Source organism: Acetivibrio sp. MSJd-27, from assembly GCF_018918095.1.
In the GTDB taxonomy this organism is placed as follows: domain Bacteria; phylum Bacillota; class Clostridia; order UMGS1840; family HGM11507; genus HGM11507.
The window spans coordinates 1-46,498 of the sequence record NZ_JAHLPV010000020.1 but is presented as its reverse complement, the minus strand read 5'-3'; the positions used below and the strand labels follow the sequence as shown (position 1 = coordinate 46,498).

The following is a 46,498-nucleotide window of genomic DNA, read 5'->3' as shown; positions in this document are numbered from 1 at the left end:
GTGAGCTTTCCGCGGTGGACTGGGAGACCGGGGAGGTCAAACAGATCCGGAATTTCAGCGTCGGGGCGCTGGCCTTGTCCTCTGAGGGAAACCTGTACTATTTTGACGGGTTGGGGACTTCCCTTTTGAAGACAAAAATTGCTTCTGAGGTTGAGCTGCCCGAAATCACGGAGGCGGAACTGATAAATATGCCCGGAAGCTCCAAAGACTATATGCTGATAAAATCCGATTCCGTGCTGGAAAACCGGAAGATTGAATTGTATACAGGGCAAGCGGAGACACAAGCGAAGGCAAGTATTGCTTATCAGCCTTCAGAGGAAGAAACTGTTCTTCTTGAGATTCCTGCAGGCATATTGAAAGCTGAGAGCGGAACAATATATCTGGGCGTGGAGGCGGATGGACTTCGGACAGAAGTGCAAAATCGGCTGAAGGTTTCTTATAAAAAAGAACCCAAGATATCCGATAACATTCCCTCCAGCATAAAGGTGAAAGAGGTAAAGTCACTGAATATAACAATGGATTCCGATCGATTTGAGGTGGAAGAAGCAGAACTCCTTTCTTCGGACAGCGGAAAATTGCAGGCTATAACAAGCGAAAGGGCAATGAAGGGAATGGAGCAGGGAAATGTCGAACTAACGGTCACAGTAACCTGCAGAGAAAAACGAACAGGGAAAACAGCTACTGTAATAGGAAGTTTTCCAGTTACCATCACGAAAACCACGTCGACTACCGGTGGAGGCGGAGGCGGCGGTGGGGGCGGCGGAACGCCTGCAACGCCGAAGCCTACTGTGACACCGAGCCCCACACCCACTCCGGCGCCAACGGCAGAGCCCAGCGGCTCGCCTTCGGAAACCAGGTTTGATGATGTGGGAGAAGCATACGGCTGGGCAAAAGAATCCATTGAACTTTTGGCACAAAAGGGAATTATAGCGGGAACTGGAGAACGCACTTTCTCCCCTCAAGAAAATATTAAACGGGGGGATTTTATCCTGCTGATGGCAAGACTGTTTGATTTAAAACAGGCGGAGGGCGTGACAGAATTTTCGGATGTACCGAGGGACAGCTACTATCATGATGCGATCATGACCGCAAAGGCGATGGGAATTGCAAAGGGAGCCGAGGACGGCACATTCTCGCCGGAAGCGTTCATCACACGGGAAGATCAATCTGTTTTGCTGTATCGGATTTTGACGGAGACATCTGTTTTGGAGAAAGGAGAAGGCACGGAGGAGCTGGAGAAGTTTGAAGACAGAGATGAAATTTCCCTCTATTCACAGGAGGCGCTCGGCACAATGGTGAGAAATGCACTGCTGCGGGGCGATGGGGGAAAAATACAGCCCAAAGCGTTTGCTACCCGGGCGGAGACCGCTGTGCTTCTGAAACGTATTTATGACTTACTGTAATCTTTTTTTGTGTAAATTAATCATAGACAATCCTGTGGTTTTGTGATAAGATAATTATAAAAGTAAATAAAATGGATGTTGGTGGCAATAGAGATATTGCATAATAGGGAATCAGGTTAAAATCCTGAACAGTCCTGCTGCCGTGTTGACAGAGCGGCTTTCTGTGCGAAAAGCAGACCACTGAACGGTTTCGTTTGGGAAGGTGAAAGCTTGCGATGACGTCTGAGTCGGAATACCTGCCAGCATTTCCTGAAATGGGTTCGATGCGTTTCGGGATGCTATGGCTTCACAGTGTATGAAGGGTGTAGTTTACGGTTTTCAGCGAAAAAACAGGATGTTTTCTGTTATTCCATTTGTTGAGATCAAGAGCTCTGTCTGTAAAGTCAGGGCTCTTTTTATTTGCTGTTTGAAAAGAAGAAGGAGGATACTTATGAAAACAAATGGGAAAAAGCTGCTGAGCCTTTTGATTGCGCTAACAATGGTGTTTGGTCTGAGCGTAAATTTTGTCTCTGCAGAGATGCCGGAAATCATCTGCACAGCGGATGAGCTCATCCTGCTTTCCAATGATCCAAGCAGATGGGGTGGAAGTTTCATTCTGGGCAGCGACATTGACATGACGCAGACGACGGACGCATCTGCTGGAAAGATGTTAAAACCAATTGGCAACAGTAAGACCAAAAGCGGTTCCGCAAGGGCTCCTTTCACGGGAGCTTTTGACGGAAACGGCAAGACGATCTCCAATCTGAAGATAGCTGTCAGCACAGAGTTCTCGGGCATGTTTGGCTATATTCTGGGAGGAACGGTAACCGGCGTCACGCTGACAGAAGCCTCTGTTTCCGGCACAGATGGAAGCGTCGGCACTCTAATTGGGGTGAACGATGGAGGTACGGTGACGGACAGCGGCGTAATAAACACCACGGTATCCGGAAAAGGCTCCTGTATCGGAGGCTTAATCGGTAAAAATATGGGTACCGTGCGCAACTGTTTTGTGGACGGTGAAAACAGCATGGTAAGCTTGCCGGAAACCACCTCCACCAATTACGGCGGTTTTGTAGGCGTGAACGGATATGTGAGTTCACCGGGGCTGATTGAATCCAGTTTTTCCACCGCAAAGGTGAATGTTGTCCCGGAAAAACCTTTCGCTGGGCGGATCGGTGGATTTGCCGGTGCGATGGAGGACATAGAAGGAAGCGCGATAAAAAACTGTTACAGCTTAGGGGATGTAAAAGCCCTGAAGGAAGCCGGCGGCTTTATCGGAAGAATGGCCGGCGGCAGCCTGGAGAATTGTTTCAGCACTGGAAACCTCACCTGTACTGGAGAAAATGCCGGCGGATTCATCGGAAACCGGCTGGGCGGCGATATCCGGAATACATATTATAATCAATCTACATTTTCCGCTGCGGTTGGAAACGGTGCATCGGATGGGATCACTGTGAAAACAACAGATGAGATGCAATCGGATGCTTTCACTGCGCTCTTGAATACAGAGGCGGATGTTTGGGCGCGGAGGAATAATTTGAACAGCAAATATCCTTATCTCGTCTCCAATGAACCGGCTGTTGCCGCTCCTCCGGAGCAAACCGTCCAATTGAAGATGGCGGTGGCGGACTATCAAAGCTATCGTTTTGTGAAGATGAATCTGTTTGATGAATTGACCGTCTCCGACCAGAGTGAATTTGGTTTATCCGTGCTGGGAGCCCTGGACAGCGCTGGAATTCCCTATGAGGCCGAGCCCAGCAGCTACGGTGTTTATGTCAAATCCATCAATGGAAAGGCGGCTGGCGGCAATGACGGCTGGATGTTTATGGTCAATGGGATCAGCCCCAGCAGCAGTGCTGACAGCACTACCATTAAAGCCGGGGATCAGGTAATCTGGTTCTACGGAACTTCCGCGAACAACTATCAGGGACCGTCCTGGGCAGAATTGAACGGTACAGAAATTGGGGCGGAAAGCGAATATTTCGAGGGAACTGGTATATCTTCCGATCCATATCTGATTAAGACGGCGGAGGATTTGACCAATGTGATACAGCATCCCTCTGCGGCATTCCGTCTGGAGAACGACATTGCTTTAAAAGGAACACAGGATACCCCAATCGGAACACAGGATACTCCCTTTGCTGGAACGTTTGACGGAAACGGCAAGACGATTTCCGGATTAAGAATGGAGACGGAAGAATACAACATCGGCTTGTTTGGCGTGATTGACAGGGCAAAAATCCTGAATGTGACGATAAAAGATGCGGATATTACCGCAGGGGGACAGGTTGGTGTTCTTTGCGGTTATGCAAAGGAAGGCTCTTTGATTGCAAACTGTCACGTTTCCGGTAAAGTGACCGGGATAGGGGAACCGATCATCAAAGCAACCCGTGCCGGAGGCTTGGTTGGCTTTAATGACGGCAACAACACCATTCCGGGAACCGATTACAGCAGCTATATTTATGGCGTGATTGAAAATTGTTCCGCAAATGTGACAGTGAATGGAAGCACTGGTCATGTGGGTGGTTTGGTCGGTTTCAACCGCGGCATTATCAACCTCTCTCATGCGGACGGAAAGGTGACCGGGGAGAACACCACAGGCGGTCTGGTTGGAAGCAACTTTGAACAGATCACCAATTCCTATGCTACCGGTGAGGTGAACGGTGCGTATTCCACTGGAGGCTTTGTGGGATCCAGCACGGTTTATTCGACCATTACAAGCTGCTATTCCACCGGCAACGTGATTGCAACAGATAAAAAAGGCGGAAACTACTTCGGCGGCTTCGCCGGCGCTTCCTCTGCCGTTATGCAGGATTGTATCAGCACAGGAATCCTGTCGCCGGGATGGAGCTGGAACGGCGGTTTCTGCGGTACCTTTGATGGTATCTTTGGAGAGGGATACGGACAGAGCAGAAACTGTTTCGGCAACACGGATACGCTGGATGGAACCGAGATAAAAGCCATCGGAAATGATATTGAACTGGAATATCCGGAAGTCGCTTTGACTTATACGGAAGCGGCTGAGAAGATAGAAGAAATGTTTGGGGTAACAATCGCTCCCTGGCCGGAGGAGAGCAATACGGCAAACACCTTAAAAACGCTGGAAATCCAGGGATACACAAAGAAAGCGGCAAGCGGCGAAAACGCATACCGCGTAACGGTTCCCTACACCGTCGAAAAACTGAAGCTGATCGCTTCTGCAAATGATGCAAACGCCTCGATTGAAGTGCTTTGGAATGGCGATTCCGTCCGCGGTGACGGCGTCTATTCACTAAGCAGTGTGAAAACGGGGAACAACGTAGTTAAGGTGACCGTCATCCCGCAAAGTGCTCTGTTTGAACCAGTGGAATATACTATAACCATCCTTAAGGAAAAGAAGCCGTCCGGCAGTAATACGGATTCTTCAACAGGTACGGTGGTGAACGGAAATAACGGCGGTTCGAGAAAGGCAGCCTATATCAATGGCTATGAGGATGGAACCTTCCGTCCCGACAATGCGGTTACCCGTGCGGAGGTCACTGCGCTGCTGGCAAAGATATCGGAAAAATTCCAGATAAGCCAGTATTATGCCAACGGTTTTTCCGATGTGCCGGGCGGCTGCTGGTATGAAAAATATGTGGGCTTTGCCGCACAGAACCAGTTTATCTCCGGCTACGAAGACGGAACCTTCCGCCCGGACAACCAGATGAGCAGAGCGGAGTTTGCAGCGCTGATAGCCAAATATCTGAAGCTGGATAACACAGAAAACGGCAGTGCGTTTTCCGACAGCAAAGGGCATTGGGCAAACGGATATATCACAGCGTTAAGCAGTGCTGGGTATGTAAGAGGCTATGAAGACGGAACCTTCCGCCCGGACGGGACAATCACCCGCGCGGAAGCGGTTAAGGTGATCAATCTGCTGAGCGGCAGAGTGCCGGATAAAGAAAAGATCGATAAGAATATTGGGAACTATTCACTTCCACTCAAAGACATATCTCCTTCCCATTGGGCATACTATGAAATTGTTATTGCTACATTGGAACACAGAAACGGAGATTTTGAATAGATTGATATATAAGGAAAAAGCCATACACAAAAGAGAAAAGTTCCTTTATAAAGGATAAAAAAGAGGATACCGTTTAACCAAACGGTATCCTCTTTTGTTGAAGTCCACCCACTATGATACTTTTGAACTGTCTCTTATGGGGCAGCAATGCTGATTTTATACAGTTATTTCAATTGCTCATATTGATACGATGCAAGTTCAATAAAGGCTTGCCCCGTCATTCAACGAGGACAAGGGCACTGCTATGCAGTGCCGCGATCAGCGAGAGATTGCACTTCCGCTGATCGCGGATATGGAACCCGCCGCCTTAAGAGGCGGGGGGACATCTTGCCCGCAGTTATAAAACAATCGCAGCAGAATTGCACCTCATCAAAAACACTTAACTTTTCTTTTTACCCGATTTCCTCCGGTATCTGACCAAACTGAACAGAGTGGAAAGACTGATAAACAGAAAGCAATACCCCAGAGAAAAGCAGAGCTGCATCCATTCCTTCTGGCCAAAGTAATATACGACAGGGGCTAGCAGAAACACTGGGATGGATAAAATCAAAAAGCTTTTTGTGATATTGATTTTTCCTCGTTTCTGCACATTCTCAAACACATAGCTGGAAATATACCAAATAAGAGCAGTGTAAAGAAGAGCATAAATACACTGGGTAATCGCAAAAATCTGCATATCCCTGTCCAAAAACACAATCAGGGTGACCAGTAGGGAGATCACACAAAACTGCTTGGCGAACATATTAAGGGTTTTCCCGTATCGCCCGTGTTTGGCATAATTAAAGGCGTACAGGGCGGCGAGCAATTGAGAGACAGCCACGGGAACAGCGACATGCCAATAAAAATTGTATTTCATGCCCCCAAGATGCTTGTTTGCCAGAATCAATATCAGAATGGAAATGATTCGAATACAGGTTCCCAGGATTCCAAAGCCGGTATGGTGTCTTGAATTCATGATGCATTACTCCTATAAAAAAGTTTTTCTTTCCGAAAAACGCAGCTGCGCTTCGCGCGTTGTTTTTTGAAACATGCAATTGCGCAAGATTCCGCGCAATTGCCTATGTTATCAAAAAAGAACATAGCTGGTCTTAATATCCACGAAAAATTCTGAGCCGCTGGCCGGTACGGCGGGAATATCGTCCGTCAGTTTCTGATCGCCGAATAGATCCTGATAACTGACGTTTTTCGGATTGTCCAGCACAATGCATTTTGTGCGGATAGTGAAGCCCTGTCCGTTGTCAAAGACGAGGCTGGGGTAATATTCAAAGCGCAGGGTAACCCCGAACTTGTCCTGTCCGGCAGCGACAATTTTATCCAGCTGAGCGAGGAACATATCGGAGAATTCTCTTGCGAAGTCAAAGTTCAGCCGGGGCAATCCAAATTTTTCAGCACTGCCCGTGAAAGCGATTGGCGCATTGTACACGGCATTCGGAACATCCTTCAAAATATATTGGTATTTATCCTTTGACGATGGATAGGAGGCAAGGTCGTAAGAAATTTTGCTGTCCTTGGCAATATAGCGGTTTCTGTCATTCTTCTCGGTGGAGTAGATTGTCTGGGAACCGCAGATGTTTTCCAGCTGAATCAGAATAGCACTGATTTCTTTCAGGGTGACTGCTTCCTCCCCCTTGATATTTCCGCCGTCAAACAGCTGAATTCCGTTGGTGTAGGCATAGGTCAGGATAACATTGGTTTTGTCCTTTCCGATGCCGGACAGATCTTTATAGTAGTTGTCAATATTTCCAAGACTTACGGTAGCGTGAGATTTTTTGATCATGCCGTATACCAGAGCGCAGACAGCGTCTTTTTTGTTGGCTGTCTGATCCGCAAAGGCGGCTGTAATCTTGTCCTCCCCAAGGCACTCCTTGCCGATAATGGTGATGTCTCTTCCATAGGTATGCTCCAGCTGAGAAGCGATCGGAAAAGCGCTGTATGTCAGGTTGTATTCTTCACTGGCCAGTCGAAGTGCCGCTCTGGCCAACTCGCCGTTTGTCACGGTTTTGTCCGGATTGTATTCTTTATTGTCGAACAGCTTCATGCTGGTGAATACCGTTTTGGCAACCTCATCGGAAATGGCTTGGCTGAAGCTTGTTCTGGAGGAACCGTCCGTCTCTCTGGAACGGATGATCAGAGCGGCGGCTTCCGCGCGGGAAAGGGTGTCTCCAAGCCGAAGGTCCACTCCGTCGTTTCCAATCATAATGCTGTTGTTGTAAAGCCATGCGGCAGCATCCTGGTTCGCAGACTGTTCGGTGATAATAGAAGGCGCAATCTCGCCTTTTTTCTCGCCGGCACGGCTCCAGAGAAGCTCTGCTGTCTCACCGCGGGTGATAGGCCTGTCCGGCTCAAAATTGTTGCCGCTGCCTTTGAGTCCGGAATACATGATATATTCATATCCCCAATGGTCTTTCGGCACATCGGAAAAATCGGTTTCCCGTTTGTCAGGACCTTTTCCGATCATTTTGACAAATTCCGCTCTTGTGACAGTGTTGTCCGGGCGGAAAGTGCCGTCCTCATAACCGCTGATGGTTCCGTCGTTCACCAGCTTTGAGACGGATTCATAGGACCAGTGGCTGCTGCCCAAGTCAGAAAAACTTATCTCTGCTGCAGCAGGAATGGAAACGGCAGTGAGTAAAATGCCGATGCTGAGTATGTAGGATATTGCCTTTTTTAACATATGAAGAGAACCCCCTATTCTTATTATTAAGCATTCGTTATATAGTGTTTGACTTAAGTTGATTTTAACATATTGCGTCGCTGATTGCAACCTGCTTCTGTGTGATATCCACAAAAACTTGTTTGACAAAACATTTGGTGTATATTATAACCCCGCTCAGCTAAAAGCGGCAGATTTCGTTTGTGAGCAGGCAGCGGAAAGATAGCCCCCATTTCGCGGGGTTGAAACGTAAAAAGGTGACTTTTGCCTTGCAAAAGTGTTTTAATCTTGTTATAATGATATTACTATTACGGACAAAGGAGTTTCAGAATGCCGAACTACTGTATTGCCGGGCTTTCTGTCTGGGTTGAAAATATAAATTACCCCTTTTTTCTGAGAAGGATGGAACAATACCGTGTAAAAGAGGCTGTAGTGCCAGATTTGAAGATTTCCTTCTCCGAACAGGAGGAAATTTTTGAACCGGAAGGAGATTTAATTGGGCAGAGAATGGGGTATCGCACTTATCTTTTGACAAAAGAGGGCGGATATGTCAATTTCGACCGGCTGGAGAATACCGAAAACCGTACGGCGCTTATGACGGCAGATCCGGGGTTTCGTGAGGTACAGGCGGTGATACGGGATGTGGAAATGCTGGGCGGGGCCCCGGTTGATGTTCGCTGTTTTAATATGACAGGAGAAATTTTTAGAATGGCGCTGACGTTACACGGAGGGTTGGTGGTGCATTCCTCCTCCATTGCTTTTGGCGGGGATGGAATTCTGTTCTCTGCTCCGTCCGGAACCGGAAAATCGACCCATACCAGACTGTGGAAGAAGTGTTTTGGTGATAGGGTTACCGTTGTCAACGACGATTCTCCGGCGGTTACCTTTGTAGATGGGAGACCACATATCTGTGGAACGCCTTGGAGCGGGAAGACAGAGATCAATGAAAATATACATGTACCTTTGCGTGCTGTCGTTTTTCTGGAGCAGGCGAAGGAGAACCGGATCAGTGAATTGAAGCCGCAGGAGGCTGTATTCCGGTTGCTGCGGGAGATTGCGGTATATCCATACCGCGATATGGCAGATATTGCTCTTGATACGGCCGACGGGCTTCTTAAGCAGGTTCCCTGCTATTTGCTGGGATGCAGGCCGGATGAGGAAGCCGTGCAGATGGTAAAAAATACGTTGCGGATAGGAGAAAAGAAATGAGAGTCAACCAGGAATTTTTGTTAAAAGAAATTGCAGGCAGTTTTGTGGTAATTCCAGTCAGTTCTATTTTGGTGGATTTTGATGGGATGATTACCTTGAATGAAACCGGCGTTTTTCTCTGGCGGCTGCTGGAGGAGGACAGAACCTTTGAAGAACTGCTGGCAGAGCTCCAAAAGGAATACGATGTAGATGAGAAGACTGCCCGCGAGGATATCACGGCGTTTTTGGATGAAATCCGGGCGATCAAAGCACTGGAAGAATGAAAAACGAATTTCTGCTGAAACATATCACAGAACTCAGTCCCATCATGGAGGAATGTCTGCGTTCCGGGAAAAAGGTTCGCCTTACTGTGGTGGGAAACAGTATGTTTCCCCTTTTTTCCAGCAAGCGGGACAGTGTTGTTCTGTCTAAAAAAGAATCCTATCGCAAATACGACATTATATTTTACAGAAGGGAAAACGGCGCCTGTATTCTGCACCGGATCGTCGCTGGCAGGGACGGTGCCTTTTTTCTGTGCGGCGATAATCAGACAAGGCTGGAATACCCGGTTTATCCCGGGCAGATACTGGGAGCAGTAGAAGCGTTTCAGCGAAAAGGGAAAATGTGTTCCATCAAGAGTCTTTCATACCGTCTGTATACTGTTTTGTGGTGTGCGGTGCGTCCGCTTCGCCCCGCACTGCTGTCCGCCGCGCTCAAACTGAGGAGAATAATAAAGTGAAAAGAAACAAAAACGCCTTCCGCTGGATTTGTATCCATTCCAAATTTATTCTTTTTCCGCTGATCCTTTTATGCGCTATCAGTTTTGCCATGTCCATGTGTTCCGTTTCTTTTGCGGTTTTGTCCAGGGAGCTGATTGATACGGCTGTGGGGCAGCTGAGCGGCAGTCTTGCCGCGAAAGCTGTTTCGGTGGCTGCTTTGGTGGGAACCCTGTTGCTCTTGCAGGTTTCCTACAGCTATCTGAATGTGCGTGTTTCGGGAAAACTGGAAATAAAGCTGAGGAAAACTGTCTTCAGCAGCTTGCTGTGCAAGGATCTGACACAGGTCACCGCAATGCATTCCGGGGATTTGATGAACCGCCTTACATCGGATATTTCGATTATCACAAGTGCGGTGGTGGGGATTCTCCCCACTCTGCTGTCCTTCGTCACAAGGCTGGGAGCCGCGGCCGCTCTGCTGCTGTGGGAACAGCCCCTGTTTCTGGCGTTTTATCTGGTTTTCGGGCTTCTTTTTATGGGATTTACAAGAATATACAGCAAGCGAATGAAAAGATTACATAAGATGTGCCAGGAGAGTGAAGGGAAAACCCGCTCTTTTATGCAGGAGGCTCTTCAGAATATCCTGGCGGTGAAAGCTTTCCGTAACGAGAGTGAAGTCACAAATTATTCCTCCGACCTTCAGGAAAAGAATTTCAGGCTGAAAATGAAGCGCAATACTATAAGCATTATTGCTAATATATTCACTTCCCTTGCGTTTACAGCAGGCTACTATTTTGCAATGATCTGGGGAGCATTCCAGCTTTTTGCGGGGGCAATGTCTTATGGTACGCTGGTTTTCATGCTTCAATTGGTCAACCAGATTCAAACGCCTTTTCGCGGAATGTCCGCTTTGCTTCCCCAGTACTATTCCGCTCTGGCTTCGGCGGAACGGCTTCTCGAATTAGAGGAATTGAATCAGGACGCCCCTGCAAAGGCATCCTATCGGACATACCATGCATTGGAAGAGATCCGGTTTGAAAATTTAAGTTTCTCTTATGGAGAAGAACCTGTTCTGCAGGATTTAAACCTGACAGTAAAACAGGGAGATTTTACTGCAATCACAGGTATTTCCGGCATTGGAAAGAGCACTCTTTTGAAGCTTTTGCTAGGGGTTCTGAAACCTGTGGAAGGGAAAGTTTTGCTTACGTCCGATGCCGGAACGCAGGAGGCCGGATGGGAGACGAGAGCCCTGTTTGCCTATGTGCCGCAGGGAAACTTGATTCTTTCCGGCACCATTCGGGAGAACATTGTGTTCTTTCATCAGGAGGCAAAGGAAGAGGAGATTATCCGTGCGGCAAAAGCCGCTGAAATATATGATTTTATCATGCAGCTGCCCCAAAAATTTGATACTGTTTTGGGGGAAAAGGGACTGGGACTGAGCGAAGGGCAAGTACAGAGGCTTGCCATTGCAAGGGCTGTTTTGCATGACGCGCCCATTCTGCTTCTGGATGAGGCCACCTCATCGCTGGACGAGAAGACGGAGCGAGCTATCTTAAACCATATCAAAGAGTGGAAAACAAAAACGTTGTTTATTGTTTCTCACCGGCCGTCCGCTCTGGAGATTTGTAATCATGTGATTCATTTAGAAAAAGGCAAAGCGGAGATAAAAAAAGAGAATGGAACGGATGCCTGAGAAACGGTTTTTCATAACATAGGAAATTACGCGGAATCCTGCGCAATTGCATGTTTCAAAAAACAGCATGCGGAGCGCGTCTGCGTTTTGAAACGAAGAACTTTTTATTATGCATTAGGGAATTGCACACTGGGTTTTGCACTTTTTAGGCGGCTTTTGCTTTGCGAAAGCCTTTTCATTTTGTCAAAATAAAAACAGGCAGGTATCGGAAATGCAGAAAAATTGGATGGAAGACTGTACCCTCTGCCCCCGGATGTGCCATGCGAACCGGGAGGCAGGGCAGAAAGGATATTGCAAATCCGGAAGCAGGCTGACGGCAGCAAGAGCAGCCCTGCACTTTTGGGAAGAGCCTTGTATCTCAGGAGAAAATGGCTCAGGCGCCATATTTTTCTCGGGCTGTAACCTGGGATGTGTATACTGTCAGAACCGTGCGATCTCCAGAGGGAGAGCAGGAGAAGAAATCAGTATCGACCGGCTGGCGGAGATTTTTTTTGAACTGAAAGAGAAGGGCGCGCAGAATATCAACCTCGTCACGCCGTCACACTTTGTTCCTCCTATTCGGGAAGCCCTTATTCTGGCGAAAGAACAGGGGTTAAAGCTGCCGATCGTCTATAACTGCAGCGGCTATGAGCGGGTGGAAACCCTTCGGATGCTGGAAGGGCTTGTGGACATTTATCTGCCGGATTTTAAATATTTCTCTGCCGGGACGGCACGGAAGTATTCCTCTGCGCCGGATTATCCCTCTGTCGTGAAAACTGCAATAGCCGAGATGTTCCGCCAGACGGGACTTCCCGCATTCGATGCGGACAGAAGAATGACAAGGGGACTCATCGTCCGTCATTTGGTACTGCCGGGACAGCTTGACGATTCCAAGAACATTTTAAGCTATCTGTTTGACACTTACGGCAATCAGATTTACTACAGCATTATGAACCAGTTCACCCCTCTTGCGGGGCTGGAGCGGTACCCCGAACTGAACCGCACCATTTCTTCGAAGGAATATGAGGAACTCATTGATTTTGCGGTGGAACTGGGCATTGAAAACGGATTTATTCAGGAGGGCGGAACGGCGGAGGAAAGCTTTGTTCCCCCTTTTGACGGGGAGGGAATCTAGAGGGTACTGCCCTCGCTGAAGGCATTGTATAACAAGGGTACCATTTCTTATGAAAAAAGAGCCGCGGCAATATACGAAGTTTGCTGCGGCTCTTTTTGAATGCCTGAAACAGTTTTTCACTTCACATGATAAGGTGGACGTCAGATGTGTGTCCGGAATTGAAGCGGGCTTTTTCCCATGGCGTTTTTGAAAGCCTTGCTGAAATAGGATGCGTCGGAATAACCCAGCTGATTTGAAATTTCATCGATGGACGCGGTGGAAAATTCCAAAAGCTCAATGGCGCGTTCAATCCGGAGGTTATTGATGTATTGTTTTGGTGTGGTGGAGTAAATTTCTTTAAACAGGCGGATAAAGTGAGTGGGTGTGATACCGGACATCCGCGCCAGTTTATTCACGTCGATGATTTCTTTATAATAGTTCTGTTCGATATAGTTTACCGCGTCTTTGATCACATGATACCCTTTTAAGGCAATGTTCAATGTCAGCTGCTCAATCAGCAGATTTCGGAAAATTTCATATAACAGAGATTTGATGCGAAGCTTATATCCAAAATTTTTGGAGATCCATTCCTCATCCACCGTTTTGAAAAATTTGCGGTATTTTTCAGGCACTTCGGGGACACAGCAGGTCTGAAACGGGAACTGGGAACCTGTTAAAGGATTCATGTGGAAGAAAATGCTGGAGTAGCCAAAGGGAAGCGTTCCGCAGTAAGAAGAATAGGTCGCTTCGATTGGTACATAAAGCATATTGTTTTTTTGAACAGTGTATTCCACACCGTCAATGACAGCGTGGAATTCTCCCTCATAAACAAACAGAATCCGATGGCTTAGATTGTTTTTCAGATGGTGCGTCCAGGGCTTTATTATATGTTCATTACACACAGATGCAATCTCAGTAATATCGATATCAAAATCACCATATTTTGTTATTTTAGAAAGGTTTTTCATGAAATTTTAGACTCCTTATATGATATCTTTCCTTTTAATTTATCAAATTTTATGAAAAATGTCAAATGAATCAGAAATGGAAAAATGTTGAGAAATCACATAAAAGAATTCGGTTTCTCTATTTACTAATATTCTTTTCAGAATTATAATGAAAACAGACAGAAAAACAGCCGAAAGTTACACTTTTAGAGGAGGAATCAACATGAATAAGGGGAAGCGGGCATTAGGGATCATCCTTTTGCTCTGTTTGAGCGTTGCAGTTTCTTTCACCCCGGTTTTGGCAGAACAAGAGCCGGGGGGAACGGAGATGGCTTTTATCCATGAATTCGGATTGCTAAAGCAGCTGGGAATCGTCACAGATTCTCAGAATCAGCCTTTCGATACTGCGAAAACAGTGACAAGAGGCCAGTTTTGCAAATATGCTATCCGTATTTGCGGCATGGAAAATACGGGGCAGACGGATAAAAATACAGTATTTATGGATATGGAAAGCGGCAGGGATGATTTTTACGCTGTCAATACACTGTATCGCTTACATATTCTAAGCGGCTATGGGGATGGCACATTTCGTCCGGATGAGCCGATTTTATTTGAGGAAGCCACAGCAGCTTTGATGAAGCTTCTCGGATACGATATCTATGCACAGCGGGATGGAGGATATCCTACAGGGTATCTGGTTGCGGCAAAGGACAGCGGACTTTTAAAAGGGGTGAACCTGCGCTCTGGCAGCAAGGTTACCGGGGAGGATATGGTTTTATTGCTGTTTAATGCCTTGCAGGTGGAGATTGTTTCCCAAAATTCTTTTGGCGGCGGCAGTATTTCGCTGGAAAAGGGTAGCAATTTTCTCTCCATGATATTTGATGTCTATACCGGACGCGGGATAGTGGAAGAAAATCAGTACACCGGTCTGCACAGTCAGCAAACTTCGGTATCGGAGGGCTATGTCAGCATTGACGGAAGCCGTTATGCCTGCGGTGAGACGGAAGGCGACGGTTATCTCGGTTACCGGGTTACTTACTTTTATCGGGACAATGACGGGGATCCAGAGCTTGTCTATGTTTATGCCGATGAAAAATATAACCGGACGGTTTCGGTGAACGCGCAGGATATTGAAAGCGTGCAGCAGAATGTTTTCCGGTACGTCAAAGACGCCGCTGTTCGGGATAAGATTTATGAAATAAAATATTCCGGCGAGATCGAGGTGATCTATAATGGAACATTATATCCGTATTATACCGATGCGGATTTGATGCCGGAAATCGGCGGCGTCACGTTTATAGACAATGATACGGACGGGACTTATGAAGTGGTTCTAGTTCATTCCTTTGTCAATTTTGTGGTGGATTCGGTCAGCAGTGTCAAAAGCGTGATTCATTTGAAAAAATGTGATTACGCCTTAGATTTGGAGCCGGAAGGATGGGAAGTGGAATACAGATTGCAGAGAGACGGCGTATCCATATCATTGGAGGACTTGCGGGAAAATGATGTTTTGACGGTTGCGGAAAATAAAGAGAAAACCTTATATACTATCTATGTCAGCAATGAAATTCTGGAAGGCAGTATTGATCAGGTCGAGGAGGAACGTTTCACCTGGATAACGGTGGGGGAAGCCCGCTATCAAGTAACCGGCGGGCTGTCCTATGTACCCCAGGTAGGCGACAAAGGCCCTTTTTTCCTGGATTATCAAGGCAGAGTTGTAGGCCGAGATGAGAAATTGTCAGATAGACCGCAATATGGCTTTTTAATGGGAATCCGTATCGGAGAAGGATTGGACGAGAGTATTTCCTTCAAAATATTGACCCAGGAGGGAATGAAAATTTTCGAGGCACCGGAGAAAATATCATTAAACGGCGGGGCACAGAGACCGTCGGTGGAAGCGGTGCAGGATCCCATTCTTTTGAAGAACGGTTTGATGGATGGGGATAAGAAAACCGTACAGCAATTGATAACCTTTGAAGTCAACCAGAAAAATCAGCTGACAAAGCTGAATACCTATGAAGACAAATCCAATGAGACAAGAAGAAAAAACGAGGACGACGAAAAAGAATTTACCTTGGATTACAGAACACCGGAGGCCGGATTATATTACAGGGCGGGGAACGCCAGGATTTTTGGTGCTAAATACAGGGTGAATGCAGGCACCATTATTTTTAAAGTTCCAGAAGCGTACAGCAGTGATGAGAGAAAATACTCCGTCCATAACATTGGCTATTTGAGTAACAACAGACAGTATAAGAATCTAGAGTTTTTCAGTCTGACCAGAGACAATATCAGCAGGGTTATGCTGATGAAATCTTCCTCCGATTCAGCAGCTTCCAACATTATTTACTCTGATCCGGTGACGATCGTGGAAAAAGTGGCGCAGTGTTTTGTAAATGAAGAACTAACCTATAAGCTGTATGGATATCAGAATGGGGAAAAAATCGAGCTGACGGCATATAGCGGGGAGCTGGCAGATCTGGACGAGGTTTGGGGGAACGGCGTTTTCTTTAAGGATCTGAAGCCTGGAGACGTGATTCAGGTCAGCGTCAATTCTTTTGGACTGACTGACGAGCTGCGAGTTGTATTTAACAGAGATTCCGGAAAGGATTTATGGGAAACCGTCAGCGGCGCCAATGCAGGTCTCCACTATATACAAGGAGGAATCCATGCGGCATACGGGGAAGTGATCTATAAATCAAATGCTTCTCTTGTGGTAAACGCCCACGACTTAAACGATCCCCAATGGGACAGAACGTATGGCCTTGAAAACACCCCATATTTCTATAGAGTCAATCAGTCTAGCGGAAGGGTGAGCAGAATCACCATCAATGATTTGAAGCCAGGGGACAGAGTATTTATCCAGGGGAGTTATTCGATTCTGCAAAATATCATTTTATATGAATAGGAAAGGAGAATGTATATGAAGCCGTACAAGAGAATCCTTTTTTATGTTCTGGCCGCTATGATGCTGCTTAATATATATCCTGCAGGCGGATTGATAAGCCAGGTATATGGGAAATATATTTTGCTGGATGAAAATTTTAATTCTTATGAAACAGGGGAACAGACAGTTGCTTACACCGAATTCCGGACAGCTGTGAATGGTATAGGCTCCACCTTTGAGATAGCTGATTTCCCCTCCTCGTCCAACAAAAGTTTAAAGGCTACAATCAACAATGTTGGAGCGGGCACCAGCTCGGTTGCAAATCTGTATCTGCAACAGATCCCGAATTTTAAGATACTCACCTTTGAGATATCCATCTATGCCACCAGCATGAACGGAAATTTCAAAATAGGACCGCGGCAGCCTGTAACCAGCAAATGGCCGGCGCTGGCTACCATCACGAAGGAGGGCTTTGTGATTCCTGTTCAAGGAGATTCCGAAGCACGGGAGTTCGCCCAGCCCTATGACACCAACACCTGGTTAAAACTGCGGTTTGTGATGAACCTGCAAACCAGCAAATATGATTTCTATTTTAATGACAGACCGGTGGCAAGTAATTTAGACATGCCTTTAGGAGAAGATGCATGGAAGGATGGATTCAGCGATGTTGTCATCCAGCGCAGCGGCACCAATATTAACTCGGTCTGGTATTTTGACGATGTCCGGTTTTACAGCGGCACGCCAGACAGTATGCTGGAACCGCCGGTAATTGAGGAGGACAACGGGGGACTCAACCTGTGGTTCTCTCCCCGGGACAAGGTGACAACTCTTCAGGATCCTCCTTTTTTCCGCTGGACAGCCATCACGTTGGGAGAAAGTTATGATTTGCAGCTGTCCAGGGACAAGGATATGGCGGTCATCGAAAAAGAAATTAAAGATATTCCTTACAACTATTACAGTATGTCGGAAACACTGGGAACCGGCATTTGGTATTGGAGGGTGCGCGGAAGAAGCATCAACGGGCAGTCGGATTGGTCGAAGATCCGCCGTTTCCGGATCTCAAAGGACGCTACGCCCTTTGTTGTGCCGGAAACCGATGAATTGATCCGCAGAGTGCGCAAGGATCATCCGAGAATCTGGACAAACAACGATGAGCTTGCAGAATTCCGTGCTCTTGCAGACGGACCCTCCAAGGATTTCTATCAGGCGATCAAGAAGAGAGTGGACGATAATCTGAACAATCCGATTCCTGATGAACCAGTATTCAGCCCGCCGGAGGGGTCCAAACCCGGAGAAGCGGGATATGTCACCGCTCAGGGGAATCTGCGTACTTACAGTGACGGCAAGGTCAATGAAATGTTTGAAGCGGCCTTTGTTTATCTGGTAACCGGAGATAAACAATACGGGGAAAAGGCTGTAAAATTCATGGAGAGTATTGCAGCCTGGGATGTTTACGGTGACACCAACTATCATGTACAGGATCAGGTCCACCGCGCAATTGCTTATAAGACTGCCATTGCCTATGACTGGGTGTATGATTTGCTGAACAGCAAGCAGAAGGAAGCGGTTCGTGCAATGGTGAAGGAGCGCACTGAAATCATGTACAATCTGCTTTTGAGAGGATTTCCGCTTTACATTCTCCCCTTTGATTCCCACGGATGGTCTGCAGCGGGTTTTATGGGAATCATTTCGCTTGCTATGATGGATGAGATTCCCGAGGCAGAGGAGTGGTTCCGCAACATTTATCCCGCATATATCAATATTTATCCGGTATGGGGCGGAGAAGACGGCGGTTTCGCCAACGGCACGGCATACTGGAGTTACGCCAGCAGTCCTTTTAGCGCCGTGGCACTGGACGCGCTGTACAGTGCAACCGGATTTCAGACATACGAGAGAGCAGCCGCGCGCAACGAATATCTGTTTCCTCTGTATATGACTCCAAACGGTGCGCCCACGGGAGCATTCGGCGATGAAGGCAACATCGTTTCCTGGAGGGACAGCACCTGTGTGACCTATTATCTGTCCGCGGCGCACATTTTTAAAAATCCCGTGGCGAAGTGGGGCGCGCAGACCCGAGGGGTAAAACCTTACGACGGGGAAATCAGCTACTATGCCCACTTTGAGGATGAGGTGCCGGCAATTCCGCCTTTGGATTATCCAACAGGCCGTATTTTCCGTGACATAGGCTGGGCAGGGATGCACACCGATCTGGTGGATCCGCAAAGGGTATCTTTCCTGTTCAAATCCAGTCCGTACGGGAGCTACAACCATTCCCATGCGGATCAGAACAGCTTTATCATCAATGCATACGGGGAACCGCTGGCAATCGACAGCGGTTGGTATGATTACTATTACAGCGCTCATGACAAGGGGTACACCAAGAGAACCCACGCCCATAATGCAATCACATACAACGGACTTCTAGGACAGTATTTGAATCCTTTAAATGGGGAGGAAAATATACTGGCAAAGGGGAAAATGGGAAGTTTTGTAACCGGAAATGTGTTCGACGGTGTGACGGGGGATGCAACCCGGGCGTATGCAGGAAATCTTGGCAAAACCGTGAGGAGTGCAGTGTTTTTGAAAAATGCTCCGGCTATTGTTATGGTTGACGAGCTCAAGGCAAAGGAAGGGGAACAGACCAGTTTTGCATATAATCTGCACGCGATGAGTCCTATTGAGACTGACGCGTCAAAAAATCAGGTGGTGATCCGACAGGGGAAAGCGGAGCTGGTAGCAACCATGGCTTATCCTGAAAATGTCACTATCGAAAGTTTTGATAAATATATCACAGCGGAAACACGGGAGGAGGTCCTGCCGGGCTCAAAGCTTACGGGAAAACCGAACCAGTATTTTATTAACTTCAACACTGAAAAAGTGGAAGAAACCGTTATGGTATCCATTCTTGACATCCACAAAACGGAGGAAGGACAAAAAGAGATCCGGACGGAGAAAAATGGAGAATGCATGAAGATTACTATCGGCGGGGATCAGACAGTTTATGTCCGACTGAAGCAGGAGGGCGCGGTAACTTACGACAATGTAACCTTTGACGGAACGCTATGCGCCTTCGGCAACAATACCTTTCTTTTGCAAAATGGGACCAGTCTTATAAAAGACGGTATAGTTCTGGCGAAGACAGAGAAACTATCCTCTGTTTTATATGAGGAAGGCAGACTGCACTTATCTGCGGTGGAGGACAATACTTTGGATATGACTCTGGGATACCGTGCGCAAGGGGATTCAAACGAACTGAGATTAAGTCTTCCCGTTTCGGTCAGCAGTATTGCTGACGAAAAAGGATTTGTCATGCAACCGGAAAACAGCCCGGAGTACGATGTGAAAACCATGCCGCTGAAGTGGGCGGCTTCCGGAGAAAAACTCCACATTGCTTTTGAGAACGGAGATTACAATCTGTATCTTAACGGAACACCTGTTATTAAGCCAACAGAGCTGAGTATCCGGGTTGAGGGAACACCGCTCTGTCTTGAAAGCCCTCCTGTTATGATAAATGGAACGGTGCTCGCTCCTGCATTGTTATTCGGGGAGAGTCTCGGCGCACAGGCGGCTGATAACGGAAATAAAGTTCTATTGACAAAAGGGGATACGGCAATCGAAATCTCAGAGGGAAGCAGCTCTGTACTGGTTAACGGTACAGAGGTGCAAATGGCGGAGACGGCGCAGCGAATCAGCGGAGTGCTTTATGTTCCTGTCCGTCCGGTTTGCGATGGCTTCAGCGCAAGAATTGGTTGGCATGAGACGACTCAGACCGTTTATATCTATACAAGTCCTATCTATGAATCAACCTTTGATTCCAGCGTGTGGCCGAGATAATTGCGCCCTCGCTTTTGAAAGCGGCCGGACATCAATTTATGAGCAACCGATGGGGAAGAGTTTCCATCTTTCAACAGGAAAAAGAATAAATTATAATAAAAAACAGAAAAAACAATAACCAAATACTGTTTTGAGTTTGGCGGCATACAAACATCCAACTGCCGCCTGACTTTGCGGAGGATCCGTTCCGTTCGTTATTTGTAATGGATTCCGAAAGAATGAAAAAGGAGCGTATGAAAATGAAAAGAGCAAAAAATGTGATTTCCATGCTGGTGACAGCGCAGCTATTCCTTCTTTCTCTCTTTTGCGTGGCGGGTGCAAGAGAGAAAATTATCGATGAGAATTTTGATACAGGCTATACGGCAGGACAGAAAGCTGAGATTCTGAAATTTGGGACTACTAATGTTTTATCATATGTCACTAACGGGGGAACCGATGATAATCTGGGAACTGTCACTATTGATAAGGTTCCCTCCACCGAGAATATGGCATTGAAGTCCACAATGAACGTCGCCGCCCATACAAGCGGCAAAAGAAATATAATCTATATTTTTCCGGGCAATCAGCTATTGAGCAAAACAGCTGGCTTCTGGTCCATCTCTTGGCGCATGATGATTCCGAAATCTGGCGATCAGTGGTCGTTCAGTATGAAAAACAGTGACGGCTCAAAATCGACCAGCGTTCTGAGAGGGGTCGTGAAGGAAAATAAAGTTCAGCCGGTTAACGGTTCATCCTGGAATGGGCATCTTGACTATCAAAGATATTGGACACCGGGCGAGTTTTTCACTATAAAAGTTATTTTCAATATGGCGAATAAAACATATGATTACTACTTCAACGGCGAATTGGTAATCGCTGATGGCCAGTTGAATCAGAATGTTGACTGGTCGAAGGGTGGCTATTATATGACGCTGATTATGGATGGGATTCAAGAGAGCGAGGGAGAAAAAGACTTCCCTGCGACAAGTGTGACCAGTCCAAGTATTTATTATTTTGATAATCTGCAGATATATAGTTATCAAGACACGGAAGTGGAAGCTTACCCGACACCGGATTGCTTCTGCGCGCCACTTCCTTATACAGGGACGGACGAAGAACTTACACTGGTGGAAAGCATACGCGATGCGAACGGAAGAACAAGGCTGGGACTGGATTTTATCAACCGCTCCGGTGCGGAGAAACCGCTGTGCATTGCGGTTGCAACCTATGAGAAGGATGCGGAAGGCTTCAGCCGTCTTTTGGATGTAAAACTGCAGAACACTGTTTTACCGGCCGGCATAAGCCAAGTGTTCACTCCCGGCTTTAATCTGGAAAAAGGAGAGGGAACAGCGGAACGCTTTGTGAAGGTATTTACCTGGGATGCCTTTGATCAATTATTGCCTTACAATGGATTTTTACAGCTGACAGCAAAGTAGAAATGGAGTGAAAACAATGGGAAGAAACCGCATTATTGCCGCGCTGCTGAGTCTGGTTCTTTTTTGTGTCTCCAACAGTGCTTTGGCTGCCACAGTGGAACCGCCTGTCAGTACGGACAGAAAAATCGTGATAAAAGGCAATATCGGGGAAGCGGCAGAGGGCGTTCCGGTCACACTTCTCGTGCTGAGAAAAGGCAAAACAGCCGAGGATCTCAGGGAAGCGCTCCGGCTTCAGGATGAAGCTGCCCTTTACACAGCTGTTCTTTCTCTTGTCTGTTATCTGGATGAAACGGCAAGCGATCCGGAAGGCAACTTTGTATTCCGCTTTGTGATGGATGAGAGCTGCACCAGCGGAGATTACATTGCGTTTATCGGCGGTTCTCCTTTTCGCGCCGAAACCGGCGGAAGTATCGAGGGAACCATCGAACAGAATATCGAATATATCCCGATACAGGAAAAGATAAAAGCGGTAAAAGCGCTCAATGCCTCTTTGAACAGCGGCTCCGCAGCCGATTTTGAGACTGCGATGGAAACCTATTACCGGGAGCTTTCTCTTTTCTCCGGTGATATGCAACTTTCGGAAATGTTTGAGAAAGTAAAGAGTCAGCCGGGATTTTTTATTCTGCTCAAAGAAAGAGGAACGTATGAGGAAACTGAGGAAGCAATCAATGATTCCCTCAGCCGGTTCCGCAAAAATTTTACAGATGCGGTACTTTTTCAAAGCATAGAAATCCAGGAGGATGAGGAAAAGCTGGAGCAACTGATCACATCCTATGCAAAGCAGCTGGGCCTCCGTCTGGACGGTGTCAGCAAGGAGAATAAAAGTCATGTATACAACCGGATAGCGAAGCTGACGGAAATCAAATCAGCGGAGACCATTCAGGTGTGTATTGATGAGGTTGTTGTACTTTATCAAATGAACCATGCGAATAAATGGGGAGATGTCAAACGTCTGATCACGGAGCAAAAGGATTATCTTGGAATCGATCTGAAAAATCCGGGGACGGATTATGATGCGATTTATCACATTCTGTTTCAGGAAAGAGAAGGATTTCAAACGATACAGGAGATCACAGAACGCTTCCAAAAGCTGGTTCCACTGCATCCTGTCACGAAGCCAACCAATCGTCCTTCCGGAAGCGGCGGTGGCGGCGGATTTCCGTCACTGCCCGTGAGCAGTGTTACGCCTGCTCCCACACCGACGTCAACTCCTACCGCTCTCCCAACCGGTGCACCGGAAATCCATTTTGACGATGTTACGGAGGATCACTGGGCGGCAAAAGTGATTGACAGCTTGGCAAAGCAGGGGTTGATGAAAGGAAAAGAGGAAGGAAAGTTTATGCCGGAGGAGCAAATCACCCGGGAAGAGTTCGTAACGATTCTGCTTCGTTCCATAGGGGAGGAGGCGGAACCAAAGGAGACAAGATTTTCGGATGTACAAAAAAGCGATTGGTTTTCCGGCTATGTGGAGAAAGCAAGCGAGCTGGGCTTGGTAAAAGGCTATGCGGACGGCAGCTTCGGTGCGGGACAGGAAATTACCAGGCAGGATATGGCCGTACTTCTGTTAAAGACAGCTGAGATAACGGGAAAAGAATTACCTGTGTTGACTTCACCGCAGAAATTTACGGATGACGGGCAGATTGCAGACTATGCAAAGACAGCTGTCACAAAATTGCAGCAGGCAAAGATAATAAACGGGATGGAGGACGGCTCTTTTGCGCCAAGTCGGTATGCAACCCGTGCCGAGGCAGCGCAGATACTGTTTTCAATCCTCTCTTTGATTCAATAAAAGGAGTTGATAGGTATGAAAAAAATCGGGTGTCTTATTCTCGCATTGATATTATTCTGCCAGATGTCAGTATGCGCACAGAGGACGGTAAACGTGGAAGTTTTGTCCTGCCAGCAGCAGGACGACGGAACCTATGCGGTCAGAGTGAAAGTAACAACCGATCCGTCTCAGATGGTCACCCTTCTTGTAATGGGAGAAAAATCAAACGGCATATCGCCGCAGACTGCCTTCCAATATGGCGGAGCGGCCAAAAACGGCTATGTCTATTATATTGACGAGGGCGTCAGCGATTCCGTAACCGGAGAGATCACCTTCTCTTTCAAAGTGGCTATTCCGGGTGAAATGAACACGATTTCGGACTATCTGTATGTGTTTTCCGGTGCGGCGCCTCTGGCGGCAAAAGGGGAAACTTCTTTCCCGGTTGACCATACGCTGACACTGGATGTTGGCAGCCATGGTAAGATTGTGAAAGATGCGCTTGAATACCTGCCGGGCACAGCATCCGTCGGCGTTGCGGACGGCAAAACAGCGGCGTTCCAGATTGTCCCCAATGATGGATATGTTGTCGATCAGATTCTGTATAACGGCGCACCCGCGGTAGCAACAGGGGACGGTAGCTACACAACGCCTGCCATTACAGCGGATGCAACTCTGAAAATCACCTTTAAGGCAGATGAAACGGTTCCCCAGACAAGCAGCTATACCAAAACTTTTACATCGGACACGGGAAGTGTCTCCTTTGCAAAATTGGTTCAGCCGGCCGGGGATGTTTACACATTGAAAGAATATGGGGTTGTGTACTCTAGAACAGTCAGTCTGCCGGAACGGAATAAAGCCTCCTGTATCGCTCTGCAGGGAAAGAAGATCAATGCAAAAGGACAGTTCGGTATCGAAATAAAAGGAACTATCGTGTCGCTGGGCGAGTTGTATTACACCAGACCTTATGCGGTTTACACGGTTTCCGGCGGCGGGGAAAAGACGGTTTACGGTGATGTGATCGTCACCAATTGGAACGGGTTATCATCATAATACCAAAGACAGGCCCGGACAGTATGTCCGAGCCTGTTTTACATCTGTAATGAAAAGAAAGCCAAAGTTAAAGCGCTGTAAGAGAGGGTATGGTCCTTATGGAAGCTTCTATTTCCCGGGAAATAAAAGAATACGACATCTTTTTCTATCCTTCCATCACCTTGACATAAAATGTCCGGTTTCTGGGACCGTCAAATTCACAAAAATAAATTCCCTGCCAGGTACCCAGAAGCAGACGGCCGTCTTTCACCAAAACAGTAGCATTGCTGCCCACGCTGCTGGCTTTCAGGTGTGCCGCGCTGTTTCCCTCCATATGCCGGAATTCAGGCCGATCGGGAAAAGCTTTGGAAAGACCGTTCAGCATATCTGTCACCACATCAGGATCCGCATTTTCATTGATGGTAATACCGGCGGTGGTGTGGGGACAGAACACGATGCAGATGCCATCGGAAATACCGCTCTGTTGCACGGTATATGCCGCCTTTGCAGTGATGTTGTAGAAATTTTCCCTGTGGGTCTGTAAATGAAACTGACGTAACATAAAATCATCTCCTTTTCTTTATTATCCATGAAATCTGACAAAAAGTCAAACGACAGAAAATACTGTTTTCGAGAAGTTTACATAATTCACAGAAAGTTCACTTGAAAAAGCGGATTTTCATGCTACAATAAAGGTAGAGAAATAACATTTTATTTGCCGGAAGGGAGGCTGTGTTATGGCTATCATTATTGTTACAGGCGCTATAGGACATTTGGGTAATGTGCTTGTCAGAAAACTGGAGAGAACGGAACATGAGATAAGAGGGCTGGATTTGTCCGGCGGCAGAACAATATCCTTTCAGCGGGCAAGAATGTATTACGGAGACGTGAGGGATTACAACAGCTTAGAGCCTCTGTTTGACAATCCAAACCGGCAGGATATATATGTCATACACTGCGCCGGCATTGTGAGCATTGTGTCAAAATTTCAGCAGAAGGTGTATGACGTTAATGTGAGAGGAACGAAGAATATCATTGATCTCTGTCTGGTAAATCATGTAAAGAAGCTGATTTATGTAAGCTCCTCCCATGCGATTCCCGAGCAGGAGGGCGGAAAAGTGATGCGGGAGGTTTCTGTGTTTTCTCCGGAATGGGTTGAGGGACTTTATGCCAAAACGAAGGCCGAGGCCAGCCAGCTGGTTTTGGACAACTGTCAAAACGGATTGAATGCCTGCGTCGTTCATCCTTCCGGCCTGATTGGCCCAGAAGATTTCGGGCATGCACATTTAACGCAGATGATTCAGGACTATCTCAATGGGAGATTGACCGCTTATGTGAATGGGGGATATGATTTCGTGGACGTGCGGGATGTTGCGGACGGAATCCTTTCCTGTCTGCAAAAAGGGCGGAGCGGTGAGTGTTATCTGCTGACCAATCGTTACTGCACAGTCAAAGAACTGCTGGACTGTCTTCATCAGATAACAGGGCGCAGGGAAATTCATACCAAACTGCCCATGTGGTTTGCAAAGGCCGCTGCTCCTATGGCGGAAGCTTATTACAAGCTGCTTCATCAGCCGCCTTTGTATACCTCCTATTCCCTTTATACCCTGTTGAGCAACGGAAACTTTACACATGAAAAGGCTGACAGGGAATTGTCTTATCAAGTCAGACCCATGGCACAGACATTGAAAGATACTGCAGAATGGCTGGCGGAACAGGGAAGAATTAAGGGAAAGTATGTCCAGCGAAATGCCATGGCTTTCAAGAAAAGGAGATAGCAGCCTCAAAATCTTTCAGAAATGAAATTCTGGAAGAAAGAAAAAAGACAGTGCTTTTAACCGTGCACTGTCTTTTCTTATGTAAGAAGCTTCGCCGGATGATACCGCTTGTATCTCTGAATTATAGATGAAGCAAGGCTGAAAAAAAGCCTGCATTCGGAGGTACGGAAAGGCAGCATAAATTTAACAGTTCGTTTTTCTTATTCTGCCAGGCAGATAATGGCTTTTTCAACGCGGTGGTCCTTGATTTCCGTGACTTTGATATGTAAAGAATAAGCGTCTATCTCAAACTGGCTTCCGTCGTCGGGAATACTGCCATAGCATCCGAAAACAAAGCCGCCGAACGTTTCGTAATCATCGGTGGGCAGAGGAACTTTCAATTTTTCTGCAACTTTTTCAAGAGAAATACTCCCATGAACTTTCCATGTCTCGGAATCCAGCGGTTCTATTTCTTTGATTTCCGGAAGAACAGGTACGGTATCTTCCAAGTCGCCTACCAGCTGCTCCAACAGATCATTCATTGTGACGATTCCCACGGTTCCTCCATATTCATCCAGCACCACGGCGAAGTGGTTGTGAGACTGCTTCATCTGTCTAAATAAAACATCGCCGCAGATGCTTTCCGGCACGAAGAAAGGGGCACAAACCGCTGATTTCATAACATTTTCACGGCTTTTATCCGAAAGACGAAAATAGTCTTTTTCATTTAGAATACCGACAATCCGGTCAATGGTTTCATCGCAGATTGGGTATAGGGTATGACGGCTCTCGCGGATGGTTGCATCCCATTTCTCATCGGTTTCATCCATCCACAAAAGAGAGATATCGGTTCTGTGTGTTGCGAATTCTCCCACCGGTTTATCGTCAAATTCAAATACATTCTGTATAAATTCCTGCTCTTCGGTATCAATAACTCCTTTTTGACCTCCCAGGTTTACCATCATGCGGATTTCCTCTTCGCTTACCTCGTCTTCCTCCGCATTCGGGTCGATTCCGAAGAGCCGCAAAATGCAGTTGGTCGAGATGGTCAGAATCCATACGATGGGAGCAAACAGCTTTGATATGAAAGAGATCATCGCCGACATGCCAAGTGCCAGCTTTTCCGCTTTTTTCATCGCAATCCGTTTGGGGACAAGTTCACCGAATACCAACGTAAAATAAGACAGGAGCAGCGTTATCAGGATAACGGATACGGTATCTAATGTGGCGGCAGAGATCGGTACTCCGATCTCCATCAGCCAATCGACCAGCTTGTCGGAAAAGTTATCCGCGGCAAAGGCGCTTCCCAAAAAACCAGAGAGGGTGATTGCGACCTGTATGGTTGCCAGAAAACGTGCCGGCTGGCTTGTGAGACGACCAAGCCTTAAGGCCCTTCGGTCTCCCTGCTCTTTCAGCTGAGCCAATCTTGTATCATTCATTGAAATAACTGCGATTTCTGCACAGGCGAAAACCGCATTGAGTGCAATTAAAATAATTTGTAAAAGGATTTGCCATAAAATCGGACTATCCAAAATTGTTCCTCCTAGTATCTATTTCATCTTTATTTTTGAAAAAACAATTCGGGCTTACCGCAATAATTTGACAAACCATAGAAAGTAGTTATGACATTCCCAAAAGATATGTCGGTTTAACCAGCAGGAAAAATCATTTCCACAGCAGCAACAATGGCTCTCATCATCCATTTTTATTACCTCTTATTCAAAAACAATTTAGTGTAAGCGGAGACTATCTATGCTTAAGAAGCACAAAAAGGGCAGACCAATCCGGTCTGTCCTTTTCGGATCCTTTTATGAAATTGCATAAATGAGGGTCTGCGTCCATCATCACACCGTCGCTTTACGAAATAGATTGATACATGGAAAAAGGAATCCTTCACCGAAAAAAGAGCGGGCTCCTTTCTCCAACTATATACATAGTAATCTATTTTGCAGGTTTTGTCAATCTATATTTTTTTAACAATGGTTCCCGCAGGTATGTCCACAGTCCTCTCCGCCGTGTTCATGATCGTGATGATTGCAGGTGAAATCGGCGTCATGCTTCAACGTGCCCTGAAGATAATTTTTGACCGCGTCCTCAACGCTGCCGGAAGCGCCTGCTACCAGTTCTACACCGAGGGAGGCGAGTGCGTCCTTCGCACCCTGACCGATACCGCCGCAGATTAACACGTCCACCTGATTGTCATGCAGCATGCCTGCCAGTGCGGAATGCCCGTTACCCTCAGTATCCATCCGATCCTTAGAGATGATTTCATTTTCCTTTACATCGAAGAGGGTAAAGGATTTACATTTTCCGAAATGCTGAAAAATTTCGGAACCTTCGGTTGTAACAGCAATTCTTTTCACAGTTTTACCGCTCCCTTCTTTTTTTTCATCCAATAAAGCTTCTATTTTATTTGCAGTGTCTGTCAGCAAATCACAATCGATTTCCTCTACCCGGCCTGCGTCGCAGAGCTGGGCAACCGCCGGATTAATCGGCAGCTTGGCCAGGACATCCATTTCAAATTCTCCGGCAATCTCGTCAATGTGGCTCTCGCCGAATACATTGATTTTCTTGCCGCAGTCCGGACATTCCAAATAGCTGTAGTTCTCTATGATTCCCAGAATGGGTATATTCATCAGTTTTGCCATATTGGCCGCTTTGGCCACGATCATGGAAACCAATTCCTGCGGAGAGGTGACGATGATAATTCCGTCCAGTGGAATGGACTGAAATACGGTAAGCGGCACATCTCCGGTTCCGGGGGGCATATCTACGAACATAAAGTCTACATCCTCCCATACTGTATCGCTCCAGAACTGCTTGACCGTCCCGGCGATAATCGGGCCTCTCCATACCACAGGGGCACTGTCGTTTTCCAGGAGAAGGTTGATGGACATTACGTCAATTCCTTTTTCGGATTTTACAGGGAGTAAGCCGAAATCATGCGCCTCGGCTTTTTCAGTCATTCCAAACACTTTTGGAATGGAAGGACCGGTGATATCCGCATCCAAAACGGCACTGTGATATCCTTTCCGGTTCATCAGCACGGCCAGGGAAGCGGTAACCATGGATTTACCGACGCCGCCTTTGCCGCTGACTACGCCAATTACTTTTTTTACGCTGCTCATGCTGTTTAACGGCTCAATAAAATCAGCCGGATTTGTCTGGCGGGAACTGCAGTCTGCACTGCAGCTGCCGCATTCATGGGAACAATTTTCACTCATGATCGTTATCTCCTTTGAAAGTACATTTTTTACATTGTTTCCGGCATTCACAGAAGCCCTTGGCGAGCTCGTAATTGCCGCCTTCTATCTTGATCCCCTTGCCCCCGCAAAGGGCGGCTGCGGACTTCTTTCTTGCCGCATAGAGAATCCTCTGGAAGGTACCGCGGGACACACCCATCCGTTCTGCGGCGGAATCCTGTTCAAGGTTTTCCATATCACAAAGCCGGATGGCTTCCAGCTCCTCCACGCTGAGGGTAATATAATCAGCACAGCCATTTTCAGGGGAAAATATGCGGTTTTCCGGTTCCCTGCATACCCGCCGGCATTTGATGTTCCTTGGCATGTTCCACCTCCTGAACGTTTCCGCTTTCGAGCACATTGCCCGCATGACATAAATGAGCATATGCACACTATTATTAGTATAATGTGCATATGCCCGTTTGTCAAGGGATAATTTTATCAAACTTTTTCATAGAAGTCTCAAAAATCGTTGCTTTCCTTTTGATTATTTATTATGATAGAGGCAGAAAGGAGGTTGATCTTATGAAAACCGATTTGCAGAATATCCCTGGTGTGGGAAGAAAAACGGAAGAAGATCTCATTGCACTGGGCTATACTACCATTGATTCGTTAAAGGGGCAGAATCCCGAGGAGATCTATCAGCGGGATTGTGCCCGCCGCGGTTTTATCATTGATCGCTGCCAGCTGTATGTCTACCGCTGTGCTGTATATTTTGCAGAGACAAAATATCCGGATCCGGAAAAATGTAAATGGTGGTATTGGAAGGACGGGGCAGAATAAATAAGGAAGCGCATCCTGTGATCCATGTTTCGGTTCCGCTTCCTGCAATTTCTTCCTTCCCTTTGATGACACATAAAAGAAAAGAGGGAATACAATGAAAGCAGGAGGTGAGCTGTTTGGAACAGCGAAAAAAATATACACTGCGTCCGCTCCCTTATGCCTATGATGCGCTGGAACCTTTTATCGACGAGCGTACCATGCGCATTCATCACGATAAGCATTTGGGAACCTATGTGGACAATCTAAACAAGGCGTTGGATCAATATCCGGTTTTATATCAGTTCCCATTGGAGCGTTTATTATACAACATACAATACCTTCCCAAAGAGATTCAGACTGCCGTGCGCAACAATGGCGGCGGCGTGTACAACCACAATTTTTTCTTTGAGGGGATGGCGCCCTCTTCCCAGAGCAAGCCGGAAGGAAAAATCATCAAAGAGATAGAAAGTCAGTTTGGATCGCTGAAGGCTTTTCAGGATAAGATGAAGGAAGCGGCTCTTTCTGTTTTCGGATCCGGCTGGGCATGGCTTGTCAAAAATCCTCAAAGCGGGCGTCTGATGATTGTGACAACCCCCAATCAGGATACACCGCTTCCCGGTAACCTGATTCCGCTTCTCAATCTGGACGTATGGGAGCACGCCTATTACTTAAAGTATCAGAACCGGCGCGCGGATTATATTGATAATTGGTTTCATGTGATGAATTGGGATATGGTAAACAAGCGCTTTGAAAATACAGAGAAGTAGTGTACGGGGGAGAAAAGTCCCTCTTGTGCAAAGGGAGCTGTCAGCGGCAGCTGACTGAGGGATTGTCAAAAAACATTTTTACAACCCCTCCGAGCAACTTTGTTGCCAACCTCCCCTTACACAGGGGAGGCTTTTTATTTGCCCCAATCCAAAAGGTAATTAGGGGATACATGATAAAAATTGCACAACATTATTAATGATTCAATCGGAAGGGCGCGTGTGCCGCGTTCATATTGAGAATAGGTTGATTGGGCAATTCCTAAGATATCTGCAATTTGTTTTTGAGAATAATCATTATCTTCTCTCAGTGCCTTTAATTTTTCTAAATAAGTCATATACATTCACCTCAAATATGATTATATATTAATTCGAATTGAAGTATTGACTTTTAATTCAAAATGAATTAAAATTAAATCAATAATATACCATAGTACTTACAGATGAATTTAGTAATCTTTATTTTCTTGCAATCCCAAGATAGAATTAGACGAGATATGGTAAAAGCGACATAGTGTAATAAAATGTTCAATCGGAAGAGCCCGTACACCACGTTCATATTGGGAATAAGTAGTTTGTGCGACGCCTAGAATTTTTGCTATCTGTTCTTGACTATAGTCATTATCCGTTCTTAAGGTTTTAAATTTCTTCATATAATCCATTCAGAATCACCTCAATATCTATTTTACATAAAAAGATATTGAATTGTTGATTTTAATTCAAAATGAATTGAAATAAAATGAAAATAGAAAAAGGAGATACTTATCTTATGGAAAAAAACAAAGAATTAGCTTGTGTGCAAGAGACAGTTTTCCGATTATACAAAAACGTGAAGTATTTAAGGCTGAAAAACGGACTGACGATTGAGCAAATGGCTGATATCATGAAAATCAGCATAGGGAGGCTGAAAGCAGTGGAAGACTGCAAAAAGACGAGGCTGCTGTGCGACTATCACATCAAACATGTTTGTGACTATTTTCATGTCAATGCAAACGAACTATTTCGAAAGGATTTGAAAAAAGAGTAGCAGATTATTTAAGAGTTGGTTGCAATTGCTTAATAATATTTTGCAGGGGACGATGCCTTTACATCGCCCCCTGCGGTTTTTAATACAGATAAGCGGAAAGCTTCGCCTCGCCGCCATAAGGCTCATCCGTGCTGAACATTATTTTGAAGATATGTCCCGCATTTTCACTAGGTGTATAGGAAAGGCGCATACCTACTGCCATTGACGGAATCCAGTCTACCGTTTTCCCAGTGGAAAGATCGATGATAGCGACATTCATAGTCGGCATACTCTCCGAAGTTTCCTCAATATTGAAGGCAAGGGTTTTCCCCGCGGGAATAACAAAGCTTTCTGCAAATTGTTTGCCCTGATTGCCGTCTATATTTTGATTTAATGAAACCTTCTCCTCCCAGAACCGGTAAGCAACATCAATTTTGTTTCCCTCGCTCAAGACCTCGTAAGACAAGGTTCCGCCGTCCGCTGTAGGAGTCCGGAACATCGGCTGAAACTCTGTCGGTTCCTGAACCGCGGTGATGATGTACACGCCGCGTCTCATCAGTTCCCGGATAAAGGCGGGATGGTCATAATCCCACTCCGGTAATCTTTGGCCAAGAGGGTCTTTATAGTGCAGTTCATAGGAAAAACGGTTTTGAATCATTTTTTCAACAGCCGGATGGTCTGCATAACCGGCGGCTTCCTTTGCAAAAAGAACGGTTAATTCATTTTCTTCAACAGTATATTGCTTTGTGACAGCTCCCTCTGGTTTGGCAGATTCCTTTGCAGTCCATCTGCCGGTTACGCAAAGGACGGGCGTATTTCGGTTTTCATAATTGTGATATACGGTGGCGAAACCGTCTTTATCAATATAGATGCCGTTTTCCCTTACGCTCATTGCTACCCCTTCCTCATTACTGACAGGTAACTGAAGAGTGCTATTAATGTTCCATTCCAAGCTTTTGTACGCGTGATAGTAAGTGGATACACCGAATTCTTTCTCCTCCTCTCCCAGTGCGGCGGACGGCAGCAGGACAGAAGTGCATAACAGAAGGCAGGCGGTGATTCCTGCAATCAGCTTTTTGTGTTTTTTTGTTTCCATAATGAAGGAAAACCTCCTTTTCAGAATATTTTTGTTTTTGGAAAGATGGCTCACAAAAACGGGAGCAAGAGCGTGAAAGCTCAGCATCTTTAAAATCATTTCGCTGTACAGGCCGCGTTGTCCGGCGTCCATAGAACGCGTCACGGATTCATCGCAGGCGTATTCACAGCTCTCATTGATGTTGCGCACCATCAGGTAAGAGAGCGGGTTGAACCACTGAACTGCATTGACTATGGCGGCGAAAAATTTATACCAGATATCGCCGTGCTTGTAGTGCGTCAGTTCGTGACGGAAGATCAGAACCATCTCCTGTTCCGTCAGCTCCTGGCACGGCAAAATGATTTTTGGTTGAAAAAAGCCGGTCATCAAAGGGGAGTCCGTGTGTATGGAGGAAATCAAGATGACAGACCGGTGGATCCCCATCTCCTCTTTTGTCTTTTCAAGGATATCTTTTGCGGTGCCGCTGACCGGAAGGCAGCCCAGATGTGTCAGCTGATACTGATAGCGGTGATAAGCGCCCAGATAGCGAAAAAGAAGAAGGAGCGCTCCCGCTGCCCAGATTCCGAAAAGATATGCACTGTTGTCATCCGGCAGCTTGGTAGAGGGCATTTTCTCCGAAGTTTTCTGCAGCGTCTGTTCCGCAAGCGCCTGTCCGGCTGCAGGAGAAGCGGCTTGTTGTCCGTCCGTTGTCAGCTGTATCTCATTTGCTGGGGGAGCGGCGGTGAACGCTTCCATACGGCGTACCATCGGCGCCATATCCAGCTTGAGCGGAATCAGGAACATCAGCAGGGGAATGAGCCAGATATAATAGCTTTTTCGCCCTCCGCAGTATTTCAGAATCACTTTTTTTCCAAGCAGAAGAAGCACACAGGCCATACTGCCGGAAAAGGTGAGAAAGAGCAATGTTTGAAAAAAACGGTCAAACACGGTTATTCCCCCTTCTTTTTCATATAGTCTTTCAATTCTTTCAGATCGGCGGCGGTTAATCCGTCGCCGTCGAACAAGGCGCTTAGCAGACTTTTCGCAGAGCCTTTATGAACCGTGCTCAAAAAGTTTCTGGTCTGAATTTTTTTGTATTCTTTTTCGCTGATGAGTGCGGAATACTGATGAGCATGGCTCCGTCCGACCTTCTCGGAGGCGAGTACCCCCTTTTCGATCAGCCGTCCGGCCAGAGTCACAATGGTGGTCAGCTTTTTGCCCGGCAGAGCTGCCATGATCTCGCTGGAAGTCACCGTTCCTTCGGAATTCCAGACCACCTGCATAATCTCCATTTCCGCAGCTGTGATATTAAGCGGTTTCATCAAATCATCCTTTCGGTTCTACTTCTTGTTTTTTATTATACAACTTGTAGAAACGAAAGTCAAATATTTTTTTGATATATAGGAAACTATTTGGAATCATGGGCAGTTCTATGTTTCGAAAAACGGCGCGCAAAGCGGGCTTGTATTTTTTCGAATGAAAAACTTTTTATAAAGGATATTCCCTTTTTAAAAGAACTGTTCCCGATTGTTTTGGAAAGGAAGAAAATTAGTAAGAGATATAAAATATAACCTCAGTCATTTTCATGGAAAGAATTGATATTTTTTTGTTCCTATGGTAAAATCAGCCCATAGGGGGGATACTGATGAAACAAACGGCATGGTTACTGATAATCATTTTTCTTTTTGCTGCTCCGGCTTATGGAAAAGCGGAGAAGAGTGCCTTTTCGGATGTTTCGGTTTCCGATTGGTTTTATGAGGATGTGATGGAGTTAAGAGATGCAGGCGTGTTAAACGGCTATGAGGACGGAACCTTTCGCCCTTATGAGGTGATGACATGCGCGGAATTTGTCTGCGCTCTTGCCAGAACGGCTGACGCTTATATTTCACCGCGGAGTAAGCAGTATTGGGCTGTGGATTATTTGGAAAGAACGGCTTTATTTTGGATGTGGAATGAGGAGGAGGCTTCTCTGATACGTCCCAAAGATGAAAACGGTATGCCGCATATAATATTTGATGACTATACACCCCAGCAGCTTCAGGCGCTGATGGATTATTTTGAACAGCCCGTCGATCGCAAGCGTGCGTGCAGATATCTGATTCAGATGATCTATGAGCCGTTATCCTGTGATTTGGAACGGCTGAAAGAACAGACATTGGATATCGGGGATATGGAATCTTCCAAATATATATTGACCGCTTATTCCAAAGGAATTGTCGGCGGGGACGGCAATGGCAATCTTTTGCCGGATAAACTGCTCACCAGAGCGGAAGCATGTGCACTGCTCAACCGGGGAAAACTGAATTTGGAGCGCAGGCTTCCGGCACCCGCAGGGCTGTATGATCAATGCCCGAAGATCATACAGGCAGAATTTTACAGAACCTACGGAACGGCTCTGTTTTTGATGGATGAGAACAAAAGTGTATATTATTTAAGCGAAGAAGAGACACATGCCTCTTACCCGGAAAAAGTGATGGAGCAGATCCTGTTTTTGAATCAGAATTTGGCGGTTGCGTGGAATCACGATCTGTATGGCTTAAAAGGAAACGTTGTCAACTATCCGGGGAAAGGCGTATCCTATGTGCCGAGAGAATATGCTATCCGGGTGCTGGAGGGGGTTCAGTCTGTCGCCGTGGGCGGAGGAGTTGCGGGCGGAGAATATTTCGCACTTGATATGCAGGGAAATCTGTATCACTATTTTTCAGGTCAGGAAAAGGGTGTCGATTTTTGCAAAGTGATGGAAGGCGTCAAAAAGCTTGCGGATCTGGTGCGAAACGACACCTTTTCCGAAACCGATGAGGTTTACGCTCTGACAAAGACGGGGGAGCTTTTCCACTTGGATACCCAAATACCGGACGGCGCTCCGGTTTTATGTGATACCTGCGTATCCGATATCACAGGCGGAGAGACGGTTTGGGTGGAAAAAGAGGACGGGACCAAGTACTGTATCGACACAAGCTTCTATACCATACCGATTCCCTCCCATATCAGAAAAGCCAGCGTTGACCGGCAGGGCATAGGCTGTTACATTGATGACAAGGATCAGCTGTTTTGCAATTTTGTTCCGGGAAAGGAGTTTGCCGAATTTGAAAAGCTGGCAGATCACGCCGCAGATATCAAGATGGGGAAGGGAAATCTGGTGTTTATCAACCGGCAGGGAGAAGCTTTTCTGTACGGAAATTTGGGAGGAAATTATCGTTCAGGGAGCAATAACAAAAAACTGCTGCACAAGATCTATATTAAGGAAACGGAGGGTGTACAATGAAACGTATGGTTTGCCTTCTTAGCGCACTATTCCTTGTTTTTTCAGCGTGCTGCTCTGCCGGAAGTGCATCCGGGGTGACGGAATATGGAACGGATGTCCTGCGGATGCATGAGGAGGGCGTGATAAACAAAAACCGCTCCGACTTCGATTCGCAGGAAACTATCACGGTGGGCGAATTCCTCAGCTGTTTGGAAAAAATCCTGACAGAGGAAAAGCTGATTGCGGGAATCGATAGCTTTTTTCATGCCGGGGCAATCCGTTTCGGCTTTGAACATGATATTCTGGACAGCCGCAGCTATCCTGATATCTGTAGGGTTGCGTACGGCAAATACCGGCAGATTGATTCGAAACTGTTGGAACAGTCGATGGAGGTTTACGGTGCTCCGCTTCGCAGGGGACAGGCAGCGCAGATTCTGTTGTGTGCCGTAAAGGAACCGGCTGGAAGTGTTCCCGAAAAGGATGCGGAGAAGATCAGGGATATTTCAGAGGCATCGGAGGCGGAGCGGAATTTTCTTTGTACCGCCTGGAACAAAGGAATTTTTGAGACGGATGAAAAGGGAAATATTTATCCCAATCGTCCGGTTACAGTCGGAGAAGCATGTCACTATTTGAATCTCACATTTTTTGAACCCGAAAAACGCAGTGCGCAGCAGAAGAATCCGGGGAATATTTCGGTAAAACAGGCCTGCAGGCTGAATGAAAACGCCGTGCTCCTTTTGGACGAGAACGGTACTTTGTGGGGCTGGGGTATCAACGGAGAAAATGAACTGGGGCTTGGATATCGGAGCGGCTTTGAACTCTATCCCAAACAGATTGCGCAGAATGTCGTCAAATGCTGGAGCGGACGGGAAGCATATTTTTATCTGACGCAAAACAATGAGCTTTGGTATTTTACCAGCTATCAGGATATTTTAGCAGAAAAACAGGGGCAACAGCTGAGCGTGAAGCCATATCTGCTGCGAGAACATGTTCTGGATTTCTGCAATACCGGCTATGACAGCTTTGTGATCGACACCGACAATGTGCTGTATCGTCTTAAAAGCAAAATGTTCGGCGGGGATCCGCTGACTATGGGTGCTACTTTTGCCGCTTTTGACGCAGTTCAGGTAAAGACAGACGGAGGACTTTGCGTTTTTGTACTAAAAAAAGACGGCAGTCTTTCCTATTCCGATATCACGAAAAATTATTATGAAAATCTGGACGAGGAGGTTGCGGCTCTCTATGGAGCGGGTCCAAGGAATATACCGCAAGATATGTGGGAAAAATATCCTTCCGTTTTGTATTATATAAAGAAGAACGGCGAAAAATATGCGTTGCTTTCCCACATAGGGGAGGATGAAATTCAGGTTGAAAAAAGACGGATAGAAACCTCTGAAAGAGAATGTGCTTTTGTGTCGGCGCAGACAGGATATTCTGTCAATTATCATACGCGGCTTTATGTGGAAGAGAACGGTGACTTGTGGGCGGAATTTCTTTCTTCCGGGAAGAAGCAGAAGCTGATGACTTCCGTCAAACAGGTTGAAGGCGGATTGAACTTCGGTCTTGCGGTAACGGATGACGGAACGGCATATCAGATTGTAATCAATGGCGAAAACATCCGTCTATTTTCGTTTTAACTGTATTGAAAAATACTGAAAAAAGTGTATAATAAGTGGAGAGAAGGAGGTTTTTCCATGAAAAGACTTTACCGTGTGGAAGAAGGGCGTAAGCTGTGCGGCGTATGCGGCGGCATTGCGGAATATTTCAATATGGATCCGTCAGTTATCCGGGTGATCTGGGCAGTGGCGTCTGTCTTCTGGGGCGCAGGGATTATCGCCTATATCATTTGTGCATTTGTATTGCCGAACAAAAGTGAAATGCATTTTGACGATGACCAAAAGTAATCGGAAATAATGAAATCCCCCTGTTCAGCATTCAAAATAGAATGCTGAACAGGGGGATTTTTTGATAACATAAGAAATCGTACACAGTTCCATATTTAAAAAACAGAACGCGAAGTGAACTTGTATTTTTCGGAAAAAAACTTTTTTATAGAAAATCAAAAAAGAAAGAAACCTTATTTTTATTAGTGTATCATCTTTGCTTCAGTCCCATGAGAACGCCAATTGCAATCAGCTTCTTTTTTTCCTCTGTAAGATCACGGAAAAGATTGAGCAATTCGCCTTCTCTGGAGGTTAAAGTGGTGTCCAGCAACTTGTTCAAAGGCTGCTTGATATCCGTATGTTCTATAATATAATCAACGGAGGTTCCGAAATAAGAAGCTAATTTTTTTAGAATATCCACGTTGGGCTGATTTTTATGGATAACGTCCATTGACATTCCGGCGGGAAAGCCTTATACTGAAACAGGCAAATGGGGATTGCCGAGAAACATCGTTTTAGAAGTGAGGAGTAAGAGAATGGACTTTATCAAGAAAGGCAAAGAATTTGATCTGGTGGGATTCGGCGAGGTTATGCTGCGTCTGTCTCCGCAGAATAAAGAGAAGATATCGCAAAGCGAAGTGTTTGAGAAAAACGCGGGCGGTTCCGAGCTAAACGTGGTATCCGGGGCGGCTGTGCTTGGCGTGCGCTCGGCCATTATCACAAAACTGCCGGAAAGCAAGATCGGGCACTTTATCCGCAACAAAATCCGCTATGGAAATGTCAGCGACGACTATGTGGTCTATGACACGTCGGAGGAAAAACGGCTTGGGATTTATTATTATGAAAGCGGCGCTTACCCGCGGAAATCTTCGGTGATATACGACCGTGCAGCCTCTTCCATGACCACCCTTTCGCTGAAGGAAATCGAGCCGGATATCTATGACAAGACGGGTGTTTTTCACATCAGCAGCATCTCTTTGGCGCTGAACAAAAAACTTCGGGAAACAGCCGTTTCTCTGATCAAAAATTTTCATGCGAAGGGGGTTGCCATTTCCTTTGACGTAAACTACAGGGCTTCCCTCTGGAGCGAGGAGGAAGCTAGAAAAACCATCGAATCGGTGCTTCCTTATGTGGATATCCTGTTCGTTTCGGAGGAAACCTCCAGAAGGATGTTCCAGAAAACCGGAACACTGGAAGAGATCATGAAAAGCTATTGTGATGAATTCGGCTGTAAGCTGGTGGCCACGACACAGCGTGTTGTCAAAAGCCCCACCAGACATAATTTTTCTTCAAAAGTGTATTATGACGGGCAGTTCTATGAGGAAAAGCCCTATGAGAATATTGAGGTTGTGGATCGGATTGGAAGCGGTGACGCTTATGTTGCAGGAATGCTGTACGGGCTCATCCAGCATTCGGATGTCCGCCGGGCGGTACAGATCGGAAATGCCATGGCGGCGGTGAAAAACACAGTGAACGGGGATATGTGTGCAAGTAGTATCGGCGAAATTGAGGGAATCATCAAGGCGCACACCGCGGAAGGCGTTCAGAGTGAGATGGACAGGTAGCCCTATCCTTTGAGACTTTCAGAGCGGGAGAGTTAAGCAGTAGGGAGTCGAACACAATATGGTTTCCACAGGCAAATTTTCCGCAATCCTGTGTCAAAATGCTCGTCAATCCGTCAGGATTATCTGCGCTTTTTCCTTGTCTTACAAAAAATTTGCTCTGTGGAAACTCTGCGACCCTGCATGCAGGAATCTTTCGAGCAATTCGTTTTTTTGGTGCGTAAGGGTGCAGCAAGGCTGACGCCTTGCAAGACCGACAATCCGAAAAGGCGAAAGTTTAACAAGTGCAGGGCATATAGGGTTCGACTCCCTAATGCTTAAGCCTGCCGTTTTTATGAGAACAGAAAAAAGGCAATGGAAGTGAACTGCACCAATTTGTGCGGTTCAGGAATCCATTGCCTTTCTTTTTCTTCAATTGCCAAATAAATTTTTCAAACGGAACTTATTCTGCTTTTTATAATAATCCTCCAGCCAGACCAGACCGTCCTTGAAGGCCTGCGTTGTCTCCGGCGTTTCATCCAGAAAATAGGGTCTTGCCACTTGCTTATAGGTTGCGTCCCGCATATCATAGTCGGCACTGCTCCACCACAGAGCCATTTTCACGTTGGGATAGTTTACAATGCTCTGGAACATATCGGTAATCCATGCCGCTTTGTCGCCGCCTACAGAGCTGGAAGCAAACTCGGTGATGATAAAGGGGAAGTCGCTGTAAAACTGCATGTATTTTTCATAGGGTTCCTTATAAATTTCGTCAAAGGTACGCCATTTTTCATGGAATATATCCGCATAGTAGGTTCCCGTGTTGTAACCGGTCATTCCTATCATATGGACATAAGCCTCCCCGGGAAAATAGGCGGTAAACGAGTTCCAGTGGCAGGGAGGGCAGTCCTCTGCATTGGGATTGAAAATCCAGATGGCGTTGTCCACACCTTCCTCCTGGAAGATATCATAAATTCTGCGCCAGTTTTCCACAAAGATTTCCGGATCTGACAAAGCCGCCACGCCGGAATAGTTCACCCAGTCACTGTTCATTTCATTGTTCAGACGGAACAGGAAGGGATGACCGAAGGCTTTCGCACCACGGGCAAAGCTGCGGATGGTCTCATCCTCCAGACCGTCATAAACGGCAAAGTTGGGGTTCAGCCCAAACAGATCGCCGTTGGCGTGATAGGATATCTGCAGGGTCAATTCCGTGATTTTTCCGTGATCGTACATTCTTTGCAGTTCTTCGGCGGGGAAATTCGGTGACAGGTTCACATAGTGCAGGGCAAAATCAAATTCATGATCCACCTTCTTTTCGATATCCGAAAACCATCCATACCGCTTTTCATCCTTATAGGATCCGTCCACAAACAGCCCCCATTTAATCTCGTCCTGTTCCAGCAGGCTGGTGTAAAGGGCTTTTGTCTCTTTGTTCCAGTCTGGCATATGGTGCTTGTAAGCGGTCTTATATTTGTTTTCCCCCTTCAGGGTAATCTCCCGGAAGGACTGGATGATTGTCTCAATTTTGTCCTTACTGGCTTCGTAATCCTTGGATTTAAACATCACCCGGAAAAAGGCCTGTTTCCCTGTTTGGGATAAAACATAAAAATAGGTGTAGGAGTTCTGGCGGGGTACAAGCTGTTCTTCGGGTTCCCTCGTCAGGGAGATCAGCCTTGCCTTTGCACCGCTTTCCATGGTGAACTCTTTGTTTTCATGGATGTTGATATTGTTTTTCTCAATATACCGGTCATTTAAAATATAGTTGTTCAGATATTCTTCGATATACCAGGACACATCCTCATAGGGCGCCCATTCCCGGGTGACAATGGCGGTGGTATCCTCATCATAAAACTTGATAAAGCTGGGACTGTTTGTGATGTCATACTGCATGGAAGCGGGAAACTCCAAGCTGTATCCCTTCGGATGATCCATCAGCACCTTTTTCCCGTCCGCCGTCTCGATAATCTCTTCCTCAATCGGTTTTGCCTGGTTTACTTTATTGGTTATTTTCGTGATAATCTGATTCGCAAAATCCCGGTTCAGAACATATACAGCGCTCACTGCAACTGCACCGCAAAGGCAGAGAATCACCAGAGTCCATAAAATCTTCTTTTTCATACCTTCTCCTCAGTATTTATTTTGAGCATTAGAGAACTCGAATGCTTTCTATCCAAAAGTATAATGGAAAAACAGGGAAAAGTCAATGGCGGGAAGGGAAAAGATACAGGCACCGGCTCCTGCAAGATGGAACGGAAGACTTCCAGTTGATTCGGAAGGAGCAAGCCCCTTCCCTACGTGGCAAGACGATTCATTTCATGAAGCGTGGGTGCATTCTGAAATAGAATTCATAAAGTCCTCTTAACCTCCCAAATATCGTATTTGATAGATTTTGTCTCATTATGAATCGTTTTAAAAAATTCTGATAGCTCATTCCATTTGTTTATAAAGCCAATTGCATAACTTTTTTTCTGCCATATTAATATCACTATTTTAAAAGTTCTTCATAAGAGGTATCCAAAACAATTTTAAGTGCTTTTAGCTGGCTGGCATAAATATGTTGGATACCTCTTTCAATTTTTACAAGTGACTCTCTTGTGATATCAACACCCATCAATTGTATTTGCCGAACAATTTCCACCTGCTTGATTTTTTTCAGTTTCCTGATGCTTTTAATGTTTTGACCTATATGAATGGTATCCTGCTTAATCTTTTGTTCTTCCATACGAATTCCTCCCATTATGGACTGAAATAAGCACATTTTTGATTGATTATATAGTTAATGTGTGTTATAATGGGACTAGTATGAGTTCATTTTGAAATTCAGGTGAAATATATGATAATTGATGTGACAGGAATTGTGTTAACGCCGGGAAACGGCGGGAAGGACTGTCTTGGAGACGGAGAACATACGGATGAAAAAGGAAATCGGATCGAATGCTGCTGTGACGAATGCGATTATTTACAGTACTGTTTGGAGCATTAGAGAACCGGACAAAAGGGCGGAAAAAATAGCGGTTCCGCTGCGGTACCGCTATTTAAACTTGATTTGCTTTTCGGAAGTTTTCAACGAGAGTGGCAAGAATATGTTCCTGCTCCTCTGTGAGGCCATCGATCAAAAGCCGGCGTTTTGTGTCTACGCCCAGAAGATAATCGGTTGTGACGCCGTACAGATAAGCAAGCTTTGTGATTACGCTGACAGGAGGCGTATTGATATTGTTTTCATAACTGCTGATGCTGGATTTTGTCGTCTGCAGTTTTTTTGCTACCTGTTCCTGGGTGAGATTGTTTTTTTCGCGCAGTTCCTTTAATTGCCTGCCAAAGTCATAAACCATATCGGATCACTTCCTTTCTAACAATAGTTTAAAAGTTTTAAGTAAGTTTATAATGTATATTATATACAAAATATATATTTATAATTGACTAACTGGTTTTTTTCGTTTATAATGGAAATGATATTATAATATGTGAAATTAAGGATGAGGTGAATTGGATGAAGGAAAAGGAATGCGGCGCAAAGCTGCAGCTTATAGAGAATACCTGTTGCATGATACTGCCGGAAGAACTGCGTAAAATGGATTCCGGACAGTTTGCAAACCGCAGATTGATGCAGAAGCTGGAACGGCTTTTGCACAATTTAATAAAAAAATTTGGAATGTATCACATCGCTGTCAATCTTCCGCCGGATTCCAGCCATGATATCATTCGCCTGATGAACAAAACGCTTGAGAAATATCAGGACATCAGTCTTTATCTTGTGGGAGAATCAGAGATACAGGGAATCCGGTACGGACAGGACCGAAAGAACATAGAAAAAGAGTTATTTCCTTTTTTCGATCCGCCTGTGGGACTGAAAAGCCTACCGCCCTGTGAAAAGCGGATGGTGGATCGTTCCGACCATATTCTCATGGTTCTGCCGGGGGAAGAAGAGGAGATAGAAGGAGAACTCAGAGATATACTGGAATATGCCAAACGGCAGAATAAGAATATCATTAAGATTAATGAGAAAACACTGCAGGTGAAAGCCTATTCCAAACAGGAATGACTGTTTTTATACAAAAAAAGAAAAAAGGGCGTACTGCAAAACAAAAGTAATGCAGCACGCCTTTTTGGATTTTTTGCGTTTTTCCCTTCAAAGAGCGGAGGAAAAGATGCATTTCGATCTTTTCAGTTTTCCAACAATCCCGCTGTCCACTGAAGCCAACTGGTGACTGTGGAAGCACGTCTGTAAAAGGTGCTCTCGCTTTCTACATGGTAAAGATCCGCACGTTTCATCAGCTCGATCACCCTTTTGCGGCCGGGCAGTTCGCCGCACTGCAGCCAGATTCGCATCCCGTCGCGGAATACCTTGTGGCGGAGAAGTGCCTGCACGATTCCAAGCTGCCGCTGGCAGTAGGGAAGCTTCATCAGACCTGCGCCGGCAGCAGTCAGCTGGTAGTAGGGCTTGTGTCCCTGTCCGTAGTCTTTTTCGATGAAGCCCAGATAGCGGCCCGCGTCGGTATAGTAGTTGGTCTGGCGGATGTCGAAGGCATATTCCTGTGTTACCTCCTCACGGCTCATAGGACGATCGGACAGCAATTCGCAAAGATTGATTACCCGCTCCAGGCTGTCCGCCTGGGGAAAGGCAATCTCGGGTTCCGGTTCCGGAACCGTATGCATGACAAGGGAGACAAGATCCTCACGCCGGATAAGCGTGTCCTCGATGGTATAATTTTTTTGGCGGATCAGCCGGAGGGAATGATACTCCAGCGGATGATAAAATTGGTACTCATACAGGCTGAAAATTCCGTTGGAATAAACCAGGAAAACAGGCCGGATCCGTTTTGAAATGCGCTCTCTCCAGGCACGGTAGGGATAGTATAGCTGGCGGACCAGAAAGTCCTCTGAAATATCCCTCTTTGCCTCGATCAGCGCAAGGCTTTCCAAGCCTTCCACGGCAGCGTCAATCTCAATCTGTGCGTTTTTCACCGTAAGATTGATGTTTTCCTGTTTTCTGGTGTGAAAGATATCGAAAGAGAAGGTTTCGGATCCCATTCGTCCGGAAACAGTGGAATAAAGGGATTTCTCCTCCAGAAAATCCGCAAGGATGCCGGAGGCCAGCGCGCAGTTCAGGGCGATGGCTTCACTGGGAATGCGGTTGGGGTTCAGGCTTTGCAGATGAGGCGGCAGGGAAGCCTTCTCCACCTTTTTTTCGGACGGTTCAAAGGGATGGTAGGCCTGGAAATGGGAGATCACATAGTCTCCCCGGGACACGGGAAGTATGGACAGCCCGTTGGCTGTGAAAATCCGCGGCAGATTGATTTTGTGGTCAAATTTAGCCATCAGGCGCGGCTCCCGAAATTCCCTTATCTGGTCAGCTGAAATCGCAAAAGCTCCGGTCTCGTCAATTCGGCTTAGAATATCATATTTTTCAAACAGCGCTTCCCACGCCACATCATTTTTTCCCTTTTGTCCGCTACTCATAGTTCCGTATCACCACTTCGTCAATCTGGCCGCGCTTGCTCGCCACCGAGTTCACCGCCCGTTTTGCTTTCACAATCTTGATGTGGTAGGCGGCATACTGCTCCTTGATAAAATCTGTGGCAGAATTGGACAGCATAAATTTAACACCCCTTCGGTTTAGATCGTCGCAGCATTCCCTCAGACGAATCTGTTCATGCCTGCCAAAGCCACCTTTGCTGTAACCGGTGAAGCTTGCTGTCTCGGACACCGGATCATAGGGAGGATCCAGATAGGCGAAAGCGCCTTTGGGCAGCTGTTCCAAAACGCTTGCATAGTCCCGGTTGTAAAAGGAGACCTCCGCCTTGTTAAAATATTTACTGACCGCCCGCAGGACGTCAGCGTTTACAATGTTAGGATTTTTATAGTTTCCAAAGGGTGTGTTAAACTCTCCGGCGCTGTTGACGCGGAACAGTCCGTTGTAACAGGTTTTGTTCAGATAGATCACCCGTGAGGCTTTTTTCACCTTGGACAGGGTTTGATAAAACACGGGGTTCCGGTCCCAGTCACGCACGCTGTAGAATGCGTCCGCCTCGTTTTGATACTGCTCCAGTTCTGCGATAAGCTCTTCCACATCATCCCGGATCACCTCGTAAAGATGGATGAGCTCCTGATTGATGTCATTGACAATCGCCTTGGAGGGCTGTAAATAAAAAAACAGGGCGCCGCCGCCCACGAAGGGCTCGCAGTAAGTTGTCATCCGTTTGGGGATCAGAGGGGTCAAATCATTCAGGAGCTGGCGTTTTCCTCCCACCCATTTTACAACCGGCGCGACAAGTTTGTCTTTTTTCATGTTCTGGCACCACTTTCTTTTTTCTGTGTCAGTTCATATCTTATCACAAAACCGTTTGTTTTCCTAGATTTTTTTCATTTTTTTGCACAAGGCAGATTGTATGTCATGCTTTTCTGACAGACGAAGGGGCGGAAAATTTTATTTTCCGCCCCTTCAGCCTGTCGAAAAACGCATGGATTCCATCAAGCGAATCCACGCGTTTTTGTGTCTATTGGGAATAAAAACATGAGTATCCGATGCAGCGTGCCATGGTTCCCATCCCGCCACTTCCACATGGCCAGC

39 protein-coding genes and 1 riboswitch are annotated in these 46,498 nt (G+C 46.3%); of the genes, 22 read left to right on the top strand and 17 right to left on the bottom strand.

Features of this window, described 5'->3' with window-relative positions; all coding sequences use genetic code 11:
- Both KQI32_RS08155 and KQI32_RS08150 read left to right on the top strand, forming a co-directional pair.
- Window positions 1-1,403 (top strand): S-layer homology domain-containing protein (locus KQI32_RS08155; RefSeq protein WP_216424640.1); only part of this gene is annotated, 1,403 nt, incomplete at its 5' end.
- Between the two features lie 62 nt (window positions 1,404-1,465).
- Window positions 1,466-1,662, top strand: a riboswitch (cobalamin riboswitch).
- Window positions 1,663-1,833: 171 nt separating this feature from the next.
- The gene (locus KQI32_RS08150; RefSeq protein WP_216424639.1) at window positions 1,834-5,427 is read left to right on the top strand and encodes an S-layer homology domain-containing protein; all 3,594 of its coding nucleotides are present in this window, start codon (window positions 1,834-1,836) and stop codon (window positions 5,425-5,427) included.
- Between the two features lie 379 nt (window positions 5,428-5,806).
- Here the strand turns inward: KQI32_RS08150 and KQI32_RS08145 are convergent, their stop codons facing one another.
- Window positions 5,807-6,382 (bottom strand): hypothetical protein, encoded by a 576-nt coding sequence (locus tag KQI32_RS08145; RefSeq protein WP_216424638.1) that lies wholly within the window; start codon window positions 6,380-6,382, stop codon window positions 5,807-5,809.
- Between the two features lie 111 nt (window positions 6,383-6,493).
- On the bottom strand, window positions 6,494-8,101 hold the full coding sequence (locus KQI32_RS08140; protein WP_216424637.1) for an S-layer homology domain-containing protein: 1,608 nt from the start codon (window positions 8,099-8,101) through the stop codon (window positions 6,494-6,496).
- A 309-nt stretch (window positions 8,102-8,410) separates the two neighbouring features.
- Between KQI32_RS08140 and KQI32_RS08135 the strand changes: the two genes are divergently transcribed.
- The 5 genes from KQI32_RS08135 to KQI32_RS08115 all read left to right on the top strand — a co-directional run bounded on the left by KQI32_RS08135 (window position 8,411) and on the right by KQI32_RS08115 (window position 12,791).
- On the top strand, window positions 8,411-9,289 hold the full coding sequence (locus KQI32_RS08135) for a hypothetical protein (RefSeq protein ID WP_177691518.1): 879 nt from the start codon (window positions 8,411-8,413) through the stop codon (window positions 9,287-9,289).
- Window positions 9,286-9,552, top strand: coding sequence for a PqqD family protein (locus KQI32_RS08130; RefSeq protein WP_177691517.1), 267 nt, complete (start codon window positions 9,286-9,288; stop codon window positions 9,550-9,552). The genes KQI32_RS08135 and KQI32_RS08130 overlap by 4 nt, the downstream gene beginning before the upstream one ends.
- Window positions 9,549-10,007, top strand: a complete 459-nt coding sequence (locus KQI32_RS08125) for a S24/S26 family peptidase (RefSeq protein WP_216424636.1) — start codon at window positions 9,549-9,551, stop codon at window positions 10,005-10,007. Before KQI32_RS08130 ends, KQI32_RS08125 begins: the two co-directional genes overlap by 4 nt.
- A complete protein-coding gene (locus tag KQI32_RS08120) occupies window positions 10,004-11,677 on the top strand; it encodes an ABC transporter ATP-binding protein (protein WP_216424635.1) in 1,674 nt (557 codons plus the stop codon). Before KQI32_RS08125 ends, KQI32_RS08120 begins: the two co-directional genes overlap by 4 nt.
- A 211-nt stretch (window positions 11,678-11,888) precedes the next feature.
- Window positions 11,889-12,791, top strand: a complete 903-nt coding sequence (locus tag KQI32_RS08115; protein ID WP_253291119.1) for a radical SAM protein — start codon at window positions 11,889-11,891, stop codon at window positions 12,789-12,791.
- A gap of 140 nt (window positions 12,792-12,931) precedes the next feature.
- On the opposite strand, the gene KQI32_RS08110 is transcribed toward KQI32_RS08115, so the two are convergent.
- Window positions 12,932-13,738: an AraC family transcriptional regulator gene (locus KQI32_RS08110; RefSeq protein WP_177691514.1), complete on the bottom strand. Its 807-nt coding sequence runs from the start codon at window positions 13,736-13,738 to the stop codon at window positions 12,932-12,934.
- A 202-nt stretch (window positions 13,739-13,940) separates the two neighbouring features.
- On the opposite strand from KQI32_RS08110, the gene KQI32_RS08105 reads away from it, so the two are divergent.
- From KQI32_RS08105 to KQI32_RS08085, 5 genes are all read left to right on the top strand, one after another.
- Complete coding sequence (locus tag KQI32_RS08105; RefSeq protein ID WP_216424634.1) at window positions 13,941-16,625, top strand: S-layer homology domain-containing protein; 2,685 nt, start codon at window positions 13,941-13,943, stop codon at window positions 16,623-16,625.
- Window positions 16,626-16,640: 15 nt separating this feature from the next.
- On the top strand, window positions 16,641-20,438 hold the full coding sequence (locus KQI32_RS08100; protein WP_216424633.1) for a DUF4962 domain-containing protein: 3,798 nt from the start codon (window positions 16,641-16,643) through the stop codon (window positions 20,436-20,438).
- A gap of 239 nt (window positions 20,439-20,677) precedes the next feature.
- Window positions 20,678-21,853, top strand: a complete 1,176-nt coding sequence (locus tag KQI32_RS08095) for a hypothetical protein (protein WP_216424632.1) — start codon at window positions 20,678-20,680, stop codon at window positions 21,851-21,853.
- A gap of 16 nt (window positions 21,854-21,869) precedes the next feature.
- Window positions 21,870-23,642: an S-layer homology domain-containing protein gene (locus KQI32_RS08090; protein WP_216424631.1), complete on the top strand. Its 1,773-nt coding sequence runs from the start codon at window positions 21,870-21,872 to the stop codon at window positions 23,640-23,642.
- 15 nt (window positions 23,643-23,657) lie between these two features.
- A complete protein-coding gene (locus tag KQI32_RS08085; RefSeq protein ID WP_216424630.1) occupies window positions 23,658-24,671 on the top strand; it encodes a hypothetical protein in 1,014 nt (337 codons plus the stop codon).
- 145 nt (window positions 24,672-24,816) lie between these two features.
- Here the strand turns inward: KQI32_RS08085 and KQI32_RS08080 are convergent, their stop codons facing one another.
- Complete coding sequence (locus KQI32_RS08080) at window positions 24,817-25,212, bottom strand: secondary thiamine-phosphate synthase enzyme YjbQ (protein WP_177691508.1); 396 nt, start codon at window positions 25,210-25,212, stop codon at window positions 24,817-24,819.
- A 175-nt stretch (window positions 25,213-25,387) separates the two neighbouring features.
- Here KQI32_RS08080 and KQI32_RS08075 point away from each other — a divergent pair, with 175 nt between their 5' ends.
- Window positions 25,388-26,428, top strand: a complete 1,041-nt coding sequence (locus tag KQI32_RS08075; RefSeq protein WP_216424629.1) for an NAD-dependent epimerase/dehydratase family protein — start codon at window positions 25,388-25,390, stop codon at window positions 26,426-26,428.
- Between the two features lie 200 nt (window positions 26,429-26,628).
- Here the strand turns inward: KQI32_RS08075 and KQI32_RS08070 are convergent, their stop codons facing one another.
- The 3 genes from KQI32_RS08070 to KQI32_RS08060 all read right to left on the bottom strand — a co-directional run bounded on the left by KQI32_RS08070 (window position 26,629) and on the right by KQI32_RS08060 (window position 29,974).
- On the bottom strand, window positions 26,629-27,939 hold the full coding sequence (locus tag KQI32_RS08070) for a hemolysin family protein (RefSeq protein ID WP_253291118.1): 1,311 nt from the start codon (window positions 27,937-27,939) through the stop codon (window positions 26,629-26,631).
- A gap of 441 nt (window positions 27,940-28,380) precedes the next feature.
- Window positions 28,381-29,631, bottom strand: coding sequence for a P-loop NTPase (locus KQI32_RS08065; protein WP_177691506.1), 1,251 nt, complete (start codon window positions 29,629-29,631; stop codon window positions 28,381-28,383).
- On the bottom strand, window positions 29,624-29,974 hold the full coding sequence (locus KQI32_RS08060; protein ID WP_177691505.1) for a DUF134 domain-containing protein: 351 nt from the start codon (window positions 29,972-29,974) through the stop codon (window positions 29,624-29,626). Before KQI32_RS08060 ends, KQI32_RS08065 begins: the two co-directional genes overlap by 8 nt.
- Before the next feature lie 200 nt (window positions 29,975-30,174).
- On the opposite strand from KQI32_RS08060, the gene KQI32_RS08055 reads away from it, so the two are divergent.
- Window positions 30,175-30,432 carry a helix-hairpin-helix domain-containing protein gene (locus KQI32_RS08055; RefSeq protein WP_177691504.1) on the top strand — a complete coding sequence of 86 codons (258 nt, stop codon included), beginning with the start codon at window positions 30,175-30,177 and terminating at the stop codon, window positions 30,430-30,432.
- 116 nt (window positions 30,433-30,548) lie between these two features.
- On the top strand, window positions 30,549-31,178 hold the full coding sequence (locus KQI32_RS08050; RefSeq protein WP_253291117.1) for a superoxide dismutase: 630 nt from the start codon (window positions 30,549-30,551) through the stop codon (window positions 31,176-31,178).
- 134 nt (window positions 31,179-31,312) lie between these two features.
- Here the strand turns inward: KQI32_RS08050 and KQI32_RS08045 are convergent, their stop codons facing one another.
- Complete coding sequence (locus tag KQI32_RS08045; protein ID WP_177691503.1) at window positions 31,313-31,513, bottom strand: helix-turn-helix domain-containing protein; 201 nt, start codon at window positions 31,511-31,513, stop codon at window positions 31,313-31,315.
- Window positions 31,514-31,624: 111 nt separating this feature from the next.
- On the bottom strand, window positions 31,625-31,828 hold the full coding sequence (locus KQI32_RS08040; RefSeq protein ID WP_305854631.1) for a helix-turn-helix domain-containing protein: 204 nt from the start codon (window positions 31,826-31,828) through the stop codon (window positions 31,625-31,627).
- 116 nt (window positions 31,829-31,944) lie between these two features.
- On the opposite strand from KQI32_RS08040, the gene KQI32_RS08035 reads away from it, so the two are divergent.
- On the top strand, window positions 31,945-32,202 hold the full coding sequence (locus KQI32_RS08035) for a helix-turn-helix transcriptional regulator (protein ID WP_177691501.1): 258 nt from the start codon (window positions 31,945-31,947) through the stop codon (window positions 32,200-32,202).
- 79 nt (window positions 32,203-32,281) lie between these two features.
- Here the strand turns inward: KQI32_RS08035 and KQI32_RS08030 are convergent, their stop codons facing one another.
- On the bottom strand, window positions 32,282-34,204 hold the full coding sequence (locus tag KQI32_RS08030; RefSeq protein WP_216424628.1) for a M56 family metallopeptidase: 1,923 nt from the start codon (window positions 34,202-34,204) through the stop codon (window positions 32,282-32,284).
- A 2-nt stretch (window positions 34,205-34,206) separates the two neighbouring features.
- Complete coding sequence (locus KQI32_RS08025) at window positions 34,207-34,578, bottom strand: BlaI/MecI/CopY family transcriptional regulator (RefSeq protein WP_177691499.1); 372 nt, start codon at window positions 34,576-34,578, stop codon at window positions 34,207-34,209.
- Between the two features lie 323 nt (window positions 34,579-34,901).
- On the opposite strand from KQI32_RS08025, the gene KQI32_RS08020 reads away from it, so the two are divergent.
- From KQI32_RS08020 to KQI32_RS08010, 3 genes are read left to right on the top strand one after another with little or no spacing between them, the layout of a single operon-like run.
- Window positions 34,902-36,521, top strand: a complete 1,620-nt coding sequence (locus KQI32_RS08020) for an S-layer homology domain-containing protein (protein ID WP_216424627.1) — start codon at window positions 34,902-34,904, stop codon at window positions 36,519-36,521.
- Window positions 36,518-38,137 carry a hypothetical protein gene (locus tag KQI32_RS08015; RefSeq protein WP_216424626.1) on the top strand — a complete coding sequence of 540 codons (1,620 nt, stop codon included), beginning with the start codon at window positions 36,518-36,520 and terminating at the stop codon, window positions 38,135-38,137. The genes KQI32_RS08020 and KQI32_RS08015 overlap by 4 nt, the downstream gene beginning before the upstream one ends.
- A 57-nt stretch (window positions 38,138-38,194) precedes the next feature.
- Window positions 38,195-38,404, top strand: a complete 210-nt coding sequence (locus tag KQI32_RS08010; RefSeq protein WP_216424625.1) for a PspC domain-containing protein — start codon at window positions 38,195-38,197, stop codon at window positions 38,402-38,404.
- A 190-nt stretch (window positions 38,405-38,594) separates the two neighbouring features.
- On the opposite strand, the gene KQI32_RS08005 is transcribed toward KQI32_RS08010, so the two are convergent.
- Entirely contained in the window at window positions 38,595-38,840 is a 246-nt protein-coding gene (locus tag KQI32_RS08005) for a hypothetical protein (protein ID WP_216424624.1), read from the bottom strand.
- Window positions 38,841-38,919: 79 nt separating this feature from the next.
- On the opposite strand from KQI32_RS08005, the gene KQI32_RS08000 reads away from it, so the two are divergent.
- Window positions 38,920-39,948 (top strand): sugar kinase, encoded by a 1,029-nt coding sequence (locus tag KQI32_RS08000; RefSeq protein WP_216424623.1) that lies wholly within the window; start codon window positions 38,920-38,922, stop codon window positions 39,946-39,948.
- A 408-nt stretch (window positions 39,949-40,356) separates the two neighbouring features.
- On the opposite strand, the gene KQI32_RS07995 is transcribed toward KQI32_RS08000, so the two are convergent.
- Together KQI32_RS07995 and KQI32_RS07990 are read right to left on the bottom strand one after the other, a co-directional pair.
- Window positions 40,357-42,045, bottom strand: coding sequence for a glycoside hydrolase family 26 protein (locus tag KQI32_RS07995; RefSeq protein WP_177691493.1), 1,689 nt, complete (start codon window positions 42,043-42,045; stop codon window positions 40,357-40,359).
- 367 nt (window positions 42,046-42,412) lie between these two features.
- The gene (locus KQI32_RS07990) at window positions 42,413-42,649 is read right to left on the bottom strand and encodes a helix-turn-helix domain-containing protein (RefSeq protein WP_177691492.1); all 237 of its coding nucleotides are present in this window, start codon (window positions 42,647-42,649) and stop codon (window positions 42,413-42,415) included.
- A gap of 111 nt (window positions 42,650-42,760) precedes the next feature.
- Here KQI32_RS07990 and KQI32_RS07985 point away from each other — a divergent pair, with 111 nt between their 5' ends.
- Complete coding sequence (locus KQI32_RS07985; protein ID WP_177691491.1) at window positions 42,761-42,910, top strand: hypothetical protein; 150 nt, start codon at window positions 42,761-42,763, stop codon at window positions 42,908-42,910.
- A 52-nt stretch (window positions 42,911-42,962) separates the two neighbouring features.
- Here KQI32_RS07985 and KQI32_RS07980 read toward each other — a convergent pair whose 3' ends face one another.
- Window positions 42,963-43,259 (bottom strand): helix-turn-helix domain-containing protein, encoded by a 297-nt coding sequence (locus KQI32_RS07980; RefSeq protein ID WP_177691490.1) that lies wholly within the window; start codon window positions 43,257-43,259, stop codon window positions 42,963-42,965.
- A 158-nt stretch (window positions 43,260-43,417) separates the two neighbouring features.
- On the opposite strand from KQI32_RS07980, the gene KQI32_RS07975 reads away from it, so the two are divergent.
- Complete coding sequence (locus KQI32_RS07975) at window positions 43,418-43,969, top strand: hypothetical protein (protein WP_177691489.1); 552 nt, start codon at window positions 43,418-43,420, stop codon at window positions 43,967-43,969.
- A gap of 122 nt (window positions 43,970-44,091) precedes the next feature.
- On the opposite strand, the gene KQI32_RS07970 is transcribed toward KQI32_RS07975, so the two are convergent.
- Together KQI32_RS07970 and KQI32_RS07965 are read right to left on the bottom strand one after the other, a co-directional pair.
- Window positions 44,092-45,387 (bottom strand): transcriptional regulator, encoded by a 1,296-nt coding sequence (locus tag KQI32_RS07970; protein ID WP_253291116.1) that lies wholly within the window; start codon window positions 45,385-45,387, stop codon window positions 44,092-44,094.
- The gene (locus KQI32_RS07965; RefSeq protein WP_216424622.1) at window positions 45,380-46,216 is read right to left on the bottom strand and encodes a DNA adenine methylase; all 837 of its coding nucleotides are present in this window, start codon (window positions 46,214-46,216) and stop codon (window positions 45,380-45,382) included. Before KQI32_RS07965 ends, KQI32_RS07970 begins: the two co-directional genes overlap by 8 nt.
- Between the last annotated feature and the right edge of the window lie 282 nt (window positions 46,217-46,498).

Bases quoted from the DNA above. Each gene is read 5' to 3' on its own strand.
- KQI32_RS08150 (WP_216424639.1), top strand. From the start codon at position 1,834: ATGAAAACAAATGGGAAAAAGCTGCTGAGCCTTTTGATTGCGCTAACA.
- KQI32_RS08145 (WP_216424638.1), bottom strand. From the start codon at position 6,382: ATGAATTCAAGACACCATACCGGCTTTGGAATCCTGGGAACCTGTATT.
- KQI32_RS08140 (WP_216424637.1), bottom strand. From the start codon at position 8,101: ATGTTAAAAAAGGCAATATCCTACATACTCAGCATCGGCATTTTACTC.
- KQI32_RS08135 (WP_177691518.1), top strand. From the start codon at position 8,411: ATGCCGAACTACTGTATTGCCGGGCTTTCTGTCTGGGTTGAAAATATA.
- KQI32_RS08130 (WP_177691517.1), top strand. From the start codon at position 9,286: ATGAGAGTCAACCAGGAATTTTTGTTAAAAGAAATTGCAGGCAGTTTT.
- KQI32_RS08125 (WP_216424636.1), top strand. From the start codon at position 9,549: ATGAAAAACGAATTTCTGCTGAAACATATCACAGAACTCAGTCCCATC.
- KQI32_RS08115 (WP_253291119.1), top strand. From the start codon at position 11,889: ATGCAGAAAAATTGGATGGAAGACTGTACCCTCTGCCCCCGGATGTGC.
- KQI32_RS08110 (WP_177691514.1), bottom strand. From the start codon at position 13,738: ATGAAAAACCTTTCTAAAATAACAAAATATGGTGATTTTGATATCGAT.
- KQI32_RS08105 (WP_216424634.1), top strand. From the start codon at position 13,941: ATGAATAAGGGGAAGCGGGCATTAGGGATCATCCTTTTGCTCTGTTTG.
- KQI32_RS08100 (WP_216424633.1), top strand. From the start codon at position 16,641: ATGAAGCCGTACAAGAGAATCCTTTTTTATGTTCTGGCCGCTATGATG.
- KQI32_RS08095 (WP_216424632.1), top strand. From the start codon at position 20,678: ATGAAAAGAGCAAAAAATGTGATTTCCATGCTGGTGACAGCGCAGCTA.
- KQI32_RS08090 (WP_216424631.1), top strand. From the start codon at position 21,870: ATGGGAAGAAACCGCATTATTGCCGCGCTGCTGAGTCTGGTTCTTTTT.
- KQI32_RS08085 (WP_216424630.1), top strand. From the start codon at position 23,658: ATGAAAAAAATCGGGTGTCTTATTCTCGCATTGATATTATTCTGCCAG.
- KQI32_RS08080 (WP_177691508.1), bottom strand. From the start codon at position 25,212: ATGTTACGTCAGTTTCATTTACAGACCCACAGGGAAAATTTCTACAAC.
- KQI32_RS08075 (WP_216424629.1), top strand. From the start codon at position 25,388: ATGGCTATCATTATTGTTACAGGCGCTATAGGACATTTGGGTAATGTG.
- KQI32_RS08065 (WP_177691506.1), bottom strand. From the start codon at position 29,631: ATGAGTGAAAATTGTTCCCATGAATGCGGCAGCTGCAGTGCAGACTGC.
- KQI32_RS08060 (WP_177691505.1), bottom strand. From the start codon at position 29,974: ATGCCAAGGAACATCAAATGCCGGCGGGTATGCAGGGAACCGGAAAAC.
- KQI32_RS08055 (WP_177691504.1), top strand. From the start codon at position 30,175: ATGAAAACCGATTTGCAGAATATCCCTGGTGTGGGAAGAAAAACGGAA.
- KQI32_RS08045 (WP_177691503.1), bottom strand. From the start codon at position 31,513: ATGACTTATTTAGAAAAATTAAAGGCACTGAGAGAAGATAATGATTAT.
- KQI32_RS08040 (WP_305854631.1), bottom strand. From the start codon at position 31,828: ATGAAGAAATTTAAAACCTTAAGAACGGATAATGACTATAGTCAAGAA.
- KQI32_RS08035 (WP_177691501.1), top strand. From the start codon at position 31,945: ATGGAAAAAAACAAAGAATTAGCTTGTGTGCAAGAGACAGTTTTCCGA.
- KQI32_RS08025 (WP_177691499.1), bottom strand. From the start codon at position 34,578: ATGAAACCGCTTAATATCACAGCTGCGGAAATGGAGATTATGCAGGTG.
- KQI32_RS08020 (WP_216424627.1), top strand. From the start codon at position 34,902: ATGAAACAAACGGCATGGTTACTGATAATCATTTTTCTTTTTGCTGCT.
- KQI32_RS08015 (WP_216424626.1), top strand. From the start codon at position 36,518: ATGAAACGTATGGTTTGCCTTCTTAGCGCACTATTCCTTGTTTTTTCA.
- KQI32_RS08010 (WP_216424625.1), top strand. From the start codon at position 38,195: ATGAAAAGACTTTACCGTGTGGAAGAAGGGCGTAAGCTGTGCGGCGTA.
- KQI32_RS08005 (WP_216424624.1), bottom strand. From the start codon at position 38,840: ATGTCAATGGACGTTATCCATAAAAATCAGCCCAACGTGGATATTCTA.
- KQI32_RS08000 (WP_216424623.1), top strand. From the start codon at position 38,920: ATGGACTTTATCAAGAAAGGCAAAGAATTTGATCTGGTGGGATTCGGC.
- KQI32_RS07995 (WP_177691493.1), bottom strand. From the start codon at position 42,045: ATGAAAAAGAAGATTTTATGGACTCTGGTGATTCTCTGCCTTTGCGGT.
- KQI32_RS07990 (WP_177691492.1), bottom strand. From the start codon at position 42,649: ATGGAAGAACAAAAGATTAAGCAGGATACCATTCATATAGGTCAAAAC.
- KQI32_RS07985 (WP_177691491.1), top strand. From the start codon at position 42,761: ATGATAATTGATGTGACAGGAATTGTGTTAACGCCGGGAAACGGCGGG.
- KQI32_RS07980 (WP_177691490.1), bottom strand. From the start codon at position 43,259: ATGGTTTATGACTTTGGCAGGCAATTAAAGGAACTGCGCGAAAAAAAC.
- KQI32_RS07975 (WP_177691489.1), top strand. From the start codon at position 43,418: ATGAAGGAAAAGGAATGCGGCGCAAAGCTGCAGCTTATAGAGAATACC.
- KQI32_RS07970 (WP_253291116.1), bottom strand. From the start codon at position 45,387: ATGAGTAGCGGACAAAAGGGAAAAAATGATGTGGCGTGGGAAGCGCTG.
- KQI32_RS07965 (WP_216424622.1), bottom strand. From the start codon at position 46,216: ATGAAAAAAGACAAACTTGTCGCGCCGGTTGTAAAATGGGTGGGAGGA.